At 63.4% G+C, this 56,065-nt stretch carries 55 protein-coding genes (2 of these 55 running past the window's edge); 22 read left to right on the forward strand and 33 right to left on the reverse strand.

The window, feature by feature from the left end:
- The 6 genes from AC1DUB_RS02615 to AC1DUB_RS02640 form a co-directional block, all read left to right on the forward strand.
- A protein-coding gene (locus AC1DUB_RS02615; RefSeq protein ID WP_477728173.1) for a D-2-hydroxyacid dehydrogenase family protein crosses the window boundary here: on the forward strand, positions 1–131 show its end. The gene continues 868 nt to the left of window position 1, outside the view; the window shows 131 of its 999 coding nt (coding positions 869–999); the start codon falls outside the window, past its left edge; the stop codon is at positions 129–131.
- A 359-nt stretch (positions 132–490) separates the two neighbouring features.
- Positions 491–2,134 carry a cbb3-type cytochrome c oxidase subunit I gene (locus tag AC1DUB_RS02620; protein WP_477728174.1) on the forward strand — a complete coding sequence of 548 codons (1,644 nt, stop codon included), beginning with the start codon at positions 491–493 and terminating at the stop codon, positions 2,132–2,134.
- Positions 2,124–2,714 carry a cbb3-type cytochrome c oxidase subunit II gene (locus AC1DUB_RS02625; protein WP_477728175.1) on the forward strand — a complete coding sequence of 197 codons (591 nt, stop codon included), beginning with the start codon at positions 2,124–2,126 and terminating at the stop codon, positions 2,712–2,714. Before AC1DUB_RS02620 ends, AC1DUB_RS02625 begins: the two co-directional genes overlap by 11 nt.
- Positions 2,715–2,733: 19 nt before the next feature.
- Complete coding sequence (locus AC1DUB_RS02630) at positions 2,734–3,348, forward strand: c-type cytochrome (RefSeq protein WP_477728176.1); 615 nt, start codon at positions 2,734–2,736, stop codon at positions 3,346–3,348.
- Positions 3,345–4,037 (forward strand): SCO family protein, encoded by a 693-nt coding sequence (locus AC1DUB_RS02635; protein ID WP_477728177.1) that lies wholly within the window; start codon positions 3,345–3,347, stop codon positions 4,035–4,037. The genes AC1DUB_RS02630 and AC1DUB_RS02635 overlap by 4 nt, the downstream gene beginning before the upstream one ends.
- Complete coding sequence (locus AC1DUB_RS02640; protein ID WP_477719475.1) at positions 4,034–4,651, forward strand: hypothetical protein; 618 nt, start codon at positions 4,034–4,036, stop codon at positions 4,649–4,651. The genes AC1DUB_RS02635 and AC1DUB_RS02640 overlap by 4 nt, the downstream gene beginning before the upstream one ends.
- Positions 4,652–5,217: 566 nt before the next feature.
- Here the strand turns inward: AC1DUB_RS02640 and AC1DUB_RS02645 are convergent.
- The 8 genes from AC1DUB_RS02645 to AC1DUB_RS02680 form a co-directional block, all read right to left on the reverse strand.
- Complete coding sequence (locus AC1DUB_RS02645; RefSeq protein ID WP_477719474.1) at positions 5,218–5,349, reverse strand: hypothetical protein; 132 nt, start codon at positions 5,347–5,349, stop codon at positions 5,218–5,220.
- 272 nt (positions 5,350–5,621) lie between these two features.
- On the reverse strand, positions 5,622–6,497 hold the full coding sequence (locus AC1DUB_RS02650) for a carbohydrate ABC transporter permease (protein ID WP_477719473.1): 876 nt from the start codon (positions 6,495–6,497) through the stop codon (positions 5,622–5,624).
- Positions 6,494–7,396 carry a carbohydrate ABC transporter permease gene (locus tag AC1DUB_RS02655; RefSeq protein WP_477719472.1) on the reverse strand — a complete coding sequence of 301 codons (903 nt, stop codon included), beginning with the start codon at positions 7,394–7,396 and terminating at the stop codon, positions 6,494–6,496. The genes AC1DUB_RS02650 and AC1DUB_RS02655 overlap by 4 nt, the downstream gene beginning before the upstream one ends.
- A 132-nt stretch (positions 7,397–7,528) precedes the next feature.
- A complete protein-coding gene (locus tag AC1DUB_RS02660; protein WP_477719471.1) occupies positions 7,529–8,857 on the reverse strand; it encodes an ABC transporter substrate-binding protein in 1,329 nt (442 codons plus the stop codon).
- 59 nt (positions 8,858–8,916) lie between these two features.
- A complete protein-coding gene (locus AC1DUB_RS02665; protein ID WP_477719470.1) occupies positions 8,917–9,990 on the reverse strand; it encodes an ABC transporter ATP-binding protein in 1,074 nt (357 codons plus the stop codon).
- Between the two features lie 217 nt (positions 9,991–10,207).
- Positions 10,208–10,465 (reverse strand): hypothetical protein, encoded by a 258-nt coding sequence (locus tag AC1DUB_RS02670; RefSeq protein WP_477728178.1) that lies wholly within the window; start codon positions 10,463–10,465, stop codon positions 10,208–10,210.
- A gap of 91 nt (positions 10,466–10,556) precedes the next feature.
- On the reverse strand, positions 10,557–11,327 hold the full coding sequence (locus tag AC1DUB_RS02675) for a nucleotidyl transferase AbiEii/AbiGii toxin family protein (protein ID WP_477728179.1): 771 nt from the start codon (positions 11,325–11,327) through the stop codon (positions 10,557–10,559).
- Between the two features lie 52 nt (positions 11,328–11,379).
- On the reverse strand, positions 11,380–12,354 hold the full coding sequence (locus tag AC1DUB_RS02680; protein ID WP_477728180.1) for a type IV toxin-antitoxin system AbiEi family antitoxin: 975 nt from the start codon (positions 12,352–12,354) through the stop codon (positions 11,380–11,382).
- Between the two features lie 470 nt (positions 12,355–12,824).
- Here AC1DUB_RS02680 and rpoH point away from each other — a divergent pair, with 470 nt between their 5' ends.
- Positions 12,825–13,793, forward strand: a complete 969-nt coding sequence (gene rpoH / locus AC1DUB_RS02685; RefSeq protein WP_477728181.1) for an RNA polymerase sigma factor RpoH — start codon at positions 12,825–12,827, stop codon at positions 13,791–13,793.
- Between the two features lie 101 nt (positions 13,794–13,894).
- Here the strand turns inward: rpoH and AC1DUB_RS02690 are convergent, their stop codons facing one another.
- The 5 genes from AC1DUB_RS02690 to AC1DUB_RS02710 form a co-directional block, all read right to left on the reverse strand.
- Positions 13,895–14,524, reverse strand: a complete 630-nt coding sequence (locus tag AC1DUB_RS02690) for an SCO family protein (protein ID WP_477728182.1) — start codon at positions 14,522–14,524, stop codon at positions 13,895–13,897.
- Positions 14,521–15,435 (reverse strand): heme o synthase, encoded by a 915-nt coding sequence (gene cyoE, locus AC1DUB_RS02695; protein WP_477728183.1) that lies wholly within the window; start codon positions 15,433–15,435, stop codon positions 14,521–14,523. The genes AC1DUB_RS02690 and cyoE overlap by 4 nt, the downstream gene beginning before the upstream one ends.
- Complete coding sequence (locus AC1DUB_RS02700) at positions 15,432–16,583, reverse strand: COX15/CtaA family protein (RefSeq protein WP_477728184.1); 1,152 nt, start codon at positions 16,581–16,583, stop codon at positions 15,432–15,434. Before AC1DUB_RS02700 ends, cyoE begins: the two co-directional genes overlap by 4 nt.
- A gap of 284 nt (positions 16,584–16,867) precedes the next feature.
- Complete coding sequence (locus tag AC1DUB_RS02705) at positions 16,868–17,500, reverse strand: hypothetical protein (RefSeq protein ID WP_477728365.1); 633 nt, start codon at positions 17,498–17,500, stop codon at positions 16,868–16,870.
- An 89-nt stretch (positions 17,501–17,589) separates the two neighbouring features.
- Positions 17,590–18,330 carry an SURF1 family protein gene (locus AC1DUB_RS02710; RefSeq protein WP_477728185.1) on the reverse strand — a complete coding sequence of 247 codons (741 nt, stop codon included), beginning with the start codon at positions 18,328–18,330 and terminating at the stop codon, positions 17,590–17,592.
- An 18-nt stretch (positions 18,331–18,348) separates the two neighbouring features.
- Between AC1DUB_RS02710 and AC1DUB_RS02715 the strand changes: the two genes are divergently transcribed.
- Entirely contained in the window at positions 18,349–18,570 is a 222-nt protein-coding gene (locus tag AC1DUB_RS02715; protein WP_477719462.1) for a twin transmembrane helix small protein, read from the forward strand.
- Positions 18,571–18,731: 161 nt separating this feature from the next.
- On the opposite strand, the gene AC1DUB_RS02720 is transcribed toward AC1DUB_RS02715, so the two are convergent.
- The 8 genes from AC1DUB_RS02720 to AC1DUB_RS02755 form a co-directional block, all read right to left on the reverse strand.
- Positions 18,732–19,613, reverse strand: coding sequence for a cytochrome c oxidase subunit 3 (locus tag AC1DUB_RS02720; RefSeq protein WP_477719461.1), 882 nt, complete (start codon positions 19,611–19,613; stop codon positions 18,732–18,734).
- 76 nt (positions 19,614–19,689) lie between these two features.
- Positions 19,690–19,893, reverse strand: coding sequence for a DUF2970 domain-containing protein (locus AC1DUB_RS02725; RefSeq protein WP_477728186.1), 204 nt, complete (start codon positions 19,891–19,893; stop codon positions 19,690–19,692).
- 2 nt (positions 19,894–19,895) lie between these two features.
- Positions 19,896–20,507 (reverse strand): cytochrome c oxidase assembly protein, encoded by a 612-nt coding sequence (locus tag AC1DUB_RS02730; RefSeq protein ID WP_477728187.1) that lies wholly within the window; start codon positions 20,505–20,507, stop codon positions 19,896–19,898.
- A gap of 33 nt (positions 20,508–20,540) precedes the next feature.
- Complete coding sequence (locus tag AC1DUB_RS02735; RefSeq protein WP_232291500.1) at positions 20,541–20,651, reverse strand: cytochrome oxidase small assembly protein; 111 nt, start codon at positions 20,649–20,651, stop codon at positions 20,541–20,543.
- Positions 20,652–20,677: 26 nt separating this feature from the next.
- Positions 20,678–22,312 carry a cytochrome c oxidase subunit I gene (gene ctaD, locus AC1DUB_RS02740; protein ID WP_477719458.1) on the reverse strand — a complete coding sequence of 545 codons (1,635 nt, stop codon included), beginning with the start codon at positions 22,310–22,312 and terminating at the stop codon, positions 20,678–20,680.
- A gap of 99 nt (positions 22,313–22,411) precedes the next feature.
- Entirely contained in the window at positions 22,412–23,596 is a 1,185-nt protein-coding gene (gene coxB / locus AC1DUB_RS02745) for a cytochrome c oxidase subunit II (protein ID WP_477728188.1), read from the reverse strand.
- A 158-nt stretch (positions 23,597–23,754) separates the two neighbouring features.
- Positions 23,755–24,255 (reverse strand): DUF2244 domain-containing protein, encoded by a 501-nt coding sequence (locus AC1DUB_RS02750; RefSeq protein WP_477719456.1) that lies wholly within the window; start codon positions 24,253–24,255, stop codon positions 23,755–23,757.
- A gap of 298 nt (positions 24,256–24,553) precedes the next feature.
- Positions 24,554–25,456, reverse strand: coding sequence for a methyltransferase domain-containing protein (locus tag AC1DUB_RS02755; protein ID WP_477728189.1), 903 nt, complete (start codon positions 25,454–25,456; stop codon positions 24,554–24,556).
- A 157-nt stretch (positions 25,457–25,613) separates the two neighbouring features.
- Here AC1DUB_RS02755 and AC1DUB_RS02760 point away from each other — a divergent pair, with 157 nt between their 5' ends.
- Both AC1DUB_RS02760 and trmL read left to right on the forward strand, forming a co-directional pair.
- Complete coding sequence (locus tag AC1DUB_RS02760) at positions 25,614–26,033, forward strand: ComF family protein (protein ID WP_477728190.1); 420 nt, start codon at positions 25,614–25,616, stop codon at positions 26,031–26,033.
- 157 nt (positions 26,034–26,190) lie between these two features.
- Positions 26,191–26,700: a tRNA (uridine(34)/cytosine(34)/5-carboxymethylaminomethyluridine(34)-2'-O)-methyltransferase TrmL gene (trmL, locus tag AC1DUB_RS02765; RefSeq protein ID WP_477728191.1), complete on the forward strand. Its 510-nt coding sequence runs from the start codon at positions 26,191–26,193 to the stop codon at positions 26,698–26,700.
- Positions 26,701–26,772: 72 nt separating this feature from the next.
- Here the strand turns inward: trmL and AC1DUB_RS02770 are convergent, their stop codons facing one another.
- Both AC1DUB_RS02770 and AC1DUB_RS02775 read right to left on the reverse strand, forming a co-directional pair.
- Positions 26,773–27,228, reverse strand: coding sequence for a MaoC family dehydratase (locus AC1DUB_RS02770; protein ID WP_477728192.1), 456 nt, complete (start codon positions 27,226–27,228; stop codon positions 26,773–26,775).
- Between the two features lie 71 nt (positions 27,229–27,299).
- On the reverse strand, positions 27,300–27,917 hold the full coding sequence (locus AC1DUB_RS02775) for a nucleotide-binding protein (protein ID WP_477719451.1): 618 nt from the start codon (positions 27,915–27,917) through the stop codon (positions 27,300–27,302).
- A 73-nt stretch (positions 27,918–27,990) separates the two neighbouring features.
- On the opposite strand from AC1DUB_RS02775, the gene kefF reads away from it, so the two are divergent.
- The gene (kefF, locus tag AC1DUB_RS02780) at positions 27,991–28,719 is read left to right on the forward strand and encodes a glutathione-regulated potassium-efflux system oxidoreductase KefF (RefSeq protein ID WP_477728193.1); all 729 of its coding nucleotides are present in this window, start codon (positions 27,991–27,993) and stop codon (positions 28,717–28,719) included.
- Positions 28,719–30,545, forward strand: a complete 1,827-nt coding sequence (kefC, locus tag AC1DUB_RS02785; RefSeq protein WP_477728194.1) for a glutathione-regulated potassium-efflux system protein KefC — start codon at positions 28,719–28,721, stop codon at positions 30,543–30,545. The genes kefF and kefC overlap by 1 nt, the downstream gene beginning before the upstream one ends.
- A gap of 81 nt (positions 30,546–30,626) precedes the next feature.
- Here kefC and AC1DUB_RS02790 read toward each other — a convergent pair whose 3' ends face one another.
- Positions 30,627–32,504 (reverse strand): serine/threonine-protein kinase, encoded by a 1,878-nt coding sequence (locus AC1DUB_RS02790; RefSeq protein WP_477728195.1) that lies wholly within the window; start codon positions 32,502–32,504, stop codon positions 30,627–30,629.
- Between the two features lie 371 nt (positions 32,505–32,875).
- Between AC1DUB_RS02790 and AC1DUB_RS02795 the strand changes: the two genes are divergently transcribed.
- Positions 32,876–33,640, forward strand: a complete 765-nt coding sequence (locus AC1DUB_RS02795) for a 3',5'-cyclic-nucleotide phosphodiesterase (RefSeq protein WP_477728196.1) — start codon at positions 32,876–32,878, stop codon at positions 33,638–33,640.
- A 69-nt stretch (positions 33,641–33,709) separates the two neighbouring features.
- Here AC1DUB_RS02795 and AC1DUB_RS02800 read toward each other — a convergent pair whose 3' ends face one another.
- Positions 33,710–34,753 (reverse strand): patatin-like phospholipase family protein, encoded by a 1,044-nt coding sequence (locus AC1DUB_RS02800; RefSeq protein ID WP_477728197.1) that lies wholly within the window; start codon positions 34,751–34,753, stop codon positions 33,710–33,712.
- A gap of 328 nt (positions 34,754–35,081) precedes the next feature.
- Between AC1DUB_RS02800 and AC1DUB_RS02805 the strand changes: the two genes are divergently transcribed.
- Positions 35,082–38,507, forward strand: coding sequence for an adenylate/guanylate cyclase domain-containing protein (locus AC1DUB_RS02805; RefSeq protein ID WP_477728198.1), 3,426 nt, complete (start codon positions 35,082–35,084; stop codon positions 38,505–38,507).
- Between the two features lie 250 nt (positions 38,508–38,757).
- On the opposite strand, the gene AC1DUB_RS02810 is transcribed toward AC1DUB_RS02805, so the two are convergent.
- The 6 genes from AC1DUB_RS02810 to AC1DUB_RS02835 form a co-directional block, all read right to left on the reverse strand.
- On the reverse strand, positions 38,758–39,513 hold the full coding sequence (locus AC1DUB_RS02810) for a sulfite exporter TauE/SafE family protein (protein WP_477728199.1): 756 nt from the start codon (positions 39,511–39,513) through the stop codon (positions 38,758–38,760).
- A 156-nt stretch (positions 39,514–39,669) separates the two neighbouring features.
- A complete protein-coding gene (locus AC1DUB_RS02815) occupies positions 39,670–40,650 on the reverse strand; it encodes a Bug family tripartite tricarboxylate transporter substrate binding protein (protein WP_477728200.1) in 981 nt (326 codons plus the stop codon).
- Positions 40,651–40,722: 72 nt separating this feature from the next.
- Positions 40,723–41,718 (reverse strand): Bug family tripartite tricarboxylate transporter substrate binding protein, encoded by a 996-nt coding sequence (locus AC1DUB_RS02820; RefSeq protein ID WP_477728201.1) that lies wholly within the window; start codon positions 41,716–41,718, stop codon positions 40,723–40,725.
- A 167-nt stretch (positions 41,719–41,885) separates the two neighbouring features.
- Positions 41,886–43,088 carry a 3-oxoadipyl-CoA thiolase gene (gene pcaF / locus AC1DUB_RS02825; protein ID WP_477728202.1) on the reverse strand — a complete coding sequence of 401 codons (1,203 nt, stop codon included), beginning with the start codon at positions 43,086–43,088 and terminating at the stop codon, positions 41,886–41,888.
- Between the two features lie 96 nt (positions 43,089–43,184).
- Entirely contained in the window at positions 43,185–43,826 is a 642-nt protein-coding gene (locus tag AC1DUB_RS02830; RefSeq protein ID WP_477728203.1) for a 3-oxoacid CoA-transferase subunit B, read from the reverse strand.
- Between the two features lie 52 nt (positions 43,827–43,878).
- Positions 43,879–44,595: a 3-oxoacid CoA-transferase subunit A gene (locus AC1DUB_RS02835; protein WP_477728204.1), complete on the reverse strand. Its 717-nt coding sequence runs from the start codon at positions 44,593–44,595 to the stop codon at positions 43,879–43,881.
- A 170-nt stretch (positions 44,596–44,765) separates the two neighbouring features.
- On the opposite strand from AC1DUB_RS02835, the gene AC1DUB_RS02840 reads away from it, so the two are divergent.
- Positions 44,766–45,569 (forward strand): IclR family transcriptional regulator domain-containing protein, encoded by an 804-nt coding sequence (locus AC1DUB_RS02840; protein WP_477728205.1) that lies wholly within the window; start codon positions 44,766–44,768, stop codon positions 45,567–45,569.
- A gap of 94 nt (positions 45,570–45,663) precedes the next feature.
- Here AC1DUB_RS02840 and AC1DUB_RS02845 read toward each other — a convergent pair whose 3' ends face one another.
- Positions 45,664–45,885: a hypothetical protein gene (locus AC1DUB_RS02845; RefSeq protein ID WP_477728206.1), complete on the reverse strand. Its 222-nt coding sequence runs from the start codon at positions 45,883–45,885 to the stop codon at positions 45,664–45,666.
- A gap of 214 nt (positions 45,886–46,099) precedes the next feature.
- On the opposite strand from AC1DUB_RS02845, the gene AC1DUB_RS02850 reads away from it, so the two are divergent.
- Positions 46,100–46,534 carry a DUF1841 family protein gene (locus AC1DUB_RS02850; protein ID WP_477728207.1) on the forward strand — a complete coding sequence of 145 codons (435 nt, stop codon included), beginning with the start codon at positions 46,100–46,102 and terminating at the stop codon, positions 46,532–46,534.
- Between the two features lie 104 nt (positions 46,535–46,638).
- On the opposite strand, the gene AC1DUB_RS02855 is transcribed toward AC1DUB_RS02850, so the two are convergent.
- Positions 46,639–47,304: a c-type cytochrome gene (locus tag AC1DUB_RS02855; RefSeq protein ID WP_477728208.1), complete on the reverse strand. Its 666-nt coding sequence runs from the start codon at positions 47,302–47,304 to the stop codon at positions 46,639–46,641.
- 159 nt (positions 47,305–47,463) lie between these two features.
- On the opposite strand from AC1DUB_RS02855, the gene AC1DUB_RS02860 reads away from it, so the two are divergent.
- The 6 genes from AC1DUB_RS02860 to AC1DUB_RS02885 form a co-directional block, all read left to right on the forward strand.
- The gene (locus AC1DUB_RS02860; RefSeq protein ID WP_477728366.1) at positions 47,464–48,318 is read left to right on the forward strand and encodes an AAA family ATPase; all 855 of its coding nucleotides are present in this window, start codon (positions 47,464–47,466) and stop codon (positions 48,316–48,318) included.
- 17 nt (positions 48,319–48,335) lie between these two features.
- A complete protein-coding gene (locus AC1DUB_RS02865; protein WP_477719434.1) occupies positions 48,336–48,563 on the forward strand; it encodes a hypothetical protein in 228 nt (75 codons plus the stop codon).
- Positions 48,564–48,565: 2 nt separating this feature from the next.
- Complete coding sequence (locus AC1DUB_RS02870) at positions 48,566–49,153, forward strand: GNAT family N-acetyltransferase (RefSeq protein ID WP_477728209.1); 588 nt, start codon at positions 48,566–48,568, stop codon at positions 49,151–49,153.
- Positions 49,154–49,354: 201 nt separating this feature from the next.
- Positions 49,355–50,584 carry a vWA domain-containing protein gene (locus tag AC1DUB_RS02875; protein WP_477728210.1) on the forward strand — a complete coding sequence of 410 codons (1,230 nt, stop codon included), beginning with the start codon at positions 49,355–49,357 and terminating at the stop codon, positions 50,582–50,584.
- A gap of 20 nt (positions 50,585–50,604) precedes the next feature.
- Entirely contained in the window at positions 50,605–52,596 is a 1,992-nt protein-coding gene (locus AC1DUB_RS02880) for an autotransporter assembly complex protein TamA (RefSeq protein WP_477728211.1), read from the forward strand.
- Positions 52,597–52,685: 89 nt separating this feature from the next.
- On the forward strand, positions 52,686–56,065 hold the 5' portion of the coding sequence (locus tag AC1DUB_RS02885; protein ID WP_477728212.1) for a translocation/assembly module TamB domain-containing protein. Its footprint extends 625 nt past the window's final position; only the first 3,380 of its 4,005 coding nucleotides appear in the window; its start codon is at positions 52,686–52,688; the stop codon falls past the right edge of the window.

The following is a 56,065-nucleotide window of genomic DNA, read 5'->3' on the forward strand; positions in this document are numbered from 1 at the left end:
TACTGCTCACGCCCCATCTCGGTTTTGTCACGGAGCCGGTGTACCAGCGATTCGCAGCCGGGGTCACGGAATGCCTGGAGGCCTGGCTGACCCGCCAGCCGCTGATTCGGGTTGTGCCGGCTACCGCCTGAAGACCTTGTTCCAGCAAGCTTCCCCTTGACGGTCACGCGCCGGTTGGGGTGGCAGGGCTGGATTGAAACCTCCGCTCCGAAAGGGCGACGGCGTGAGTTACCCGGTGCTGCTGACCCGCCATGTTGACCCACGACGTTGACCCGCCAGTGCCTGCTGTGCGGCAGGCCATACATATACAAGATGACAAGGTGCAGTCACCAGGTGCAGCCGCGGCACTTGCATTCCGGCGTATTCGGTCATATGGTGGCTGTCACGCGGCTTTTTTAGGGCCGCCTTTCAGCAATCAGGAGAAACCGATGCCCAACGAGACCCTGATGAGTCTGCACCATCTGCACCTCTTGAACTCAGGGAGGCCATGATGGACAGTGCAATTTTGAGCCTGCTGGGCGCTTTTCTGTTGTCCATCATTGGTTTGTTTGCCTTTATCTGGTCGCTGCGCAAAGGCCTGCTGGTGGAAAACCCGGGCGCGGCTTCGGTGATTTTTGCGCGCGGCGAGATCGGCCGCATCGACGACCCCTCCCTTGACGACACCACCCAGGGCGCCATGCAGGCCGCCGCGCCGCCCGCGGCGGAACCCGCGTCCGCCGACCAGGGCGAAGTCAGCGACCGCGTCGAGGCAGATCGCTCCAGCGCATTCCCCGTGTTCATGTTCATCGCGTTTGCCTGCCTGTGGCTGCTGGTGGGTTCCGTCGCAGGTGGTATCGCCTCCATCAAGCTGCATGAGCCCGACTGGCTGGTGCAGCAGGCCTGGCTGACCTTTGGACGCATTCGCACGGTTCACCTCAACGCGGTGATCTATGGCTGGTCGTCCAATGCCGCGCTGGCGATAATTCTGTGGCTGCTGCCACGCATGCTGCGCACGCGGCTGCATGGCGGCATCTGGGCCATGATGGGCGGCTCATTGATCAACACCGGCATTGCCGCGGGCATTGGCGCGGTTGCAGTAGGCTGGTCCGACGGCATGGAGTTTCTTGAAATTCCATGGCAGATCGACATCTTCATCTTCGTCGGCTTTGCGCTGGTGATCCTGCCTGCGCTTTACACGCTCGTCAACCGCCGCATCGAGCATCTGTATGTGAGCGTCTGGTACTTCACGGCGGCCCTGCTGTGGATTGCCGTGCTGTTTGGCGTTGCCAACCTCCCCGGCGTGCACACCGGCGTGCAGCAGGCGACCACCAACTGGTGGTATGGCCACAACGCACTGGGCTTGTGGTTTACGCCGGTGGCCGTGGGGGCCATTTATTACTTCCTGCCCAAAATCATCGGCCGGCCCGTGGTGTCCTACAACCTGTCGCTGCTGGGCTTCTGGACACTGGCCTTCTTTTACGGACAAGTGGGCGGTCACCATTTGATCGGCGGGCCGGTACCCGGCTGGCTGACCACGCTGTCGATTGTGCAAAGCGTGATGATGATCATCCCGGTGCTGGCTTTCACCATCAACATGAAAGGCACGCTCAAAGGGCAAATGCACCTGGCGCGTTACTCGCCGACGCTGCGCTTCATGATGTTTGGCGGGCTGATGTACCTGGCCTCTTCGGTGCAGGGCTCGTTCGAGGCGCTGCGCAGCATCAACGCGGTGACGCACTTTACCCACTTCACGGTGGCACACGCGCACCTGGGCATGTACGCCTTCGTGACGATGGTGTTTTTTGGGGCGATTTACTTCATGATGCCGCGTGTGCTGGAGTGGGAGTGGCCCTACCCCTGGCTGATCACGCTGCACTTCTGGCTGGCCGCATTGGGCATCAGCATCTACTTCGTTGGCCTGACGATCGGCGGCTGGCTTCAGGGCATGGCCATGCTTGATGCGGCCCGGCCGTTCGGGGAATCGGTCGCCGTGACCCTGCCCTGGCTCAAGTCCAGAAGCGTCGGTGGGCTGGTGATGAGCCTGGGACATCTGGTGTTTGTGGGCCACTTCCTGACGATGGCGCTGCGTTTCGGCCCTGACCGGACCGGTGCGGCGTTGTTCATGCAACCCCGGGAGGCCGCGCATGGAAAATGAAGTCAAACTGGCCGCCGGCGCGATGGTCGCACTCGCCATCGCCACCGCAGCGCTGGTCGTGATGCCGTATATCCAGGTGCGCGATGTCAAACCACCGGCGGGCCTCAAGCCCTATACCGACCAGCAACTGCGCGGGCGAGAGGTGTACATCGCCAACGGCTGCGTGTATTGCCACAGCCAGCAGCCGCGCGACCGCAATCTGGCGCCCGACCACACGCGCGGCTGGGGCCGCCCGTCGGTGCCGGCCGATTATGTGTACGACAAACCGCACCTGCTGGGCAGCATGCGCACCGGGCCGGACCTCTTCAACATCGGCGCGCGCCAGCCCAGCAAGGACTGGCATCTGGGCCACCTGTACCAGCCGCGCGCCTATGTGCCCGACTCCATCATGCCGTCGTATCCCTACATGTTTCTGGTCAAGGATGCGGCCGAGGAAGGCGACCAGGTAGTGACGCTGCCGCCCGTCTACGCGCCCTTTGGCAAGGTCGTGGTGGCCCGGCCGGAGGCACTGGACCTGGTCAAGTACCTGCAGGCGCTGAACCACACCTACCCCATCCTGCCGGCACCGGCAGCGCCCTGATGCACCCGAGGAGATTTTCATGGTGACCCCTGACCCACGGCAGCACCCGGCGGCGCAGCAACGCGAAACGGGAGACCCCTCCGAGCAGGTGCAACCCATGCCCCTGCTGGCAGCGGCTGTGACGCTGGTGATGGTGCTCCTGGGTGCCGGCTATATATTTTTCTCCGACCCGTTTGGCAACGCCGAGCTGGGTGACCGGCGCACCGTGGCGGACCTCACGGCCAAGGCACCGGGCGCACCGGGTGCAGGCCAGGCAGTAGACGGCAAGGCGCTTTACACGGGCAACTGCGCGTCCTGCCACCAGGCCACCGGCAAGGGCCTGCCCGGCGTGTTTCCGCCGCTGGATGGCTCTGAATGGGTGCAGGGAGAGCCGCGCGTGGTGGTCAACATCCTGCTGCACGGCATCACCGGGGAGATCGAGGTGGCCGGCACCACCTACAAGGGCATGATGCCTTCGTTCAAGCAGCTGAGCGATGCCGAGCTGGCCGCCATTGCCAGCACCATTCGATCGGAATGGTCAAACAAGGCTGCAGCCATCACGCCGGAGCAGTTCGCCGCCGAACGCAAGGACACGCGCCGCAGTACGCCCTTTGCCAGCGGCGCTGAACTCAAGGCCTTGCCGGCGGCGCAATGATGGGACGCACGACCGCATTGAGCGCGCTTTTCGCACTGCTCGCTTATGCGGCAGGCGCCTGGCTCACGCATGATTTTCAAATCTGGACGGCCGAAGGCGCGCGCCGGCTCGAAGTGGCGCTCGCGCCGGTGCCCGCACCCGCCACCCCGCTGCACGGGCCCGACATGGCTGACACGTCATTGCCGTTGCTGCTCTCGGAGGGCGGCGGCGTCACCATCGTCGATTTTGTCTACACCCGCTGCCAGACGGTTTGCCTGGCATTGGGCAGCACTTTTCAGCAGCTGCAGGCCAACATCCAGGAAGGCCAACGCACCCCCCCGGCGAGCGCAAAGAGCGTAAAGGGACCAGCTGGCGTCAAGCTGCTGTCCGTCGGTTTTGACCCGGCGCACGACAACCCAGCCGCGCTGGCGGCCTATGCCGGCCGCCTCCAGGCCGACCCGCATATCTGGCGTTTTGCCACGGCGCGCGATGAAACGGGGCTGCGTCTTTTGCTGGAGCGCTTTCAGGTGGTGGTGATTCCGGATGGCATGGGCGGCTTTGAGCACAACGCCGCACTGCTGGTGGTCGATGGCAGGGGCCGCCTCGTGCGCATCTTTGACTACACCGACATGGACACCGCGCTGGCCTGGGCGCAGCACCTTGCGGCCACACAAGCCCACACAGCAAAGGCCGAAGGAAGCACCGGATGAGCGCGCCGCACACCGTTGGCCGATGGCTGGCGCGCCACCAGGTCCTCCTTGGCGGGCTGCTGCTGGCTGCCCTGCTGCTGCCACCGCTCCGGCGCGCGCTGGAGTCAGGCATGGCCACGCACATGCTGCTGCAGTTTCCCGCCCTGATCGTGGTGGGCGGCCTGCTGGCCGCGGGCCTTTCACCCACGTGGCGCCAACGCCTGGATGCCTGCAACGCGCACGGTATGGCCGGGCTGGTTTTTGCCGCGCTGGTGCTGGCGCTGGCCATGGTGCCGCGTCTGCTCGATCTGGTGCTGGTGGATGCGCGTATTGACGCCCTCAAGTTGGCCGCCTTGCTGCTGTGTGGCGCCGCGCTGCGTTTGTCCTGGCGGGCTGCGGGCACCGTGGTGCAGGGCTTCTTTCTGGGCAACACGCTGCCGATGATGGCCATTGCAGGCACGCTCTACGAGGAGGCGCCTGCGCGCGTGTGCAATGCCTATCGGCTGGATGAACAACAGTTTGTCGGCGCAGCCCTGATCTGGGTAGCCAGTGCCCTGGCGGCGCTCTGGCTGGCGCAGGTTAGCTGGCGCCTGACGCGGCCGCACACGCCTGCCTCTCCAAAGGCTGTGCACTAGCTTCTACGGTTCTACCGGTTCTACGGGGCGAGCACAGGACGCTATCTCGTGCGCCAAAATCTGAACCAGGGGGATGACCATCCCGGCAGCCAACGCCACTACCGCCAGCCCAGCCGGGCCCGTATTGCTTCCACGTTTTCAGCCACGAGGCATCAGGAAATTACCGGTCACCGCGCCTGGAACCACCGCCGTGACTCCCCCGAAAGCCGCCATGCCCACCCCGAAATCCCCGATCATGACTGCGATGACCGCTCCATGAGCTAAAACCGAAGTTGAAGGATACAGCCGGGCCTATGTACAAAGGGTCATAGTAGTAGGGATAGGGGTAGAGGTAAGGATAAGGGTAGGGATTGGCGTAAACGGGAGGCGCCACATAAACGGGTTGGCCGGTGGCATACGTTCCGTACGCATAGGGTCCAGGGTCGGCAGGCCCATAAACCGCGCATCCACCCAGGGCGGACACGACAACCAGCGAAAAGGTAAGGCGTTTCGCCGCGCCTTTGATGGATTGGTTCATAGGCGTTAGAGACGCGGCGTTTTCCACAGTTCAGTGGAATTTTTGTTCTTTACACCCTCACCGCGGGGTACAGGGGCGGCAAACCTGTGCCGCGCACGGCGCCCTTAGGGGGCCAGACGTAGTCGTCCGACCCCGGTGCAAACACCGCCGCAAAAGCCGGTGCGCTGTGGCGGGTGGGCACGCTGGGCTCCAGCCTTTCCGCCAAAAACGCGTATTTGGCACCTTGCAGTGCAAACTCAGCCAGGTTTTGCGGGTGTGGCCGGTAGGATTGTCTGTCGCGGCGGACGATGTGTCCTGGGCTGACACACCCGCACCTGGAGCCACACGCCGGACTCGCCTTGGCAATTCCTCACGCCGTTGGTGCGGCCTGCAACTCGAATGAGATCTTGTACGCTACCTCCCATGTCTTGGCGAAAACTCCGTTTCTCTGCGGTGAAGCATTGACCCCACCGATCACTCCTTCACGGAGCCCGTCATCCCCGACACGTAATACTCGACGAAGAATGAGTAGATGAATGCGACCGGCAGCGACCCGAACAGCGCGCCCGCCATCAGCGAGCCCCAGTGGTACACATCGCCTTCGACCAGCTCGGTGACCACGCCTACCGGCAACGTCTTGATCTCGCTCGACGAGACGAAGGTCAGCGCGTAAATGAACTCGTTCCATGACAGCGTGAACGCGAAGATGCCGGCCGAGATCAAGCCCGGCACCGCGAGCGGCAACACGATCTTGACGAGGATCTGCCAGCGTGTCGCACCGTCGATCAGCGCGCACTCCTCCAGCTCGAACGGGATGGTCCTGAAGTAGCCCATCAGCAGCCAGGTGCAGAACGGGATCAGGAAGGTCGGGTAGGTCAGGATCAGCGCCAGCCGCGTATCGAACAGGCCGAGCTGAAACACCACCGAAGCCAGCGGAATGAACAGGATCGACGGTGGAACCAGGTACGCCAGGAAGATGGCCAGCCCCACATGCCTGGCGCCCGAAAAACGCAGCCGCTCGATCGCGTAGGCGGCCAGCACCGACGCGGCGAGCGAGAAAAAGGTGGAGACGACCGAGACGAGCACCGTGTTCCACATCCACTGCGGGTAGGCGGTGTCGAACAGCAGCTTCTTCACGTGTGCGAGCGTGGGCGCCACGATCCAGAACGGGTTGCCGTCGCGCGAGAGCAGCTCGTTGTTGGGCTTGAACGCGGTGATGCCCATCCAGTAAAACGGGAACAGCAGCACGAACAGAAAAATGCACAGCGGCAGGTAGACCCTGACCAGCTTGCGCGGCGTGGAGTCGAGAAAGCTCATCCCGACCGTGTCGGTGCTCGTGTCCTGGCTCATTTGTCGGCCCCGCCCTGTTGCCACGCGCGGCGCTGCAGGCCGAAGTAGCTGAACATGATGGCGGCCAGCAAGAACGGCACCATCGCGATCGAGATCGCCGCGCCCTCGCCGAGCGCGCCGCCCGAGATCGCGCGCTGGAACGACAGCGTGGCCATCAGGTGGGTAGCGTTGAGCGGGCCGCCGCGCGTGATCACGTAGATCAGCTGGAAGTCGGTGAAGGTGAACAGCACCGAGAAGGTCATCACCACCGCGATGATGGGCGTCAGCAGCGGCAGCGTGACGTGGCGGAACTGCTGCCACGGCGTGGCGCCGTCGATCGCCGACGCCTCGTAGTACGACGGCGAGATCGTCTGCAGGCCCGCCAGCAGCGTGATCGCGACGAAGGGAACGCCGCGCCACACGTTGGCCGCGATCACCGAGAAGCGCGCGTTCCACGGGCTGCCGAGGAAGTCGATGTACTTGTCGATCACGCCCATCTTCACCAGCACCCAGCTGATGATGGAAAACTGCGCGTCGAACAACCACCAGAAGGCGATCGCCGACAAAGCCGTCGGCACGATGTAGGGCAGCAGGATCACGGCCCGGAAGAAGGACTTGAAACGGATGTTCTTGTTCAGCAGCAGCGCCAGCCACAAGCCGAGAAAGAACTTCGCCACGCTCGCAATGGTTGTGTAGAACAGCGTATTGAACAGCGCCAGTTGCGTGACGCTGTCGGTGGCCAGGAAGACGTAGTTCTCGATGCCGATCCACTCGCCAGGCCGGCCGACCTTGGCGTCGGTGAATCCGAGCCACACGCCCAGCCCGAGCGGATACGTCAGGAACAGCAGCAGCAGCACCGCAGCGGGCAACATGAAGATGAGCCCGAGCGCGTTGCGACTGTTCTGAAGTTTCTCAAGCATCGGTGGTAGTCCAGCGTGCGCGACCGGCGATGCGCAAGCATCGCGGCGCCAGGTTGAACGTCACGCCCGCCGTCCAGGCGGCGTGACGATCAAACGCAGCGAGATAGTGCCGCACCAAAGGTGTCGGCACTATCAGACTTTGTAATAACGTTCGGCGCGCTTCTGCGCCCGTTCCGCCGCTTCCTTCGGCGTCTTCGATCCGCTCGCTGCTTCGGCCACCATGTTGACGACGATGAAGTCGGCGGCGGCACCCGCCGACGCGTAACCGAGCTTGCCGGCGTAGCCTGCCGGGCGCAGGTTCTTCACGCAATCGCGGTACGGAGTGTGCTTCGGGTCCGAGGTCCAGATCGCCGACTTCGTGTACGCCGCCAGCGGCGGGGCGATGTAGCCGCCGGCCGCCGTGAGCCATGGGTCGAACTGTTCCTGCTCCATCATGAAGCGCAGGAACTCCTTTGCGGCCTGCGGGTACTTGGTGTACTTCATGATCATCTGGTTGAAGAACAGGTGCGACTCGGTCGGCACCCCCACCGGGCCGATCGGGTACTGGGCGTGGTAGACGTCTTCCTTGAGATCCTTGACCTTCTGGTCGGTCGCGTTCTTGGTCGCGTAGTAGATCGAGATGCCGTTGTTGGTCAGGCTGATCTGGCTGTCGAGGAAGGCCTTGTTGTTGTTCGGGTCAAGCCACGACAGCGTGCCGGGAACGAAGTTCGCGTACATCTCCTTCCCGTACTCGAGCGCCTTGATGGTTTCGGGGCTGTCGATCACGACCTTGTTGTCCTTGTCGACCAGCTTGCCGCCATGCGACCAGATCAGCCAGTTGGTCCACAGGCCGTCGCCGGTGGCGTTGCCGAGTGCCATGCCGGCCGGCGTGCCCTTGGCGTGCAGCGCCTTGAGCAGGCTCAGGAAAGCGGTCGTGTCTTTCGGGAAGCTGTCGAAGCCGGCCGCCTTCACATGGCTCTGGCGGTAGACCAGCATCGCGCCGGCGGCACCGAGTGCCACGCCGATCCACTTCTTGCCGTCGGGCCGCAGGTAGGCCTCGCAGGCCGGATACCAGCCGCCGTACTTCTTTCCGAGGTAGGTGCACAGGTCGGTCACGTCGAGCAGCTTCTCGGGGTACAGGTTCGCGTCGTCGTTGGTCGACAGGATGATGTCGGGCCCGGCGCCGGTGTTTGCGGCCACGGCGGCCTTGGGCCGCACATCTTCCCAGCCTTCGTTGTCGACCCGCACCTCGATGCCGGTCTTCTCGGTGAACTTCTTGACGTTGACCATGTAGGCGTCGATGTCGCCCTGCACGAAGCGACTCCAGCGCAGCACGCGCAGCTTGGCACCCTTCTCGGGTTTGTAGGTGAGCGCCTGCGCATGCACTGCGGGCGCCCAGACGGCGGCACCGGTGCCGATCGTGGCCGCGGCGGCGACGCCGGCCGAGCCTTCGAGGAATTTTCTGCGATTGAACGGGTTCATCGTGAGTCTCCTTCCGTGATAAGTCGAGTGTTGAGGCGGGGAAAAGGCATCGAGCGCAGTCAGGCTGCGAGGCGCTGGCCGGTGCTCGCATCGAACAGGTGCGCGCGTTGCGGGTCGGGCAGCAGATGGATGGTGCTGCCAGGTGCGAAGTCGTGTCGCTCGCGGAACACCGCCGAGAGGTCCACGCCCCCGTGTCGGCAGGCGATGAAGGTGTCCATCCCGGTGGGCTCCATCACGACCACATGGGCTGGAATGCCGCCGGCGTCAGCGAGCGTCAAATGCTCGGGCCGGGTGCCGAAGATCACCGGCTGGCCGTCCGCGCCGCCCGAGCGCGGCGGTGCGTCGAGCTGGGTGCCGTCACCCAGCTCGATGCGCGCGCTGCCGCCGGCGCGCTTCAGCGTGCCGGGCAGGAAGTTCATCGCCGGTGAGCCGATGAAGCCGGCGACGAACTGGTTGGCCGGATGGTCATACAGATCCAACGGGCTGCCGGTCTGCTCGATGCGACCGTCGCGCATCACGACAATCTTGTCGCCCATCGTCATCGCCTCGATCTGGTCGTGAGTGACGTAGATCGAGGTGGTCTTCAGGCGCAGGTGCAGTTCCTTGATCTCGCTGCGCATTGCGACACGCAGCTTGGCGTCGAGATTCGAGAGCGGTTCATCGAACAGGAACACCTGCGGATCGCGCACGATCGCGCGCCCCATCGCGACGCGTTGCCGTTGGCCGCCCGACAGCTGGCGCGGGTAGCGATCCAGCAGCGCACCGAGCGCCAGGATCTCGGCGGCGCGTGCGACCTTGCTGGCGACCGTGGCCTTGTCCTGCTTGGCCAGTTCGAGCGAGAACGCCATGTTCTCGCGCACCGTCATGTGCGGGTACAGCGCGTAGTTCTGGAACACCATCGCGATATCGCGCGCCTTCGGCGGTAAGTCGTTGACGCGCTTGTCGCCAATGCGGATCTCGCCGCCGCTGATTTGTTCCAGCCCGGCAATCATGCGCAGCAGCGTCGACTTGCCGCAGCCCGAGGGGCCGACCAGCACAGTAAACGAACCGTCCTGGATCTCGATGTCCACGCCATGAAGGATGGGGACTTCGCCGAAGTTCTTCTTGACTGCCCTGATCGTGACACCGGCCATACACAGCGTTCCTGAAGGTTCCGGGCAAGAGCCGCCCCTGTCGTGTTGTGCCCGCGCCGCACACGGCGAACTCACAATGCCGTGTCAGTATCAGCATCGCCCGCCGCGCCCACCATTGGGGCTAACCACTAGGACGCGCGCCGGGCTGGAACTGAGAGCAAAATAGGACTCTACCCCATACAGAACCTGCTTAATAAGCTATTAAAATAATAGCAAACTAAACACCGACCTCCACCGCAAGATCGCTCCCCAAGCCACCGGCAATCAACCTGAACTCCTCCCGAGCCGCTTCCAGATCATCGACGATTTCCTGGGCAATCACGTCGGGTGGCGGCAGGTTGTCGCTGTCGGCCAGGCTTTCGTCCTTGAGCCAGAAAATGTCCAGGCTGGCCGACCAGTTTTCACAATCGATCAGGTCCACCACCAGGCGGCGCAGCTTGGCCGGGTCCTGAAACTTGTGAGGAACAGCAGGCAAGTGAGCTGCTCGACCTAGTCGCCATAGCTCATGCCGTCGTCGCGCAGCACGTTGCAGTAGTTCCAGAGTTTCTGGACAATGATGGCGGAGTTCATGGCTTGGGTATCTCTGTGTCCAGCAGGCCGCGCAGCAACGCATTTAGCCAGGCAAGTGCGCGGTCCGGGTCGGTGGAATTCATCTCGTTGGGCAATAGGCCCGGCTTGCCAGTGTCCGTTTGCGGTAGCAGCACATGGGTCACTTGATCAAGACCATGTTTATCGAGCATGCGGCGAATATCGTGGCCCAGCATGCGTGGACCGGCCAGCTCGTAGTCAAAATCATCGTTCTGTGTCCAGCCAACAAATTCATCCCAGAGTCGTGACTCATTGCCGGCAATCAGGTAGTGGCGCAGGATCATCTGCAAATCGTGTGCATCCTTGCGCGGGGAGGCGTAGTGCCGGTCTTGCCAGCAAACAATTTTGAGCAAGGCGAGCGCGGGAAGCGACACCACTCGCGTCCGCACATTGCCAGGCAACAAGACGACGTGCGCAGTTGCCAGTGCCTCACGAAAACCAAACACGTCCATGGCGAACTCGTGACGTGGTGGCCAGGCAATCTTTCGTTCAGGGGATTCAACCCCGCCGAACGGTACCAGATCGACCGGCCAGCCGCTGTGATGCCGCAGCCGATGCGCCGCCGTGGTTGAGCCCGCAAATGCGCCGCTTGCGATCAGACGCTCATGCAAAACGGCAAAAGCTGCCCAGTCCGGCACGGCCAATGCGAAGTCGATATCTTCTGTTTGACGCTGTATGTTGATGCCATGCCCGTATTGCAGATGCAGGTCGCGCGCAAAGGCGCCAGCAATGAGCGGCGCAATGCTCATGGCCGCTGCGGCTGCCTCCACGTCAGCCACCACCCGGGCGTGCAGGGCCAGCTCAGGCCGCAGGGAGAAGTCGAGCAAGGTGTTCGTCATAAACCAGCTGTGCGGTTTCGATGCAGCGGGCATCGCCTGTTGCGAGTAAATCGGCATACACAAGCACGGGATGCACCGTGTCTGGCCGCGTTGTGGCTGGCATATTTCCCCAGAACGGTTTTCGCCACTCAAGCACACGGTCGCCCGCCTGCGCGCCGCGAACAATTGTCATGCGTTGCTCCACCAGCAGTTTTGGCGGAAGCCTGTCGGCATAAATCGTGAGCACACCCGGCACCAGATAGTCAACCAGCAGATTCGCCGCTGGCTCACCACCCCACAAGGCCTGGGCATCCAGCGGCCACTGTTGCCAGGCGTCAAAGTCTTTCGCAAGATAGGTCGCCTGCAAGGTCTTGGCCCGCAGCCTGCGCGCATAGGTCAGCGCCCATTCGTCAAGCAACCGTTTGGTGGCGTTGAGGCACCGGTGCTTTGGCAGCACCAGCAAATGGCCAGTCTGCTGCAAGTCGGCCAGCACGGCCGGAATCGCACCCAGCGCTACGCCCGCTGCTGCTGCGATGGCACGGTGTGGCGCGTTGGCAAGCTCAGGGTTGCCAAGCAGCGCAAACATCACCTTCAAGCCCGTCAGGGTGTACGCCTTGCCTGCGTTGGGGGCCACATTGTTGCCCTGCAGCTTGCATCCTGTCACATAGACCAGCAGGCCGGGGCCTTCCAGGTAGGCATTGCCTGCCGTATCCGCAAACTGCTGCTTTTGCCCACGCAGCTTTTCAGCCATGGGCGGTGTGAGGTATTCCGTCACCAGCAAAGGGGCGAGCCCGGTCGCAGCTGCGGCGTGCTGGAGTTGCATGGTTGCCGCCCCATGGGTTGCGGGCGTCAGCCTGCTTTTGGCTTCGGCCACATAGTCCATATGTTCTCCGCCCTTGCCAATACGCAGCCATGCATCCGCCAGAAACTGCGTTGTATCCTGGGGCGGATCCACCATGACCACGTCAAGGCCCAACCGCCTTAACTCAGCCGTTGCACGCTCGATTAGAAGTTTGGGATCGCCCATATGTTCATAATTTAAAGACGTTCACATTTTATGAACGAGAGAGAATTTTAAACAAAATTCCGCTTCTGTTCAATTTAATTAAATGTTCACAAAAAGTGAACGGGCGACTCCAGGTTGACCCCCAATACCACTAACTGGGCCGCTTCCCGAAGCGCGGCGGCCTGCTTGACTGAGGCAGCGCAATCCATCACCCGAGGCCCTGGCAATAAACGCCGACCCGCCTTTACAAACCGGTAACCAACCCCCCAGAACCAAGTCGACGCTGGAGGGTCATACCTACAACTGAGTGAAAACCAAGGGTTAGCACGGGTTAGCCTTATGCTATCGCCGGCATTGAACCTATTGCTTAGCACTCTCTCTAATCGAGTGCTAATATTTCGTCCTAGAAAAGGAGTTCGACTGTGTCACATGCTCTGTCCCCCCAGGCCCTGACGGGCGCCCTTGCGGTTTCCGCGCCCCGCGCCGATGCCGTGGCTGCCGTCAATCCCTGGTCGCTGGTTCCCCCGCTGGGCAACCTGGACGCCTACATTTCGGCGGTCAACCGTCTGCCCATGCTCACCCTGGAGCAGGAGCAGGAATTTGCCAAAAAACTCAAAGAACACAACGATCTTGAGGCCGCTGGTAAGTTAGTGCTTTCTCACTTGCGCCTGGTGGTGTCGATTTCCCGCAAGTACCTGGGTTACGGGCTGCCGCATGGCGACCTGATCCAGGAGGGCAATATCGGCCTGATGAAGGCGGTCAAGCGCTTTGACCCGGAACAGAACGTCCGGCTGGTGAGCTACGCCATGCACTGGATCAAGGCCGAGATTCACGAGTACATCCTGAAAAACTGGCGCATGGTCAAGGTGGCCACCACCAAGGCCCAACGCAAGCTGTTCTTCAACCTGCGCTCGATGAAACAGGGGTTCAAGGACGACGCCGATGTGGCGACGCACCGCGACACGCTGACCGAAGGCCAGATTGACTCGATGGCGAAGACGCTGAATGTCAAGCGCGAGGAAGTCATCGAAATGGAGCAGCGCATGTCGGGCGGCGACGTGCTGCTGGACCCGAGCCCCAGCGACGACGGCGAAGACGCCTTTGGACCGATTGCCTACCTGGCCGATGCCACGCAGGAACCGACTGCCCTGATCGAATCACGCCAGCGTGACAACCTGGCCAGTGACGGCATCAGCGCCGCGCTGGAAGAGCTGGATCCGCGTTCGCGCCGCATCGTGGAAGAGCGCTGGCTCAAGGTCAACGACGATGGCTCAGGCGGCATGACGCTGCACGACTTGGCGGCCGAGTACCAGGTCAGCGCCGAGCGGATTCGCCAGATTGAAGTTTCGGCGATGAAGAAAATGAAAAAGGTGCTGGCGGCTTACGCCTGAGCCGGCGATCTGCTGAGCCACCCTGGCACGCTGACGTGCAACCAGGCCCGCTCCCTTTAGCAAGGTGCGGGCCTTTTTATGGCCGCCACGTCGCGCTCCGATCAGGTATTTTTGAGCAGCAGGCGGATGTCGGACGCCAGGGCCTCGGGGCCGCCACCATAGCGGTTGTACAACCGGATGCGGCCCTTGCCGTCAAAAACGTAGCTGCCCGCGGAATGGTCCATGGTGTAGCTGGCAGGCGTCCTGCCATCGACCTTTTTGTAGTAGACCTTGAAGTCCCTGGCAACTTCGGGCAGCTGGGCCATGGTGGGCCGCAGCGCCAGGAAGGTCGGGTCGAAATTGGTCATGTAGGCTTTGAGCAATTCGGCCGTGTCCCGCTCCGGGTCCACCGTGATGAAGATGGCCTGCAGCTTGTCGCCATCGGGGCCCAGCAGCTGCTTGACCTGGGCCAGTTCGGCCATGGAGGTCGGGCACACATCGGGGCATTGGGTATAGCCAAAAAATACCACCACCACCTTGCCGGCAAAGTCTTTCAGCGTGCGCACCTGGCCGTTATGGTCGGCAAGCGCAAAGCCCTGCGCGTAATCGGCGCCGGTCAGGTCAATGCTCTTGAACTGGGGCTTGTCGGGCGCGCAGGCCGTCAAGAGGCCTGCCGTGATTGCCAGCAAGCCGGTACCGGCGATGGTTTGAAGGGCGAGCCGGCGGCTGGGCGGCAGGGTGACAGGTTTCATACGAGGTAATGGTCCAGCAGCAGGGCTGCGAATAACACCGAGAGATGGATCAATGAAAAACGGAAGGTCTTGCGCGCCAGGGCGTCGGAGTAGCTGCGCCACAGGCGCCAGCCATGCCAGCTGAAGCCCACGCTGAGCACGACCGCCACCATGAGATAGAGCCAGCCGCTCATCTTGAAAACAAAGGGCATGAGGCAGGCGGCAAACAGCACCAGCGTGTACAAAAACACCTGCAGCCGCGTGAACTCGTTGCCATGCGTGACGGGTAGCATGGGCAAGCCTGACTTGCGGTAGTCCTCGACGCGGTACAGCGCCAGCGCCCAGAAGTGCGGGGGGGTCCAGAGGAAAATGATCAGGAAGAGGATGAGCGCTTCCGGGCCCACGGTGCCCGTCATGGCCGCCCAGCCCAGCACCGGCGGCATGGCACCCGAGGCGCCCCCAATCACGATGTTTTGCGGCGTGAGCGGCTTGAGGATCACGGTGTAGACCACCGCATAGCCGACAAAGGTGGCAAAGGTCAGCCACATGGTGAGCGGATTGACCCACATATACAGAATCACCGAGCCCGCAGCGCACAGGGCTGCGGAGAAGGCCAGGGTCAGGGGGTTGCTGAGTTCGCCCTTGGCCGTGGGGCGCCAGGCCGTGCGCCGCATTTTGGCGTCAATCCGCTGCTCGACCAGGCAGTTGAAGGCCGCAGCCGCCCCCGCCACCAGCCATATGCCGGCACAGGCGATCAATGCCAGCCTGACCTCGGGCCAGGTCGGGACGTGGGGGACGGCCAGCACCATGCCGATCAGCGCGCAAAACACAATGAGCTGCACCACGCGTGGCTTGGTCAGCGCGTAGAACTGGGCGAACCTGGACGGTGCGCGGGAATGGGGGGCCGAAGCGGCAGGGTTGCTGGGGTTCATGCGGACAATCTCGAAGCTTTCCATTTTGACGCATGGACGGGGCTGGGGATGCTGCGGCTGGAAAAAACGATGCCGGTGAGCACCACCACCAGCGCTGCGGCGCCGCCGGTGTGCGCCACCGCGGCGACCAGCGGCCAGCCCAGCACGACGTTGCTCAGGCCTGTGGCCGCCTGCAGCAGGGTCAAACCAGCCAGCCAGCAGGCATCAGGGCGCAAGGCTGGCACGCGGTAAAGCCTGGCGGCCAGCAGCATCAGCGCGGCAAACACCGCATAGGCGGCCAGACGGTGCACGTAATGGATGGCAGTAAGTGCCTGAAAGCTGATATTGGCACCGTCATGGCCGGCGCCCAGTTCGCGCCACAGCGTAAAGCCCTGGCTGAAATCCATCGCCGGCCACAGCGAGCTCTGGCAGCTCGGAAAGTCGGTGCAGGCAAGCACCGCGTAGTTGGTGCTGACCCAGCCCCCCAAGGCGATCTGCAGCCACAGCAAGGCGAACGCGGCAAAGACAAAAAGCCGGGTGCCCGCGCCCAGCTCGGCGATCGGGGAGGACCCCTGCGCCTGCGCATAGCGCACCGACTGCGCGCGCAGCAGCCCCAGCAAAATCAGGCCGCCGAGCAGGTGCAGCGTGACGATGGCCGGAAACAGTTTCATCGTGACGGTGAGCGCACCGAACGCGCCTTGCAGGCAGACCCACAGCAATGTCACCGTGGGCCACGCTGGCGAGATGTGCGCCCGCTCGCGTTCCAGCCAGCTGACGACGGTGAGCGTGAGGATCAGCACGCCCACGCCCGTGGCCAGGTAGCGGTGAACCATTTCTATCCACGCCTTGGAATGCGTGACCGGGCCCGTGGGCATGGCGCTCTGCGCGGCCTCGATATGCACCTGCGCACCGACCGGGCTGGCACTGCCATAGCAGCCCGGCCAGTCAGGGCAGCCCAGGCCGGAGTCCGTCAGACGGGTGAAGGCGCCAAAAATCACCAGGTCGAAGGTCAGGAACAAGGTCACCAAGGTCAGCACGCGCAGGCGCCGGGTAACCGGTGCATGCTTGTGGTGCAACCAGACCCAGGCCAGCGGGCCGAGCGCGACCACCAGGCCCATGATCATCAGGCGCAGCGCGGGGCTCAGGTTATAGAGGTCTTGCGTGCTCATGTCTAAAGAGCGCCAGCCATTGCCAAGCACATTGGAATCCCAAACCGGCAGGGGCAGCGGAACAGGCTTAGCCAGACCATAGCAGTCACCACAGGGGTCTTACGCAAGCCGGGGCCGCGGAACCGGCTTAGCCGGGCCGCAGGCGCAGCGGCCCCCCCGGGGGGCAGCGCAGTACGCGAAGCGACAAGCGTGGGGGCCAAGGTTTCGCCGCCGGGCCGCCCCAAGGCGAAATGCGCCCCCTCGGGGGGCAGCGCAGTACGCGAAGCGACAAGCGTGGGGGCCATCTACCTGCCTTCCTTGTCCCAGCTACTGGAGGCGCGCAGCAAACGTTCCAGGTCGCGCTTGGCTTTGGCCGCGGCCGCCGCGTCCATGTCCGCCGGAAAGCGCATCATCCAGTTGCCCAGCGGATCGACGAGGTAAAGATGATCCTGCAGGCGCTGGCCCGCGGCGGGTTCCAGCCACTTCGCCAGTTCCAGCGGCGCCACGCGCAGCACGGTGGACGCGGCCAGCGCAGGCCGCAGGGCCTCGCGCACGGCCACCTCGTCGTTGACCAGCCAGACACGGTCCAGCCGCTCTTTTTCCTTGCCCAGCGATTCGCGCAGCTGCCGCTGGAAATACAGGTTGCTCTCGCAGCGCGTGTCGCAGGCTCCACCCGCGACCGTGATCAGCAGCCACTGGTCCTTCAGGGCCGGCAACTCGCCCTTCTGTCCGTCAAGGGCCTGCGTGGCGATGGGCGGCAGCGGCCGCTGCGGATCGATCAGTTCGCCAAAATTGCGGCGACCCTCAGGCCGGATCACGTAGTACGTGAAATAAGACGCGATCACCGGAGCGGCGCACACCAGCAGCACCGCCAACATTTTCCAGCGGCCGGCAACGGTACCGGGGGCCCGCGCGTGCGATGCGTCCAGCATTGGCATCGCGTGCACCGTCAGGCCCAGCGGCTGGTCTTGCGCTGCGGACGCGGCAGGGGTGGCGGCGTGTGAGGAAAATTCGGATTTGTCGTTTGTCACGGCAGTTGGGCGCGGCGTTGGGCGCGTAAGGGATGAATCACTTGAAACCAGACATAAAGGATGACCACCAGGCCGCACAGCGCAAACCACTGGAAAGCGTAGCCATAGTGTTTTTCCACCCCAAGGTTGGGTGCCGCCCATTCGCGCAGCACACCCTCACTGGGTACACCGGTCTGCAGCAACGCGACACCGGGCAGCGGCAGGCCGGTTTCAGCGCGAAAAGCGTCCAGATCCAGATTTTGCCGGATGCGGCCCACATCCTCGCCCTTGAACTCGTAAAGCTTGGACGGCGGCGGGGCAATGCGGCCCTCCACGGTCACCAGCCCCGCCGGCGTCGAGACTTCCGGCAGCCGCGTGCGGCGGGTGAAATCGCGCGGCACCCAGCCACGCTGCACCAGCACCACCTGGCTGCTGCCTTGCAATGCCAGCGGCGTCAGCACCCAGAAGCCGGTTTTGCCGCTCATGGGACGGTTGTCCAGGTAAATCGTATGCGCAGGCAGCCACGTCCCTTGAATCGACACCCGCCGATGCATTTCATTGGCTATCTCTTTAGCAGCATCAAATGCCCGGTTATCAAGGGGGGAAAGGCTGTTTTTAGCTTCAATGGACGCGTGGAGCGCTTCTTTCTGGGCAGCGCGGCGCAACTGCCACTGGCCCAGGGAAAAGGTGACCCCCGCCGCAAGCAGTGCCGCCAGCGTGAGCAGCCAGAAGCGGGGCGAATGCAAACGGGATGTCATCGACGGATAATCCTGGTCATGACTTATCTTGTTGCACTGGCATTTATCGCCATCATCGCCAGCCTTGGTTCCGCGCTCTTTTTCATGCTCAAAGACGGCACCGACGGCAAGCGCAAAACCAGCAACATGGCGCGCGCCCTGGCGTTCCGTGTCGGGTTTTCGGTCTTGCTGTTTGTGTGCATTCTGATCGCGTGGAAACTGGGCTACATACAACCTACCGGCATACCGGTCGGCAAATAAAACTTGAAACTTGACGCTCAAAAACAAAGGCCGCATTCAGCGGCCTTTGTCTTTACTTTGTCGTGATTGTCGCACCTGCCGCAGCAGGCCAGAGGACGTCACGTATTTCACGTTCCGTGCGGCCCCCGACGGTCCGCACACCATCCCCTGAAAGTGGTGCCTTAGAGCCAGTAAACGAGGATGTAGAGGCCCAGCCAGACCACGTCCACAAAGTGCCAGTACCAGGCGGCGCCTTCGAAGCCGAAATGCTTCTCGGGGGTGAAATGGCCTTTTTGCAGGCGCAAGGTGATGAACAGCAGCATCAGCATGCCGACAAACACGTGAAAGCCGTGAAAACCGGTCAGCATGTAAAAGGTGGAGCCATACACACCCGACGTGAGTTTGAGGTTCAGCTCGGAATAGGCGTGCGCGTACTCGTAGCCCTGGACACACAGGAACACGATACCCAGCAGCACGGTCATCCACATGAAGGCAATGGTCCGGCCGCGAAGGTTGTCACGCAGGGCGTGGTGGGCAATGGTCAACGTCACACCCGAGCTCAGCAGCAGCGCGGTGTTGATGGTGGGCAGCCAGAACGGCGTCATGGTGGTGAACGGCTCGATGATGTCGGCGGGCGAAGCGGTGGCGCCGGCTGCAATGCTGGGCCAGACAGCCTTGAAGTCAGGCCACAGCAGCGCGTTGTCCAGGCTGCCGAGGGCCGGCACGGAATGCGCGCGGGCCCACCAGAGCGCCGTGAAGAAGGCACCGAAGAACATCACTTCGGAAAAAATGAACCAGCTCATGCTCCAGCGGAATGACAGGTCGATCTTGCGGCCGTACAGACCGCTTTCACTTTCGGCAATGGCGTCACGGAACCACTGGAAAAGGGTGCCGAGCCACCACACCAGGCCGAAGGCCACCGACCAGGCGCCCCAACCTGCGCCATTGACCCACTGGCTGGCGCCTAAGATCACAAAAAACAGGCCAATGGACGCCATCACCGGATGCCGGGAAGGGCTGGGCACAAAGTAATGGGGGGTTCCCGCATGGGTTGCTGATGACATCGCTCGACTCCTGTTCTCTCGAATTTCCAATTATTTTCTGATTCAAAACCGTGAAGGCTTGCTGCGCGCCAAGGCCCTAGCGCGCAACCACCCAGTTCACCAGCAGCACCAAGGCCGCCACAAATACAAAAACACCCACCAGGCCCACCACAATGATGTGGACGGGACTCAAATTCTTGATGTCATCTTCGTAGTCACCGCGCGCCCGCAAGCCCACAAAAGACCACGCGACCGCTTTGGCCGTGCGCCAGATGGATTTTTTTGAAGAACCAGCGGCCATGTTCATGCACCAGCCCGCACGCCGGGTACCGCCGCAGCCGTGGCCGCGCTGGAGGTAGCGGGCGCAGCGGGCGTCTTGCCGCCCACTTCGAAAAAGGTGTACGACAGCGTGATGGTGCTGACGTCCCTGGACAACTTGGGATCGATCACGAAAGCCACAGGCCACTGCTTCTTCTCGCCGGGCGCCAGCGTGTACTGGCTAAAGCAGAAACACTCCAGCTTGTTGAAATGAGCGGCCGCCTGGGCCGGGGCATAGCTGGGAATGGCTTGGGCCGACATCGTACGGTTCTGCACATTCTGAAACTCGTACATCACCGTGGTCAATTCACCGGGGTGCACCTGCAGCGTGTTCTGGGCCGGCTTGAAATGCCAGGGGCCACGCGAGTTGGCATCAAACTCCACCGTGATGGTCCGGGTGCGGTCCACCTGCGTATTGGCCGGCAGCTGCGATGTGGCGCCGGGAATTTGACGGTCAGACAGGGCCAGCACATTGATGCCGGTCATCTCGCAAATGGCCTTGTAGATGGGCACCAGCGCATAGCCGAAAGCGAACATGCCGAGCACGATAACGCCCAGCTTGCCCACCATCTTGAAATTCTCGCTCTTGAGCCGCATCAAAGTTGTGCCTGTTGACTAGCGTTGACTGGCTCAGTGGCCGAGAAAAATCATTTTGGCCATGAAACCCGCAAAAAAGACGAGCGCGACCGAAGCCAGGATCAGCGCCAGCCGCAAATTGCTTTTCTTTTGGTCAGGTGTCATCGTGCGCTATCGGGTTATCGGGTGGCTCAACCAATCACGCGGGTTGCCGTGGCATCCAGCTTGGGAGGGGTTTCAAAGGTGTGAAAAGGTGCTGGCGACGGGACTTCCCACTCCAGGCCTTCAGCGCCCTTGCCACCCTCGTCAACCCAGGGGTTCTGCCTGGCGGGGGCACCCTGGCCGCGCATCGTGGGCACCACAATGAACAGGAAGAAGTACACCTGTGCCACACCGAAGAAGAAGGCGCCGACAGAGGCAATCGCGTTGAAGTCGGCAAACTGCATCGGGTAGTCGGCATAGCGTCGCGGCATGCCGGCCAGACCCAGGAAGTGCATCGGGAAGAACGTCACGTTGAAGGAAATCAGCGACCACCAGAAGTGAATCTTGCCGCGGGTTTCGTTGTACATCACACCGGTCCACTTGGGTGACCAGTAGTAGTAACCGGCAAACAGGGCATATAGCGAACCGGCCACCAGCACGTAGTGGAAGTGGGCCACCACGTAATAGGTGTCCTGCAACTGGGTGTCAATCGGTGCGACCGACAAAATCACACCCGTCAGGCCACCGATGGTGAACACGAAGATGAAACCCACGGCAAACAGCATGGGCGTCTCGAACGTCATCGAGCCCTTCCACATGGTGGCGATCCAGTTGAACACCTTCACGCCGGTGGGCACCGCGATCAGCATGGTCGAGTACATGAAGAACAGCTGGCCGGTCACAGGCATGCCGGTGGTGAACATGTGGTGCGCCCACACGACAAAGCTCAGGATCGCGATGGAGCCGGTGGCATACACCATCGACGCGTAGCCGAACAGGCGCTTGCGCGAGAACGCGGGAATGATCTGGCTGATGATGCCGAAAGCCGGCAGGATCATGATGTAGACCTCGGGGTGGCCGAAGAACCAGAAGATATGCTGGTACATCACCGGGTCACCGCCGCCGGCGGGGTTGAAGAAGCTGGTGCCAAAGTGGCGGTCCGTCAGCGTCATGGTGATGGCGCCGGCCAGCACAGGCATCACGGCGATCAGCAGGTAGGCGGTGATCAACCAGGTCCAGCAGAACATCGGCATCTTCATCAAGGTCATGCCGGGTGCGCGCATGTTCAAAATGGTCACGATGATGTTGATCGAGCCCATGATGGACGAAGCGCCCAGAATGTGCATCGCAAAAATACCGGCGTCCATGGATGGGCCCATCTGCAGCGTCAGCGGCGCGTAGAGCGTCCAGCCAGCAGCGGGAGCACCGCCCGGCATGAAGAACGAGGTGGCCAGCATCAGGCCGGCAGGAATCATCAGCCAGAAGCTGAAATTGTTCATGCGGGCAAATGCCATGTCGGCCGCACCGATTTGCAGCGGAATCATCCAGTTCGCGAAGCCCACGAAGGCCGGCATGATGGCGCCGAACACCATGATCAGGCCGTGCATGGTGGTGAGCTGGTTGAACAGCTCAGGATTCACCAGCTGCAGGCCGGGCTGGAACAGTTCAGCGCGAATCAACAGGGCCAGCACGCCACCGAACATCAGCATGAAAAAGCTGAACAGCAGGTACAGCGTGCCAATGTCCTTGTGGTTGGTCGCGAATACCCAGCGACGCCAGCCCGTCGGGGCATGGTGGTCGTGGTCATCATGCGCATGGTCGTGATGGTCTAGAACTGCACTCATCTTGGCTTCCTTTGGTGGCTTGTGCCTGTAGCTTTTGTCTTTACGGCTGACGAAATGGTCTTGCGGTATCGGGATATCGGGCGGGGCGAATTGCCCGCCTTACTTGCGTGCGGCTTGAAGCTGCGCAGGCTGTACCAAACGGCCGGTCTGGTTGGACCAGTTGTTCTTGGTGTAAGTGATCACCGCAGCCAGGTCGGTATCGCTGAGCGCCTTCCACGACGGCATCGCACCGCTGGCGGCGCCGTTCAGCACGACCTGGATCTGCTTGTTGTGGTCCGCATCCAGCACAATGGCAGAGCCGTCCAGCGGCTTGATCGGGCCTGCGCCCTTGCCGTTGGCCTGGTGGCAGGCTGCGCAGTTGGCCGCATACACCTTTTCGCCGCGTGCCTTGAGGTCCACCAGCGTCCAGACCCTGGTCGGATCATCCGCCTTGGCTGCCGCTTCCTTTGCCTTGACCGCCACCCAGGCGCTGTAGTCCTGGGCGGACACCACTTTCACGTGGATGGGCATGTAGGCGTGCTCTTTGCCGCACAACTCGGCGCACTGGCCATAGTAGTCACCGATTTTTTCGGCACGAAACCAGGTGTCGCGCACAAAGCCGGGAATCGCATCCTGCTTGATGCCGAATGCCGGCACCATGAAGGCATGGATCACGTCACTGGCCGTGGTGATGATGCGGATTTTCTTGTTGACCGGCACGACCAGCGGGTTGTCCACCTTGAGCAGGTAGTTGTCGGGCGCTTCACCGGCTTTCGGGCCACCCCGGTCCGACATTTCGCGGTGTGTGTTGTCGAGCGTGGAAACAAAACCGATGCCCTCGCCCTCGCCCTTGATGTAGTCGTAACCCCATTTCCACTGGATGCCCGTGGCCTTGATGGTGACGTCGGCGCTGGTCGTGTCTTTTTGGGCGACCAGCACTTTGGTGGCTGGCAAGGCCATGGCGATCACGATGACGAAAGGCACGATGGTCCAGGCGATTTCAACCGCGGTGGACTCATGGAAATTGGACGCCTTGTGGCCCACCGATTTGCGGTGCTTCCAGATGGAATAGAACATCACGCCGAACACCGCGACAAAAATCACGAGGCAGATGATCATCATGAACCAGTGCAGCCAGTTCTGCTCTTCGGCGATTTTGGTGACTGCAGGATGCAAGTTGAGCTGGTTGACAGCCGGACCACCGGGCAGGTCATTGACGGCGTGGGCGGCGGTGCCGACCCATGCAGCCGCAGAGGCCAGAATTGCGCCCGCATGCTGCATGCCAAGCCGTGTCATTTTGCTCATGGTGTTGCTTACGTTCATCGTGATCACTTTTATTGCTTCCATTACTCACCGAACTATCCGACCAAATTAACCGGCTGATTATAAAGTTAGCGGCAGGTCACCCTGCCGCAACTGAACTGACCCAGACTTTCAGCACACACACATGCACATGCACATGCTCAACAGGTTCGCAGCGCGCAGCGTATCTCGCGGGCCAGCGCTGGGCGCAACTCAGGCCGCACATGCCGCCCCACCCGCACCGACCGCCCCTGCCCGGACACCTCGATCAGCGAACCATCTCCATCCTTGGGCTCGACCCGAACCCACTCACGATTGAACTCGGCCCGTTGCGTACGCCCTGCCGTTTCCAGTTCAACCACCAAGCGCTCACCCTGCAGGACGATTTTTTCACCGTCGGTCGCATGGCGCGCATACGCCAGAAAGGCCGCCCCCACCGCCAACAACTCCAGCCATGCGAAGGGCATGACCAGCGTGGCGCCCTGTGCCCAGAAAAATGCTGCGATACCCAGCGATACCACGCACAGCGACACATAAAGCCATCCGAGTTGAGCCGGCGTGACTGAACAGTGACGCTTGAGAAGCCACTGCACGGCCTCCTGGCCGTGACTGCCCTGCGCGGGCAAGGTGGCGAAACGAAACGCTGGTGTTGGCTGCAGCACGTGGCAACCCCCAAAAAACTGCAACCAATACGCCGCATTGGCCGCATGAGGCTCGGGAACATACCCAAAATTCAGTTTGGATTGTAGCCGGGTTTAACCCCCTGTTACTCCGGCAAAACCGCTCGCCCCGCGCTTGTTGAAGGGCCGGCCCACGGGGAAGACGGGACTTTGACGGGCCCGGCCGGAACGGCGTCTGACAAGGGCTGAACGGTATCGGGCGTCACCACCAACTTCCATGAAAATCAATGAAAAATCCCGCCGCCGGACTACCGCCGACCGCAAGGCGTCACGCCGCACCTCAGGAATGCGGCCGCTGCCCGTGCAGGATGTTGCGCATGTCTTCCACCGACACCGCACTGAGCGCGCTGACCTTGATTTTGGGTGGCGCCTTCAGCGCGTGACCATAAATGACTTCGAACGTGAGCGACAGCCGGCCATCTTCGCTGCGGACCAGGTGCCGCGCCAGCGCCTGCTCCAGGCGCGCTTTCCAGGCCCGCCCGCGCAAGGCCGGAAAGCGGGCAGGATGGAAGTTGCGACCCAGTTCGGCCAGTTCCTGCAAGAGACGCGCCGGGGTCTCATAGGTCAGGGTAATGCGCTCCATGTCCATCACCGGTTCGGCAAAACCGGTTTGCACCAGCATGTCGCCCCAGTCGTGCATGTCGGTCAATTCATGCCCCGCGGGCGGCCAGCCCAGCTGTGCGTAGAGCTCGCGCAATTCCCGTGCGGTGTCGGGCCCGAGGCAGGAAAACATCAAAAAGCCGTTGACTTTCAAAGCCTGGTGCCACTGGGCCAGCAGGGCTTGCGGGTCGGCCGCCTCATGCAGCGCCATATTGGCCCACAACATATCCACGCTGGCCGGTGGCGGCGTTTCAAAGCGCGGGCGGGCGGCTCCCCATTGCTTCGGGTTCCACCATGGTGACGCTATCTTTTTCATAGCCACTTGTGACCGTTCCATGCTGGCTTCCGTCACATAACAGGCTGAATCCGGGTAGGTTTTTGCCAGCTGGGCGTGGGCCTGCAGGCCCCCGCGCAAAGCCCCCCAATGCGCCCAGGCCTCGGGCTGCAGCTTGATCCACTGCAGCCTGTCCTGCATGCGGCGGGCCACTTCCTCATGCAGCCACGGCGAGGCCAGCGGCGCCGTGCGCTGCCAGCGGCTGACGGCAGGCAGATCGAGTGTGGGCGGTCGCTGGGTGGTGGTCATGGGCAGGGGCAATACAGTGCGCAGAAAGGTACGCGAGTATATTGACACGGTGTACACACGCCCGCCTGCCTCCCGTTTATTTCCCCGTTTATCGTTGCCACCGTTGCCTGGCCTGGTCAGCCGGTGCGCGGTCTGCCACAGCTGGCCGACACACCAGGTGTGCCAGCCCTGCCTGGCGCGTTTTGCGCCGGTACAACATCGCTGTGCCAGTTGCGCGCTGGCACTGCCGGCCGACCTGTCCATGGGCCTGAGAAGTGGTCCCGGCCTGTGTGGCAGCTGCGTGCGCCAGCGCCCCCCGCTCGATCGGGCGCTGGCCGCGGTGCCTTACGCCTACCCCTGGTCGACATTGATTTCCGGCTACAAATTTGGCGAGCAGCCCGGCTGGGCTGCCTTCTTTGCGCACATGCTGCTCCAGACGCCCGGCGTGCCACAGGCATTGGGCGAGCTGGAAGGCCGGCGCGTGGTGCTGGTGGATGACGTGATGACTAGCGGCGCCTCGCTCTTCACCGCAGCCCGGGCCTTGCGCAAAGCCGGCGCCGCCCACATCACCGCGGTGGTGTTGGCACGCACGGAGTAATGGCCCCCACGTTCGCTCACTGCGTGTAGCTCTCTGCCCCCCGAGGGGGCCGCTGCGCCTGCGGTCTGGCAAAGCCAGTCCCGCGGCCCCTGCTGGGATGAAAGCCCCCACGTTGGCTCGCTGCATGTCGTACCCGGCTAGCAACGACAATCGGGCCATGTTCAATATTGTTCTCGTCGAGCCCGAAATCCCGCCCAATACGGGCAACGTGATTCGCCTGGCGGCCAATACCGGCTGCCGTCTTCACCTGGTGGAGCCGCTCGGCTTTTCGATGGACGACAAGCACATGCGGCGCGCCGGGCTGGACTACCACGAGTACGCCCAGGTGCTGCGCCATGCGAGCTGGCAGGCGCTGCTGGACAGCGAGCAACCACCCGCCTCACGGCTCTTCGCCATGACGACGCAAGGCGCCGGCAGCGTGTACGACATGCGTTTCCTGCCGGGCGACTGGCTGGTGTTTGGCGCTGAAACCCGGGGCCTGGCGTCCGAAGTACGGGAATCCTTTCCGCTGGCACAGCGCCTGAAGGTACCCATGCGGCCCGGCCAGCGCAGCCTCAACCTGTCCAACACCGTGGCGGTCACGGTGTTTGAGGCGTGGCGGCAAAACGGGTTTGGCGGGGCACAAGGTCAGGCTCCGGGCGGACAAGGCGAGTTGGCCCGCAACTGACCGGCCTTTGCGTTTGAATTAAGAGACTTTTGAATTGAGCGGCTATGGAGGCGGACCCACAGCCGCCACCCTTCAGGGGTAGCGCCGCACCAGTGATTCGGCCACGCACACCGGCTTCGCCGATCCTTCGCGCTCCACCGTCACCTCCCAGGTCATCTGCATGCCGGCGTTGTCGATCGGCTCGGCCGCCAGCAGCTTCATGCGGGCACGCAGGCGGCTGCCCACGGGCACGGGGGCCGTGAAACGAACCTTGTTCAGGCCGTAATTCACACCCATGCGCGAGCCAATGATCTCAAACGATGATTCAAAAAACCGCGGCAGCAGCGACAGCGTCAGGAAACCGTGCGCGATGGGCCCGCCGAAGGGGCCCGCCGCCGCCTTCTCGGGGTCGACGTGGATCCACTGATGGTCGCCCGTGGCCTCGGCAAACAGGTTGACCTGCTGCTGCGTGATGGTGAGCCACTCGCTGACAGCGACTTCCTGGCCGGTACAGGCCGCCAGTTCGGACAGGGTTTGAAAGGTCTTCATGGCCCGACTTTAGCGGCTGCAAGGAGCCGTGCTTGTCGGATCAGCGACAAGCACCCTCCCCGCCTGCCCGCCTACTCGTCCAGCCAGCGGCAGACGCCCTGCCACTGCTCCAGGTCCTTGTCGACCCGGCTGGGCGCCACGTCAAACAGGCTCAGCCCCCGGGCGGCCAGATGGATGTAGTTTTGCGTGTCCCGCAGATAACCCAGCACCGGCAGCCCCAGGCCTTCCACAAAGTCGCGCAGCTTGTCGGCGGCAATCGTGCGGGCGTCCACCCGCATGCCGATGACGCCCACCTGCATCTTGCCGGCATGGCGGTGCTCGGCCAGCTCGTCCAGAAAGGCGCGCGTGGCGAAAATATCAAACACGCTGGGCTGCAGCGGCACGATCACCTTGTCGGCCAGCTTGACGATGTCGTTGAAACGCCAGCCGTTAAGGCCGGCCGGTGTGTCCAGCACCACATGGGTGGTTCCCCGCGGCGGTCTGGCGATCAGGTCTGCATTCAGGTCCCAGGTCGCGACAGGGCGCGCAGCGGGCGGCCGCAGGCCCAGCCACAGCCGCGAGGACTGTTGCCGGTCGGCGTCCCCGAGCATCACCGCATGGCCCTGCGATGCATGGTAGCCGGCAATGTTGGTGGCCAACGTCGACTTGCCGACGCCCCCCTTTGGATTGGCAATCACGACCACGGGCATACAACTCTCCTCTGATGCTGAAGAACTTATACGGGCGCAAGTTCCATGCTTGCTTTTCCGCTATGGTAACGGCATGGACACCGTTCTCACAAACCCTCACATGGCAGACAGCGCCGGCCATCAGGCTGCGAATACCGACATCTACGTCATCGCGGCTCATCCGGCATGGCGTGAATCGCGCGTCAATCGCCCCCTGATGGAGGCCGCCAAGGCGTTGCCGCGCGTGCAGGTGCAAGACCTGTATTCAAGCTATCCCGACTATGCCATTGACGTCGCCAGGGAGCAGGCCGCGCTGGCGCAGGCCCGGCTGGTGGTGCTGCTGCACCCCATCCAGTGGTACTCGATGCCGGCCCTGCAAAAGCTCTGGCTGGACGACGTATTGACGTATGGCTGGGCCTATGGCCAGGACGGACACGCCCTTGAAGGCAAGGATTTATGGCTGGTGGCGACCACCGGCGGGCCGGAGACTTCCTACCACCCCCAAGGCTACAACCGCTATTTTTTCGATGCTTTCCTGCCGCCCTATGAGCAAAGCGCCATTTTGTGCGGCATGCGGTTTTTGCCGCCCATGGTGCTGCACGGTGCGCACCGGGTCAGCGCGGAGGCCGTCGACCAGCACCTGGCCATCTTCAGCCAGCGTTTGCAGAGCTACCCCAACTGGCCCGAGCTCGAAGAGCTCGAGCAATACCCCGCCTGCGCAGTCCCCACGAAAGACCGATTGCCCAGGGACGAGGCCAGCATCGAAGCGGACCAGGAAAGCAAGGACGCAGGTACAACGACAAACGCAGGAGCCACCCGCTAATGGAACACGCCCCCGCCTGGCTCACCAACAGCTTCATCTACCTGGCAGCCGCCGTTGTCGCCGTACCGCTCGCCAAGAAATTCGGACTGGGCTCCATCATTGGCTACCTGGCCGCGGGCATTGCCATCGGCCCTTGGGGCATGGGACTGGTCACCAATGTCCAGGACATTCTTCACTTCGCCGAATTTGGCGTGGTGCTGATGCTATTTCTGGTCGGCCTGGAGCTCGAGCCCCAGCGCCTGTGGAATTTGCGCCGGCCCATCTTTGGCTGGGGCAGCGCGCAGGTGCTGGGCTGCGCCGCCCTGCTGACCGGCGCGGCCATGGCGTTTGGCGTGGGCTGGCAAACGGCGCTGGTGGCCGGCCTGGGCCTGGCACTGTCGTCCACCGCCATCGCCTTGCAAACCATGGGCGAGCGCAACCTGATGCCCACGTCCAGCGGACAGGCCGGGTTTTCTATTCTGCTGTTTCAGGACGTGGCGGCCATCCCGATTCTGGCGCTGCTGCCGTTGCTGGGTGCAATTTCCGGTGAAAATGAGACCGTAGCCCATACAAACACGGCGCTTGAAGCTATCAAAATCATAGCCGTTATCGGCGGCATCATTCTCGGCGGCCGCTTGCTGCTGCGCCCGCTGCTGCGCTGGATTGCCAACAGCGGCACGCCAGAAATCTTCACCGCCGCATCGCTGCTGCTGGTGGTCGGCATTGCCGCGCTGATGCAGCTGGTGGGCCTGTCGATGGCGCTGGGCGCTTTTTTGGCGGGCGTGCTGCTGGCCGAAAGCGAGTACCGGCGCGAGCTGGAAACCGATATTCAGCCCTTTAAGGGCCTGCTGCTGGGCCTGTTTTTCATCGCCGTGGGCATGAGCATTGACTTTGGCGTGCTGATGAAGTCGCCGGGCCTGATGGCCGCCATTTTGCTGGGTTTTCTGGGCCTGAAGCTCGCGGTGATTTACGGCCTGGCCACCCTTATGAAGCTACCGTACCAGGAGCGCCCGGTGTTTGCCCTGCTGCTGGCGCAAGGCGGCGAATTTGCCTTTGTGGTGTTTCAGGCCGCTGCCGGTGCGCGGGTGTTTGCACCCGAAACCGCCTCGCTGCTGATCGGTGCGGTGGCGCTGTCCATGCTGGTCAGCCCGCTCCTGCTGGTGGCCATCGACAAGCTGCTACTGCCGCGTTATGCCAATTGCAACACGCCCCAGCTCGAAGAAATCTCCGAGCAGCAGGCCGCGCCCATCATCATTGCCGGTTTTGGCCGCTACGGTCAGATCGTCGGCCGCATGCTGCTGGCGCAAGGCATTCCAGCAACGGTGCTGGAGCACGACGCCGACATGGTGGAAACCGTGCGCGCCTTCGGCCTCCGGGTGTTTTACGGCGATGCAACGCGGCTGGACCTGCTGCGCACAGCCGGTGCCGCCAGCGCCAAGATTTTGGTGCTGTCGGTGGACGACATGGATCAGTCGCTGAAAATTGTGGACATGGTGAACGAGCATTTTCCGCAACTGCAAATCGTGGCGCGCGCCCGCGACGTGACACACTGGAACGCGCTGCGCGACCGCGGCGTGATGCGCGTCGAGCGCGAGGTGTTCGAGTCCAGCCTGCGCAGCGCGCGCACCGTGCTGGAACTGCTCGGCCAGCCGCCGCATGAAGCACGGCAGTCCGCCATGCGTTTTCGGCAGCACAACCTCGAATTGTTCGAGCGGATGTACCCGCACCGCAAGGACCGCACCAAGCTTATCGCGGTCGCCACCCAGGGGCGGCTGCAGCTGGAAGAACAGATGGCGCAGGAGCGCGCGCAAGCAGCGCAGCCCCGGCCTCAGGACTGGCACGGCTGATTTTCAAGGAAAATCGCTTCAACCCAACCTTATCAATGAACACCTGCAGCTACTGTTTTTGTAGCATGCGGGAGCCGGGGACTACCTGAGCGATTGCTCGGACTCCCGCTTTCGCTGCTCGAGGGCCCGCCGCTCGACGCACACCGGGTGGCTGGCAAAGAAGGGCCTGGCGCACTGCACCGCGATGCAGATCTCAAAAGTCACCAGGTTGCGGCCTTCACAGAACTGCCGTGGGTGGGCAGGCGCCGCCGGGTCGGGAGCAGTGGCAGCATCGCGCGTCGGCGGTGGGGCGGTCGCCGCCCCTTCGGTTCTGGCCTGAGCCTGTTGGGCCGGCCTGCCTTTGTCATTCGACCGTGTTTTAACCACCGCCGGGGCTGCTTCTACCGCAGCGGGCGCAGCTGGTTGGTCGGCTACGGCTTGCACCTTGGGTGCTGGTGCTGCCGGCGTTGCCGCAACCGGAACACCGGTATTGGCCGGTGCGGCAGACTGCACTGCAGGCCGCGCAGCCGGGCCCGACGCCAATTTGAACCCGATGCCGGCCGCAAGCACCACGATGCCCGTCATGCCAACAATGGCCCAGGTCAGGCGCCGGGATGCCGGCGCGAAGGGCACAGCTTTTGCGACCCGTGCAGGCACCGTGTCATCACCTTGCACGAGTGGCGGCTGCGCAGTTTGTACGGCAGCCTGTCCAGGCTCCCTGGCGTGCATGTCGGCAGGGCTCGGGGCGGTATCAACCGTGCCAGAAGACCGGTCTCTGAACTCGGGCACGGTCTTGTCCATCTGGGTGGCAGAAGGAGCAAGCGGTATGACCGGCGTGCCCACATCCGACCGCAGACCGATGTCCGAATCCTCACCGGCCGGCTCGCCGAGTTTTCTCAGGCGGCGACGTGCCAGGCTGGCGTAGATGCCTTCGGGAAACTTGGCGAGAAAGCCCCGGATATCTTCGGCATCGGTGGAGTCCCTGATCTCTTTCCAGTAGATCAACTCCAGCTCCTGCGTCACGATGGGGATATCGGTACTGGTGCCCGACTGCAGGCCGACCAGGGCTTCACCCGGATGCAGGGTGCCCGTCCAGGTGGAACTGCTTGCGGAGCTGGCCGGGCTGGCAGGCGGAACCACTGCCGGGTCAGCCGCTTCGCGGGTGGCCGCCTGCAGGGCGGCATTGAATTCCCGCGCCGTCGCAAAACGCTGGCTCGGTGATTTGGCCAAAGCCCGGGCCACCACCGCGTCGATGGCGGCGGGCAATCTCGGGTTGAAGGAGCTCGGCGCCGCAGCGGTGTGACCCACGATCTGCTGAATGATGGCGAAGTCAGTATCGGCATCAAATGGCCGCTTGCCCGTGAGCAGCTGGTACAGCACGATGCCGGCGGCGAACAGGTCAGCCCGGGCGTCAACCGGCCGGCCCTGGACCTGCTCTGGCGACATGTACTTGAGCGTGCCCACCATGGTGCCCTGCGTGCGCGTGGCTTCGCTCGAATCCTGGATGCGAGCCACACCAAAATCAGTGAGCTTGACGCGCCCATTGCCCTGGATCAGCAGGTTGGCGGGCTTGATGTCGCGGTGAACGACGCCCTGCCGGTGCGCATAGTCGAGCGCCGACAGCAGGTCGCCCATGATGCCCAGGGTCTGCGCCAGCGTGTAGAGCTTGCCCTTGTCCAGGTGGTGCTTGAGGTCATCGCCGTGGATGAATTCCATGACCAGATAGGCCATGTCGCCATCGCGGTCGGAGTCGTACACGCTGACAATGTTGGGGTGCTGCAGGCGCGCGGCCGAGCGCGCTTCAGTGCGAAAGCGCACCTCGTATTCAGCAGCTTCCTCTTCCGACAGGTTTTCAACCTTGATGGTCTTGATCGCCACCCGGCGGTCCAGATTGGGATCACGCCCCTCGTATACCAGCCCCATGGCGCCCTTGCCAAGCACGCGGATGAGATCGTATCGACCTAGCTTCTTGAGACTCATGGAATGAAAAGTGGCCGCAGTGAGGAGGGAGCAAACGTGCCGGCAGGGATACGTCTGAAAACGAAAACGATTCTAGCCTGCAACGCAGAACCGGCCCGGATTTCGGGCGCCCTGCTATTGCCGCTTGCACCCGTCAGGCGTGGCGAGGTTGGCCTGATCATGCGGACCTCCCAGCCTCCCGACTCAATCGGAACAATCTATTGCAACTCAACACCTGGAGCCTGAGACACCCTATTCAGGCCACTGTCTCTCGCACAAACCAGGTTTCGCAAACGGGAATCGGCGCTTGCCGGCTGGGCCAACGGCTACGATACTTGCACTCAGGCGACTGGATTTCCTATCCGGCCGTATACGTTTATCTGTTTATCCGTATGAAGCTGAGAATTCTGGGGTGTAGCGGCGGAATCGGCGCGAACCTGCGCACAACCGCCATGCTGCTCGACGACGATGTGCTGATCGATGCCGGTACTGGCGTCGGTGATCTTGCCTTGGACGAAATGGTACGCATTGACCACGTCTTCGTCACCCACTCGCACCTGGACCATATTTGCAGCATTCCTTTTCTGGTCGATACGGTCGGCTATAGGCGTAGCACACCCTTGACGGTGTACGCCACCAGAGAGACGCTCGATGCCTTGCGTGTCCACGTTTTCAACAATTGCATCTGGCCTGACTTCACCATGCTGCCGCGGCCTGAGGCGCCCTATCTGCAGTATCGCGAGATCAGCCGGGGCGAGACCGTGTCGCTGGCCGGACGCAAAATCACCGCGCTCTGCGCCAATCACCTGGTGCCGGCCGTCGGCTACTGCCTGGACAGTGGTGTCGCGAGCCTGGTGTTCACCGGCGACACCGGCCCCAACGATGCCCTGTGGGAAATCGTCAACGACATCAAAAATCTGCGTTATCTGATCATCGAGACCGCATTTTGCAACCGTGACTACGCGATCGCCATGGCCTCCAAGCACCTGTGCCCCAGCTTGCTGGCCGAGGAGATCAGGAAGCTGCGCGTTCCTGCGGAAATCTTCATCACTCATATGAAGCCAGGCGATATGGCGCTAACCACGTTGGAAGTCGCCGCAGCCTTGAAGGCCTATCAGCCAGGAATGCTTGAACATGGCCAGGTATTTGAATTTTAAAAAAGCGCTGCATCCGGCTGCACGACTGGCAAACGGCACATTCGGACCCATCCAATCACCGTTTTTTGCTTAAAGAAATTCCCTAGCGATGTCGATGCTTGAGCGCTGGCCGATGTGGTGGTAGTTTTCCTCGAGCCACGCCTCGGCCTCGATCCGTCCCTTGTCACGCAAGGAGCAGAGGAAGTCCCAGTCGGCGTTGTATTTGCTCGACACACCGAGTGCGGCCATGGTTTGGTCGGACCGGATCGAGTGGATCAACACCTCCTTCATCTCGCCACGATCGAGCTTGCCTTTCCGGATCAGTTCGGTGACGAAGGCGATCGCACGCATCTCACGCATCAGTGACGAATTGAAGCTCACTTCGTTGACGCGGTTGAGAATGTCGGCCGGACTGGTCGGTACGCCGGGGCGCACGATCGGGTTGATATGGACCACCACCACATCGTGTGTACTGCAGTGGTAGATCAGCGGGAAAATGGCCGGGTTGCCGACATAGCCACCGTCCCAGTAATGTTCGCCGTTGATCTCTACCGCCTGGAACAGGGTTGGCAGGCAGGCCGAAGCAAGTACCGCATCTATACACAGGTCCTGGCCCGAAAAGATGCGTATTTTGCTGGTCTCGACATTGGTGGCACAGAGATACAGTTGGATCGGGCAATGTTGGCGCAACGCGTCGAAATCGACCTGTTGCTGCAGTATCTCGCGCAGCGGATTCATGTTGTGGGGATTGAATTGGTACGGCGACAGGATGCGAAGGATCACGTCCGCCATCAGGTACAAGGGCGAGTGGTCCAGCCCGAAGCTGTGGCCTCCTTTTAACCATGGCAGCTGGCGGAAGGGGCTGTAGCGCTCTGCCGATTGTGAAATAGCGCGCCAGAAATCGTGCAGCGCCTGGCGCGCGTTTTCTGAATCACCCTTTAGCAGCCCGTAGGCCAGCACTGCGGCGTTCATCGCACCCGCGCTGGTCGCGCTGACGCCTTCTATTTCAAGCCGACCGTCCTCCAGCAGTCGGTCGAGCACGCCCCAGGCGAACGCTCCGTGCATTCCGCCGCCTTGCAGGGCGAGCGCGATCGGCTTGCGCACACTCGGCCGTTTTGTGTTCTTCGTAGCCATCGTAAACCTCCTCAGTGTTGAGTCCAGCCACGTCCCCGATGACAATGTCCGATCACGCTGCAGCGCCCGGCCATCGTTCGGGCAACGCACTGCGCCTGCCGGCCAGGAACCGGCTATACAGCGCGCCCATGCCCTTCCCATCGATGATGCCGCGCTCCTCGAACAGGAAAGGTATTGGCGTTGGTTGAATTTTGACCACATTGATGGCAAGAAAGAAATAATTCTGGTGACGGCCTGCAGTCCCTGGGCGACAAGCCCGGCGAGCTGCCTGCCCTGATAAAATTCAGGAACTGTTGCACCTTGAAACCCCGAAGGCGGGGTAAGCCTTATGCGCTGCGCAAGCTGCGGGTTCGAGAATCCGACAGGCGCCAAGTTCTGCGAGGAATGCGGCGCCGGGCTGCCGCGTGCCTGTCCGGCCTGCGGACACGAGGCGAACGCGAGCGCCAAGTTCTGCAGCGAATGCGGCGCGCCGCTCGGCGGACCGGCCCCGAACGCGGCGCTGGGCTCGGCGCTTGCGGCCAGCGCCCCCATCGACTACACGCCCCCCTACCTGGCCGAGCGCATCCTGGCGGCACAGGCGGCCATGGAGGCCCGCGGCGCACCGGACGGTGAACGCAAAACCGTCACCGCGCTGTTCGCCGACATGGCCGGCTCGACCGCGCTGATCCACGACCTCGATCCCGAAGACGCCCGCCGCCTGATCGACCCGGTGCTGGCGCTGATGATGGACGCTGTCCATCACTACGCAGGCTATGTGGCCAAGTCGATGGGCGATGGCATCCTGGCGCTGTTCGGCGCGCCGATCGCGCACGAAGACCATGCGCAGCGGGCCCTCTATGCGGCGCTGCGCATGCAAGAGGACATGCGCCGCTACGCCGACCGCGTGCGCCTGGCCCAGGGGATAGCGCTGCAGATCCGCGTCGGCGTCAACTCCGGCGAAGTGGTGGTGCGCGCAATCCGCACCGACGACTTGCACACCGACTACGACCCGGTGGGGCACACGATCCACATCGCTTCGCGCATGGAGAGCATCGCGGTGCCCGGCTCTATCGTCGCGAGCGAACACACCCACAAGCTGACCGAGGGCTATTTCGCGGTCAAGGCGCTCGGCGCGACGCCGATCAAGGGGCTGCCCGAGCCGCTCGCCGTCTTCGAAGTGCTCGGTCTTGGCCCGCTGCGCACCCGCTTGCAGGTGGCGGCCAGCCGCGGGCTGGCGCGCTTCGTCGGCCGTGCCCGCGAGCTCGAGGAACTGCGCGAAGCACGGGCGCTGGCGCAGGCCGGGCACGGCCAGATCGTCGGCGTGGTCGGCGAGCCGGGGGTCGGCAAGTCGCGGCTGTGCCACGAGTTCAAGCTGCGCGCGCCACCCGATTGCCTGGTGCTGGAGACCTTCTCGGTCTCGCACGGCAAGGCCTATCCGTATCTGCCGCTGATCGAGCTGCTGAAGAACTACTGCCAGATCACCGCGCAGGATGACGAGCGCCGGCGGCGGGAGAAGCTCACCGGCAAGGTGCTGACCCTGGACCGCGCGCTGGAGGGCAGCCTGCCCTATCTGTTCCAGCTGCTGGGGCTCGCCGAGCCGGGCTCGACGCTGGCGCAGATGAGCCCCCAGATCCGCCGGCAGCGCACCTTCGAGGCGATCAAGCGGCTCCTGGTGCGCGAGAGCATGGCCCAGCCGCTCGAGCTGATCGTCGAAGATCTGCAGTGGCTCGACAGCGAGACCGAGGCTTTCCTCGGCTTTCTCGGCGAGAGCGTGGCCAACGCCCGCATCCTGCTGCTGGTCAATTACCGGCCCGAGTACCGGCACGACTGGGGCCACAGGAGCTACTACACCCAGCTGCGGCTGGATCCCCTGGGAAAAGACGAGGCCCAGGAACTGCTGCGAGCCCTGCTGGGCGACGCCGCCGGGCTCGCCCCGCTCGAGCACCTGATCCTGGAGCAGACCGAAGGCAACCCCTTCTTCATCGAAGAAGTGGTGCAGACGCTGATCGAGGAGCAGGTGCTGCGCGGCGAGCACGGGCATTACCGTATCGAGCGGATCCCGACCGCCCTGCACATCCCGACCACTGTGCAGGGGGTGCTGGCCGCCCGCATCGATCGACTGGGGACGGCCGAGAAAGCGCTGCTGCAGACCCTGGCGGTGATCGGCAAGGCATTTCCCTGGAGCCTGCTCGCGCGCGTCGCCCAGCAGCCCGAAGACGCGCTGAAAAGCCTGCTGGCGCAGCTGCAGGCCGGGGAATTCATCTACGAGCAGCCGGCGTTTCCGGAGGTGGAGTACAGCTTCAAGCATGGGCTGACCCAGGAGGTGAGCTACGGCTCGCTGCTGAGCGAGCGGCGCTGTGCGCTGCATGAGCGCACGGCCCAGGCGATTGAGGCCCTGTTCAGCGCCCAGCTCGAGGAGCACTGCAGCGAGCTGGCGCATCATTTCAGCCGCAGCGGCAACGCGCCGAAGGCGGTGCAATACCTCCACTGCGCCGGGCGCCAGGCGGTGCAGCGCTCCGCCGATGCCGAAGCGGTCACCCACCTCACCACGGCCCTGGCCCTGCTTGAGACCCTGCCCGATGCGCCGGAGCGCGCCAGGCAGGAACTCGCACTCCAGATCACCCTCGGTCCGGCCTGGATGGCCACCAAGGGGCACGCTGCCCCGGAAGTGGAGGCAACTTATACCCGGGCGTTGATGCTGTGTCGACAGCTCGGGGAAACGATCCAGCTCTTCCCTGCCCTGGTGGGGCTGCGCACGTTTTATCAAGTCCGTGGGGAACTGCCGACCGCACGCGAGCTGGGGGAGCAACTCCTTACGATGGCCCAAAAGGCGCAAGACCCTGCCTTGCTCGTACAAGCCCATCGGGCGTTGGGCACCAGCTTGCTCAGTCTCGGCGAGCTGGTCCCCGCCCAAGCGCAACTGGAGCAGGTCTTAGCCCTTTATGACCCTGGGCAGCACTACTCGCCTGCCGTCTTTTATGGGTCGGAGCCCGGCGTGGCGGGGCTGGCCTTCGCAGCCTTGGACCTGTGGCTGCTCGGCTATCCGGACCAAGCCCTGGCGCGCAGCCAGGCGGCGCTCGCTCTGGCTCAGACCCTGTCCCACCCTCCTGTCTCGGCCACTGCCATGATCTTCGCCGCCGAGCTTCATTTGCAGCGCCGCGAGGCGCAGCCGACGCGCGAGTTGGCGCAGGCCATCCTCGCCCTCGCGACCGAACACGGCTTCCCGTTCTGGTTGGCTTACGGAACCATCCTCTCGGGCTGGGCGCTGGCCGAGCAGGGACGCACAGCAAAAGGCATCGAAAGGATGCAACAGGGTTTGAGCGCCTATCGGGCCACCGGGGCGGAACTTTGGCGGCCGCATTTCCTGGCGCTGCTGGCCGAAGCCTACGGAAAAGCGGGGCAAGCCGAGGCAGGGCTGAAGACGCTGGCCGAGGCGCTGGCCATGGTGGACCGAACGCAAGAGCGCGTGTACGAGGCGGAGCTGTATCGGCTCAAGGGGGAGCTGACGCTGCTGCAGCCGAGCCGCGAGGGGGCGGGCGCCGGCGGCCGGGACGAAGCCGAAGCCTGCTTCCTGAAGGCGATCGCGATCGCTCGCCGGCAGGGCGCCCGATCGCTGGAGCTGCGCGCGGTGATGGCCTTAAGCCGGCTGTGGCGGCAGCAGGGCAAGCCGGCGGAGGCCCGCCAGCTGTTGGCCGAGAGCTACGGCTGGTTCACCGAAGGCTTCGACACCGTGGACCTGCAGGAGGCCAGGGCGCTGCTCGCCGAGCTCCAGTGAAGTGTGCGTCATGGCAGCGCCATGTTCCGTGCAGACCGGCACTTCGAGGGATCCCTCCCTGATTGCTGACGGCCTGGTGCGGTGCCATCGGCGAAACTTGCACGGTCGGGCGTGCTCGTGACGTGGGGCCGCCCAAATTTTCGCCTCGCGCCGACGCGCTTCAGGTGCGGGTCGGAGCCGCTTCGGTCGCGCCGCTACGCATCCAGCCGGGTCATGCTGCCTCCTGGAACAACCTCGGGCTCGACTACACCTAGTGCAGTCCGTCCCAGACCAGCTTGCAACCAGTGAGCAGCATGCCGACATACAGCAGCCGGTAGAAAAGCACCGGGCTGATGCGCCTGGCCAGACGCACGCCTATCCACACGCCGACGGGAGCGAGCGGCAACAGCACCAGCGACGTCGCCATGTTGCGCAGGTCGAGCAGACCCAGCAACCCATAGGGAATCCACTTGGAGAGGTTGATCACAAAAAAGAAGGCCGCCATGGTGGCGGTGAACTTGATGGGACTCAGACGCATTGGAATCACATAGGCACTCAACGACGGCCCACCGGCATGCGCCACAAAACTCGTGAAGCCCGAGGTTACCGTCAACAGGGCCCCCAGCCATTGGGGTGGCGGCGGGCTGTCGGGTCGGGGCGGAAACAGCAGGCGCTGCGCCAAAAACAGCAGCGTGAACACACCCACAATGCCGGCCACCATCCTGGCGTCCAGTGCCTTGAAGAGCAGCGCCCCCACTACCGTGCCCACCAGTCCGCAGGGAATCAGGAAGCGCAGGAACCTGAGGTCGAAATCCTTGCGGAAGGCGGCCAGGCCCAGCAGGTCCATCAGCAGCAGCACCGGCATCAGGATGGCGGCAGCTTGCGGCACCGTCACGGCCAGCGCCATCACCGGCACCGCCAGTGAGCCAAAGCCCGCGCCAAAACCGCTTTTGCTGATGCCCAGCATCAGCACCGCAGGGACGGCCACCGCATAGAAAAACGGGTCGGTGATCAGCGGGAAACTCACGGCGGCGTGGCTTTCAGGCCCGGCCGCACGAACACGATGGCGCGCGGGGCCCTGAGGAGAGTGGTGAGACTAATGCTGTGTTGTGGGAAGGCGGCGCCATGGGCGCCCGATGTTACAGGGCCGGCAACCATCAAGCGCCTCACCCTGGACGGCAATTCATTCGACCGTCGCGCCGGAGACTTTCACGATCTCGGCCCACTTGGCGCCTTCCTTCCTGATCAGGGCGGCATAGTCGGCGGGACCGCCCAGCAGGGGTACCGCGCCCTCCACCTCCAGCCGGGACTGGAAATCGGCCGAGGCGGCGATCTTGAGCATCTGCCCTGACAGCTCCCTGATGGTGGCCTCCGGCGTGCCGCGGGGCGCAAGAATGCCATAGGTCAACGTGCTTTCAAATCCGGCCAGACCCGGCACACCGGACTCGGCGATGGTGGGCACCTCGGGCAGCGAGGGAAGCCGCTGGCTGCCGGTGACCGCCACGGCCCGCAGGCGGCCGCTCTTGACCAGCGCCAGCGCCGGCGGAATGACGCTGAACATCATCTGCACCTGCCCGCCCACCAGGTCCGTCAGGCCGGGGGCGGTGCCCTTGTACGGAATGTGGCCGATCTTGACCCCGCTCTTTTGCTCGAACATCTCACCCGTCAGGTGGCCGCCCGTGCCGCTGCCGCTGGAGGCGTAGTTGAGCGAACCTGGCTGTGACTTGGCCAACGCCAGCAGGTCGGCCACCGTCTTCACCGATGACGAGGCCGGCACCACCAGCACCAGCGCTGATGAAGCAAACATGGCGACCGGCGCCAGGTCTTTTTGCGGATCGTACTTCAGCTGCTTGTACAGCGCCGGGTTGATAGACACCGTGCCCGAATGCCCCAGCAGCAACGTCGCCCCATCGCCCGGACTGCGCACGACCTGCTCCGTGCCCAGGTTGCCGCCGGCGCCGGGCTTGTTTTCCACCATCACGCTCTGGTTGCGCAACTCGCCCAGGCTTTTTGCCATCTGGCGGGCGAACACGTCGTTGCCGCCACCGGGTGCGAAAGGCACGACGATTTTGATCGCCTTGGCGTTTTGGGCCCATGCTGGAGCGCCCAGCGCGGCGAGCGCGCCCAGCAGCAGGCTGCGGCGTCCTGGACGAAGGTGGTTCATGCTGGCACTTTCTCAATCAACGACCCGAAGGTCCGGTGGAAGACACAAACAGCAGACGCCGGGCAGGGCCTGTCAGTCCAGCGAGACGTTCGCCTTGCGGATCACGTCGCCGAAACGCCGGCTTTCGCTCTGCACGAACTGGTTGAACTGCTCGCGCGTCTGCGGGAAGGGCTCATAACCAAAGCTCTTGAATTTCTCAAGCACGTCGGGTTCGGCCAGCGCCTTCTCGATGTCGCGCTTGATCTTGTCGCTCACGGCGTCAGGAAGGCCTTTGGGCACCGCCATCGCATTCCAGCCGGTGACCTCGAAGCCCTGCGGACCACCGGATTCGCCGACCGTCGGCACGTCCGGGAAGGCCGCCACACGCTTCGGTGCCGCCACCGCCAGGAAGCGCAGCTTGCCCGCGCGCTGCAGCGGCCCCGCGGTGGCGCTGCTGCCCAGCGCGAAGGCCAGTTCGCCGGTGGAGACCGAGGTGTAGAGCTGGGTGGTTTCCTTGTAGATCACATGCTCCATCTGCGTGCCGGTTGCGGACTCAAACAGCTCCGAGCCCAGGTGCACCGGATTGCCGACCGACCAGGAGCCGTAGTCCAGCTTGCCGGGGTGGGCCTTGGCGTCGGCAACCAGGTCAGCAATTGACTTGTATTTACTGGTGGTCGGCACGGTGAAGAAGAAATAGGTCTTGAACAGCGGCAGCAGCGCATCAAAGTCCTTGCTTGCGTCGTACGGCAGTTTCTTGAACAGCGCCGGATAGGCCGCCAGATGCACGTTGTCGAGCACGATCAGGTCGTGCCCATCCTTGCTGCCGCGCTTGAAGGCGTCGATTGCGATGAAGCCGTTGCCGCCGGGCCGGTTCTCGACCACTACCGGCTGGCCCCAGGCGCGTGACAACTTGTCGGCCACCAGGCGCGCCACGCCGTCGGGACCACCACCCACCGGAAACGGCGTGATGATGCGCACCGGCTTGGTCGGGAACTGCTGGGCGCCGGCGGTGGCCGGCAGCAAGCCGGCAGCAGCCAGCGCGAGTGCGGCCAGGCCCAGGGTGCGACGTGCTGCAGAGATGAAAGGCATGACTGTCTCCTTGCAACTATGAATTTCCGGAAATGAAACAGGGTTCGGACGGCTGACGTCCAATAGAAAGAGAAAGAGAAAGGCGCAGATTGCTATTAAATCAATAGCAAATCAACGGCGACATGGCAGCTCAATAGCTACTCAATAACGGCTCAAGGGCAAGTCCATCAGACCCGCTCAAGAATCACCGCAATGCCCTGCCCCACGCCGATGCACATGGTGCACAGCGCATAGCGCCCGCCACTCTTGTGCAGCTGGTTGACCGCCGTAGTGGCCAGGCGGGCACCGCTGGCGCCCAACGGATGGCCCAGCGCAATGGCGCCGCCATTGGGGTTGACGCGCGGGTCGTCATCCTGCACACCCAGCATGCGCAGCACGGCCAGGCCCTGTGCGGCAAAGGCTTCGTTGAGCTCGATCACGTCCATTTGCGCCAGCGTCAGGCCGGTGAGCGCCAGCACTTTCTGCGTGGCGGGCGCGGGGCCTATGCCCATGATGCGCGGCGCCACGCCGGCCGTGGCCATGCCGACGATGCGGGCCCTGGGTGTGAGGCCGTTTTTGGCCGCGCTGGCCTCGTCGGCGAGCAGCAGCGCGCAGGCGCCGTCGTTGACGCCGCTGGCATTGCCGGCGGTGACGGAGCCGTCGGGGCGCACCACGCCTTTGAGCTTGGCCAGCGTTTCCATCGAGGTCTCGCGCGGATGCTCGTCCTTGGCCACCACGATGGGGTCGCCCTTTTTCTGCGCGATGGTCACGGGCGTGATTTCGGCATCGAAGTAGCCGGCCTTTTGTGCCGCCACGGCCTTGAGCTGGCTGGCCAGGGCCATCTTGTCCTGGTCTTCGCGGCTGATCTTGTAGTCGGTGGCCACGTTCTCGGCGGTTTCGGGCATGGCGTCGACGCCGTACTTTTCCTTCATCAGCTTGTTGACGAAGCGCCAGCCGATGGTGGTGTCGTAGACCGCGTTGGCGCGGCTGAAGGCGCTTTCGGCCTTGGGCATGACGAAGGGCGCGCGGCTCATGCTTTCGACGCCTCCGGCAATCATCAGGTGGGCCTCGCCCGACTTGATGGCGCGGGCGGCCGTGCCCAGGGCGTCCAGGCCGGAGCCGCACAGGCGGTTGATGGTGGCGCCGGGCAATTCCAGCGGCAGGCCGGCCAGCAGGCTGGACATGCGCGCGACGTTGCGGTTGTCTTCGCCGGCCTGGTTGGCGCAGCCGAAGATCACGTCGCTCACCAGTTGCCAGTCGACCTTGGGGTTGCGCGCCATCAGGGCCTTGAGCGGGATCGCGCCCAGGTCGTCGGTGCGCACGCTGCTCAAGGCGCCGCCGTAGCGGCCGAAGGGGGTGCGAATGGCATCGCAGATGAAAGCCTGGTTCATGAAATGTCTCCTGAATCTCCGTTCAATACAGGACCTGAGCAGGACCTGGGCCCTTCAAGCCCGAACGGATTGGTTAATTAAAAAATCAAACAAAAATCAAACAGCTATCGGCAAGCCGACGAGTTTTTCGAGTTCGCCATGCGTCAGGCCCTCGACCTTGTCGATGAGCTTGAGACCCTGCGGTGTACACGCCAGCGTGGCGAGTTCCGAATAAATGCGCTTGACGCAGGCAATGGCGGTGAGCGGATAGCTGCATTGCGCCACCACCTTGCTCTCGCCCTTTTTGGTGAGCAGGTCCATCATCACCCAGGTCTGCTTGGCGCCCAGGGCCAGGTCCATCGCGCCGCCCACGGCGGGGATCGCGTCCTTTTCCCCGGTGTGCCAGTTGGCCAGGTCGCCTGTGGCCGATACCTGGAACGCACCGAGCACGCAAATATCAAGGTGGCCGCCGCGCATCATGGCAAAGCTGTCGGCATGGTGAAAAAAGGAGCCGCCCTTGAGCAGCGTCACCGGCTGTTTTCCGGCGTTGATGAGGTCATAATCTTCCGCGCCCTCGGCGGGCGCAGGGCCCATGCCGAGAATGCCGTTTTCGCTGTGCAACAGCACCTCGCGACTGGCCGGGATATGGTTAGCCACGAGCGTCGGCATGCCGATGCCGAGGTTGACGGTGGCGCCTTCGTAGATGTCTTGCGCCACACGGGCGGCAAGCTGGTCTTTGGTGCGTTTCTGGTAGGTCATGGGTTGCTCCGTCCGGATGGCTGGTCAATGATGGCAAATGATCGCAACAGGTTCAGGCTACGTTTTTGAAGCCGCCTGCCTGGGTTGCCACGCGGTCTATCTTCACGATCTGGTGCACGAAGATGCCCGGCGTCACGATGTGCTCCGGATTGAGCGCGCCGAGCTCGACAATCTCGTGCACCGTTGCCACGGTTTTTGCAGCGGCCGTGGCCATCACCGGGCCAAAATTGCGCGCCGCCTTGCGGTAGGTCAGGTTGCCCCAGCGATCGCCCTGCTCGGCCTTGATCAGCGCCACGTCGCCGTAAATCGGCATCTCGAGGACGTACTGCTTGCCGTTGATCTCGCGGGTCTCCTTGGCCGAACCATCAGGATTTTTGGCCAGCTCCGTGCCGTAACCCGTGGGCGAGAAAAATGCGCCTATGCCTGCCCCGGCTGCGCGGATGCGCTCGGCCAGATTGCCCTGCGGCACCAGTTCCAGCTCCAGCTTGCCGCTGCGGTACAGCCCGTCGAACACGTGGCTGTCGGCCTGGCGTGGAAAGCTGCAAATGATTTTGCGCACCCGCCCGGCCTTCAGCAGCGCCGCCAGCCCGGTCTCGCCATTGCCCGCGTTGTTGTTGACCACGGTCAGGTCTTTGGCACCCTGCGCAATCAGGCCGTCGATGAGTTCATTGGGAATACCGGCGGTGCCAAACCCCCCGATCAGGATGATGGAACCGTCTTTCACATCCGCCAACGCATCGGCGATGGAGCGGGCAATCTTGTTGATCATTCAATTGTCTCCAACAGGGCAACAGGACAGAAACAGGCAACACGCCAGAGTAGCGCCCGGGTGACCGGGCGCACAAAGCCGCGAATTCAGGCAGAGTTTCCGATCCACCAGATTTTGTTCGACATTAGAACAAGAGTTCGTATAATGAATTCTAGGAGATTTTTTCAACCATGGCAAATCCCGCCTCCACACGCATCGCAGACCTTAAACCCGGCGACGGCTATGTGCAATCCTTTGCGCGCGGATTGCAGGTCATCCGCTCGTTCAGTGCCAGCGCACCGCGCCAGACGCTGACCGAAGTGGCGCAGCGCAGCGAGCTGAGCCGCGCCGGCGCCCGCCGCATCCTATTGACCCTGGAGTCGCTCGGTTATGTGCGCAGCGAAGGCAAGCTGTTCAGCCTGACCCCGCGCATTCTCGATTTGGGATTCGCCTATCTCTCGTCCATGCCGATCTGGGACCTCGCCGAACCCGTAATGGAAGCGCTGGTTGCGCAGGTCAAGGAATCCTGCTCGGCAGCGGTGCTTGACGACACCGACATCGTGTATGTGCTGCGCGTGCCCACGCACAAGATCATGAGCATCAGCCTGGGCATCGGCTCCCGGCTGCCCGCCTACTGCACCTCGATGGGCCGCATGCTGCTGTCCGCATTGCCGCAAGCCGAGTTGATGGAGTGCCTGGAGCGTTCGGAGCGGACGACCCGGACCAAGTACACCGCGGTCGATGTGAAGGAGATCGCGGCCCGGATTGCGCAGGTTCGCAAACAGGGCTGGTCGCTGGTGAATCAGGAGCTCGAGGAAGGACTGGTGTCGCTGGCCGCGCCCATCACCAACCGGGCCGGCCAGATGGTGGCGGCGCTGAACATCAGCGGCCAGGCCAACCGGACCAGTGCCAAGGTGATGCAGGAAACCATGCTGCCACAGCTCCTCGCAGCGGCACAGGCCATATCGCGCATGCTGAGTGTTCAGCGCGCCTGAGACCGACAATATCCCGAAGGGGGTTCCCCCGGGAAAAAGCAACTGCCCCGTCTGGCAGGAAGTCACCTGCGCCGAACGAACGGCGCGCGGGCTTTCAGGGCTTGCGGAACCCCACCACCAGCAAAACCGCACCCACGGCCACGGCACCGATGCTCAGCCACTGGGGAATGTTGACCGACTCCTTTTCCGTGACCGTCAACTCGATGGGGCCGATTTTCGCGGCCGTCCTGTCCTTGTTGAAGCTGAAACCTCCCGTGAAAAATCCGGCCAGGCCGACAACGATCAGGATAATTCCCGCCATTTTTGCTGCATTCATAGAATCTCCTCACCGGGCTACCGGGCTTATGGATTGCGGGGTGGCTGCGCGCCGGAACTGCGCCACTGTGAATCTTGAATATACCGTTGCACACCCCCTCTGTCTGTAGGACGCGGGGATGTGGAGGGATGCGGCCAAGCGCAAGCCCGCCAAAGCGCCAGGGCGGAAAACACCACAAAGGCCCCGCAATCAGGCTGCGTGATACGCTTTAGCCATGTTCACGCCTTCGCAAGCCGACGTCCGGCGATTTTTTTGTTCAGTTTATGCCAAAGCCCGCGCAGGACAGGCGCTGGAGGCTATAGAAATCATAGCAAGCCAATGGATGGAGGAACACCCCGAATACCATGCGGATTTTGCGGATGCCGATGCGGCGCTTGAAAAAATGTATGACGTCGAGGCCGGCAACACCAATCCCTTCCTGCACCTCTCGATGCACCTGTCGATCAGCGAACAATGCTCGATTGACCAGCCGCGCGGTATCCGCCAGGCCGTGGAGCTGTTGACCGCGCGGCGCAACTCACTGCATGACGCGCACCACGAGGCCATGGACTGCCTGGGACAGATGGTGTGGGAAAGCCAGCGCGCAGGCCGCCCACCGGATGGGGATGCCTATATCGCGTGCGTTCAGCGCCGCGCTACGCGAGACTAGCTTTCGCGGCCGGGACCGGAACCGGGACCGGACCCACGAGACCATAAAAAAAGCCGCTGGAAACAGCGGCTTTTTTTGACTGACGAGAGAAACTCCCCGCCGCCTCAGCGGAACTTGCTCTGGGGAATCACCTTGAGTTCACCGTCCACCGAAGCCAGGTAGTTGGCCAGCAATTTCAGCTCGGCATTGGTGTACTGCTTGGCCATGCCCGCCATGATGGCGTTGCCGCGACCCACCTTGGGGTTGTTGTCGGTCTTGTAGGCCTTGAGCGCCACGAACAGGTAATCGCTGTGCTGGCCGGCAATCTTGGGATAGGCCGGATCGATCGGTTTGCTGAAATTGGCGCCGTGGCATGAAGCGCAGTTGGCCTTGTTCAGCAGGGCCTGCACATCAGCGCTGGGTTCTTTGGCCGGCTTGGCAGGAAGCTCGGCACCTTGCACCACGCCATGGGTACTGTAATAGGCCGCCAGGTCAGCGATGTCCTGGTCGGTCAGCGACTCGGCAATGCCGCGCATGGTGGGATGCTTGCGTTCACCTTTTTTGTAGGCATTGAGCGCCGCCGTGATGTATTTGCCGCCCTGGCCGGAAATCATCGGGACCTTGTAAATCTCGGGAAAAGACGCCTGGTAGCCCTTGATGCCGTGACAGCCAATGCACATGGCGTTCTTGGTTTCGCCGGCTTTGGCATCGCCCTTGACTTCCTGGGCCAGGCTTGAGACCGTCACACAGGAGACAGCTACAGCGAATATCGTGGTCAACAGCTTATTCATTTTGCGCGCACAATCAGGTGAGAATTCATCGTATAAAACAACTTTGGATTATATCTGGGCCTGCCAGGGCCGGTGACTGCACGCTGGCGGCCCGCGCAAGAGCACTCCATTCGCGTCTACATCCCCGTCCACATCACCCCATCCATTCGACCCATGAACATGAAATTCCAAGGTTCACAAAACTACGTCGCCACCCAAGACCTGATGCTGGCCGTCAATGCCTCCGCCGCCCTGAAAAAGCCCTTGCTGGTCAAAGGCGAGCCCGGCACGGGCAAGACCATGCTGGCCGAGGAAGTGGCCCAGGCATTGGGCCTGCCCCTGCTGCAATGGCACATCAAGTCGACCACCAAGGCACAGCAGGGTCTCTATGAATACGATGCCGTGTCCCGGCTGCGCGACTCCCAGCTGAGCACCGTCGAGGGTGGCGAAAAGGTCAAAGACATCCACAACTACATCGTCAAGGGTGTGCTCTGGCAGGCCTTCACGTCCGACCAGCCCGTCGCCCTGTTGATCGACGAGATCGACAAGGCCGACATCGAGTTTCCCAACGACCTGCTGCGCGAGATCGACCGCATGGAGTTCTATGTGTACGAAACACGCGAGCTCATCCGGGCCAAGCACCGCCCGCTGGTGTTCATCACCTCCAACAACGARAAGGAACTGCCSGACGCCTTYCTGCGCCGCTGYTTCTTYCACTACATCAAGTTCCCCGATGCCGACACGATGAAGCAGATCGTCGATGTGCATTTCCCCGATCTCAAGAGGGAACTGCTGGCCGCCGCCATGAAAACGTTTTATGACGTGCGCAACCTGCCCGGCCTCAAAAAGAAACCATCTACCAGCGAGCTGCTCGACTGGCTCAAGCTGCTGGTGGCCGAGGACATTCCGCTGGAAGCGCTGCACAGCAAGGACGACAAGGTAGCGGTGCCGCCGCTGGTCGGCGCGCTGCTCAAAAACGAGCAGGATGTGACGCTGTTTGAAAAACTGGTGTTCATGCAGCGCAACAACCGCTGAACCCGGAGTTCACATTCATGAACCAGAAATCATTGTTGGTGGAAGGCCTGTCGGACGCCATTGGCTTCGTCGGTGGCGCGCTCCTCGGCTACTGGATCGGGCGCCTGCTAGGGCTGGATATTTTTGCCGAAGGCTATGACAACAGCGCCATTGGCGGCATTGTGCTGGTCGGCCTGGGCGGTGGCCTGGGCCTTCAGCTGGCCCGTCGCTGGAGAAAACGCCAGAAAGCCAATGGGGAGAGCTGAGCATGGCTTTTGTTGAACCCGTGACCCTGGAAGCACGCGGCGTGCGGCTGGTGCCGCTGGGTCTGGAACACGAAGCGGGGCTGCGGGCCGCCGCCAGCGATGGCGAACTCTGGAAGCTGCGCATCACGTCGGTGCCTGAACCCCATGAAACGCAGGCCTATATCGAGACCGCGCTGCAAACCGGCAACCGCCTGGCGTTTGCGGTCACCGACGCCGGCACGGGCAAGGTGCTTGGCACCTCCAGCTTTCATGACATCGTGCCGGCCATCAAACGCGTCGAGATTGGCTACACCTGGTATGCCGCCAGCAGCCAGCGTACCCACGTCAACACCACCTGCAAGCTGCTCATGCTCACCCACGCGTTTGAAACGCTGGGCTGCCATGTGGTGGGCTGGCGTACCGACAATTTCAATTTCGCCAGCCAACGCGCCATTGAACGCCTGGGGGCCCAAAAAGATGGCGTGATTCGCGGTCACGCGCTGCGGCGCGACGGCACCATTCGCGACACCGTGATGTACAGCCTGCGTTCCGGTGAATGGCCCGAGGTCAAGGCGCAGCTGCTGTATATGCTTGATAAACCTCGCTCTTGATATGGCCCCCACGCTTTTCACTTCGTGTAATGCGCTGCCCCCCGAGGGGGCCGCTGCGCCTGCGGTCTGGCAAAGCCAGTCCCGCGGCCCCTGCTGGGATGAAGAGCCCCCACGCTTTTCACTTCGTGTAATGCGCTGCCCCCGAGGGGCCGTTTTTCCCTTGGGGCGGCCCGGCGGGAAAATTCCGCAAGAGGGTTCCCCATGCTGATTGACTTCTTCTACACCCTGCGTTCCGCCAAATTGCCGGTCTCCGTCAAGGAATACCTGATGCTGCTTGAAGCGCTGGAGGCCGGAGTGGTCGGCCCGAACAGTGAAAAGAGCGACGCCAATAGCAATGGTGATGAAGGTGGCGAGGGCGCCTGGAAGATCGACGACTTCTACTACCTCAGCCGCACGGTGCTGGTGAAAGACGAAAAGCACTACGACAAGTTCGACCGCGCTTTCGCCGCCTACTTCAAGGGCGTGGAAATGATTGCCGACTTCACCAAGGACATTCCACTGGAATGGCTGCGGAAAAACCTCGAGCTGGAACTGAGTGCCGAGGACAAGGCGAAGATCGAAAAGATGGGCTGGGACGAGCTCATGGAAACGCTGAAAAAACGTTTTGAAGAACAGAAAGAGCGCCACGAAGGCGGCAGCAAGTGGATTGGCACGGGCGGCACCTCGCCCTTTGGCGCGAACGGCTACAACCCGCAGGGCATCCGCATCGGCCAGGAAAAAAGCCGCAATAAAAGCGCGGTAAAAGTCTGGGACCAGCGCGCCTACAAGGACTACGACGACACCCAGGAGCTGGGCACGCGCAACATCAAGGTGGCGCTGCGCCGCCTGCGCAAGTTTGCGCGCCAGGGCAATGTGGAAGAGCTGGACCTCGACGACACCATTCGCTCCACGGCCGCCAACGCCGGCTGGCTGGACATCAAGATGGTGCCCGAGCGCCACAATAATGTGAAGGTGCTGCTGCTGATGGACGTGGGCGGCACCATGGACGAACACATCCACCGTGTCGAGGAGATGTTCTCGGCGGTCAAGGCAGAGTTCAAGCACCTCGAGTTTTATTACTTCCACAACTGCGTCTACGACTTCATGTGGAAGAACAACCGCCGCCGCTTCAGCGAAAAGTTCCCGACCTGGGACATCATCCGCAAGTACAACAAGGACTACAAGCTGATCTTTGTCGGCGATGCCACCATGAGCCCTTACGAAATATTGCAGCCGGGCGGCAGCGTCGAATACAACAACGAAGAGGCCGGCGCCGAATGGATGCAGCGGCTGACCAATGCCTTCCCGAAGTTCGCCTGGATCAACCCCGAGCCGCAGGGCGTGTGGCAATACCGCCAGAGCATCAGCGTGATCCAGCAGTTGGTCAATCAGCGCATGTACCCCTTGACCATCAAGGGACTTGAAGAAGCGATGCGCCTGCTTTCCAAGTAGGGCTCAAGTAAACTGGGTGTGTGCCCCACCCCAGTACCCGCTGCGCGCGGACGGCAACACCGGCAGGACTGACCACTGCGAGCCTCGCCCTTGTCATCGCCTTCCTCGCGATTTTTTCCCCGCCCGCAGCCAGGGCGCAATCGGGTGCGCCCGCTACCGACCCGGCCGCCACTGCCGTGACAACGCCACCGTCCGGCACGGCACAGACCGCACCGCCGCCCGCGCCCCCTCCGGAAAAAGTAACACCGGGCCCCACACCCCAGGGCGCGGTAGGGCCGACCAGCGCAGCGCAGGAGGTGACAGCCTTTGACATTGCAGTGCGGGCTCCGCCTGCCGTGCGTGAACTGCTCGAAAAGCATATCGAGCTGCAGCGCTACCGCGCAGTGACAGACCTCGACGAGGCCGAGCTGAACCGCCTGGTCGTGCTCGCCGAACGCAATGTACGCAACCTGGTGGGAACGCTGGGCTACTTCAGCCCGGAGATCCGCATCACGCGTGAGGGCGGCGCGAACCAGCGCCCCACCATCGTGGTTGCGGTCGATCCTGGCGAAGCCACCCTCACAGGTGCGGTGGCGATCGACTTCGCGGGAGACATTGCCGACTCGCCTGATCCCGACGCGATCGCCCAGCGCGCCGAAATCAGCCGCGACTGGCGGCTGCCCACCGGCCAGCGCTTCACGCAGGACGCCTGGGACGGTGCCAAGACACAGGCACTGCGGCAACTGGTCGCGCGCCGCTACCCCGCCGGTAAACTGGACTACAGCCTGGCCGATGTGGATGCGCCCGCCCGAACCGCCGGCCTGTCGGTCAAGCTCGACTCCGGCCCGCTGTACCGCCTGGGCCCCATGCAGATCAGCGGCGTGGAACGCTATGACCCCGTACTGGTGCCGCGGCTGGCCCGCCTGAACGCCGGTGCTATCTATAACCAGAGCCAGTTGGTGGAGGCGCAGCAGCGGCTGGCCTCCAGCGGCTATTTTGATTCGGCCTATATCTTTGTCGACCCCGAGAGCGACCCGCTCGCAGCGCCGGTACAGGTGCAGGTGCGCGAGGCCAAACTGCAAAAGGTCACGTTCGGCGTCGGCATCACGACGGACAGCGGACCGCGCGCTTCCGTGGAGCACACCCATCACCGCGTTCCCGGCATTGGCTGGCGTGCCGTGACCAAGTTGCAGGCTGAAAAGAAAAATCCCTTTGCGCAAACCGAGTGGACAGCCATACCCAACGAGGACAACTGGCGCTGGGTCGCGCTGGGACGTGTGGAACGCCTCGACGACGACGAACTGATCACGCAGGCCCAGCGGCTGCGTTTTGGCCGAACGCAGGCCGGCGACCACATAGACCGCAACATGTACCTGCAATATGACCGGGCCCGCGTGCATGGTGCCGGCCAGCTCGGCAATACCGCCGCGGACACGGGCGATGGCTCGGCGCTCACTGCCAACTATGTCTGGACCGGCCGCTACTTTGACAGCGTGCCCTTCCCCAGCCGGGGCTACGGGCTGGGGTTTGAACTGGGCGGGGGCACCACGCTGGGCCAGGACCGCCAGCCTTTCACCCGCGCCGTGGGCCGCTGGCTGGGCATCCGGTCACTGGAGCGCGGGCGCATTGCCATGCGCGCGGAGGCCGGCGCCGTGCTGGCCAAGGACGCGGCACGCATCCCGGGCACGCAGCTGTTTCGCACCGGCGGCGACGCCACCGTGCGCGGCTACGGCTACCGCGACATCGGCATCAGGCTCGACAACGGCACCATCGGCCCCGGCCGCTACCTCGCCGTGGGGAGCGTGGAATGGCAACGCCCCATTGTTCGCAGCGGCGTCACCACCGAGTGGGAAAACACGCTGTTCATCGATGCCGGCGCCGTGGCCGACAAGCCCCAGGACCTGCGTCCCTCGGTCGGCGTGGGCACCGGCGTGCGCTGGCGCAGCCCGATTGGTCCCTTGCAGATGGACCTGGCCTACGGCGTCAAGGTCAAGCATGTGCGCCTGCATGTCAGTGTGGGGTTTATCTTCTGATGAGCACGCCGAAGCAATCCGCTGCCGAGGCAGCCCCGCCGAAAGCCGGGGCGAATCGGGCACAGTCCACGCGGCGATGGCTGACAGCCATGGCTGTCGCGGTGGGCAGCCTGTTGCTGCTGGCTGTTCTGGCCGTGGCGCTGACCTGGTGGTGGGCGGGCACGGAAGGCTCGCTGGCCACCGCGCTTCGCTGGCTGGCGCAGTCACAGCCGCTGACGGCCGGGCGGGCCACAGGTTCGTTGCGCGAAGGCGGGCAGGTCGACCGGCTGGCCTGGCAGCAGGAGGGGCTCAGCGTCGAGGTGCGCGATGTGAGCCTCGCCTGGCAGCCCTGGTCGCTGCTGCACGGCACGCTGCGGCTGGACCGGCTGGCGGCGGGCAGTGTGCAGGTGCACGACCAGCGCCCGCCTTCAGCCCCATCGCCGCCGCCCACCGCGCTCGGATTGCCGCTGCGGGTGGTACTGGCCCACTTCTCGGTGGGCCAGTTCGCCCTGCAGGGCAAGACAGCCGTCACGGCCTCCAGCATTTCAGGGCGCTATGAATTTGACGGGCTGGCGCATCAGCTGCAGTTGCTGGATGCCGAGGTGGCCCAAGGCCGTTACCAGGGCCGCGCCAGGTTGTCTGCGCGCAGCCCGGTCGCGCTCGAAGCCAGCCTGTCGGGTGCGCTGTCCGCCGAACTTCCGAACAGCAAAAAACCTTTGCCGCTGGCATTCACCGCCACGGCCAGCGGACCGATCACCGACATGCAGGTCAAGGGCCAGCTTCAAATGACAGGCAGCGCGCCTGGCGGCCGCGCGCAACCCCACGCGACGGCGACGGCACATGTGATGCCCTGGGCGGCACAACCCCTGCCGCAGGCCGATGCGACCTTTCGCGATCTCGACATTGCGGGCCTGTGGCCCGACATGCCGCAAACCCTGCTGACCGGTAACGCCAGCGTACGACCCGCTGACACGGCCGCAACAGCCAGCGCGGCCTGGCTGATTCAACTACAGATGGCCAACGGCTTGCCCGGCCCCTGGGATCAGAGGCGGCTGCCCATTGAACGACTGGAAACCCAGGGCGAATGGCGCGACGGTGCGGCGCTGGTTCGCACGCTCAAGGCGCGGCTGGGTGGCGGCGAGCTGCTGGCCACGGGCGAATGGGCGCCGGCCGCGGGCACGGCGTCTCCACCCAAACCACCGTCAACGCGCGCCTCCGCTCCAAGCTCCGCTCAACCCGCTCCACCCACTCCACCCGCTACGGTCGCCCCGGCCTGGAAGCTGCAGGCCACCCTGCAGCAGATCAACCCGGCGCTGCTGTACTCCCAGCTTGCGCCGCAGCCTGTTGACGGCCGGGCTACCGTGGCCAGCGAAGGAACAAGCACCCGCTTCGACGCCAGCCTGCAGGCCGCAGGCAATGGCATCAAGCCGCCCGCCAGCGCCAGCGCCAGGGCCAAGGCCAAGGCGGCAGGCCAACGTTCCCCTGGCCTCCTGCGCCTGCGCGATGCGAGCGCCACGGGCACCTGGAACCCGACCCAGGCCGGCGGCACCCTGGCACTGTCGGCGCTGCGCATTCGCACCGATGACGCGGAACTGGCAGGCCAACTGGAAGCCCAGCCCAAGGCCTGGGGTGGCAAGGGCAACCTGGCCCTGACGGCGCCCGGACTGGACGCGAAACTGCAGGGCGAGCTGCGGCAGGCCAGCGGCAAGGGAAACCTCAGCCTGCGCGGCCGGGATGCAGCGCTGGCCTTGCGCTGGCTGCAGGAACTGCCGGGCCTGCCCGCCGCGCTGCAGACAGCCTCTGCCCGCGGCAGCGCGGAATTGCAGGCCAGCTGGGACGGCGGCTGGCAAGACCCCAGCGTGCAGGCGCGGCTGGAGGTGCCTTCATTCGACTGGCACGCACCGCCGGCCAAGGCAGCGGCCGCCTCTCCCGCCCCTGCCGGGCGTCCACCCGCAGCCGCCAGCACGGCAGAGGCAGCCGACACGCTCAAAATCCGCGCCCTGCAAACCAGCCTGTCGGGCCGGCTCAACCAGATGCAACTGAGCACCCAGGGCCGCCTCGAGGCCGGGCAACGGCGTTATGCGCTGCAACTGGCCGCTGAAGGCGGGCGCACCCCTGCCACGCGCAAGCTGCCGCTGGGTGAATCCGCATGGCAAGGCCTGCTCAAGCAGCTCAGCCTCAGCGTGGAAGACCCGTCCCTCGGCAGTGGCAGCGGTGCGTGGCGGCTTGCCACCCGTGGCACGGTGCCGCTCGCATGGACACCGGCGCGGGGCGGCGCCTTCGAAAGCGGTGCGGGGGAAGCCCTGCTGAGCGCGCCGGCGCAGACCGCCGCAGGGGGACCCAGCACCGCCTCCGCGCCGGCCGTCCTGGCCTGGCAGCCGGTGCGCTGGCGCCCCGGCGAACTCATCACGTCCGGCAAGCTCACCGGCCTGCCGCTGGCCTGGATTGAATTGCTGGGCGGTCCGCAGATGGCCGGCGCCGGCCTGGGCGGCAACCTGCTGCTCGACGGCCAGTGGGAGGCCACCCTCAGCGACACGCTGCGCCTCAAAGCCACGCTGGCCCGCAGCAGCGGCGACATCAGCGTGCAGGCAGAAACCGTGCAGGGCGTGCCAACACGGGTGGCGGCGGGCGTGAAAGAAGCGCGCCTGTCGCTGGTCAATGAGGCAGAAGCGCTGACCCTGGCTGCGCGCTGGGACAGCGAGCGCGCTGGCACGGCCGGCGGCCAGCTCCGCACCCGCCTGGCACGCGCTCCGGCCGACGCGGGCGGCGGGTGGCTGTGGCCCGCAGACGCGCCCTTGAGCGGCCAGTTGCGTGCGCAGCTGCCGCGCATTGGTGTCTGGTCGGTGCTGGCGCCGCCCGGCTGGCGGCTTCGCGGCTCGCTGGGCACCGATCTGACGATCAGCGGCACGCGGGCCGCCCCCCAGCTGGCAGGCGAGTTGCAGGCCAACGACCTGGCCTTGCGTTCTGTCGTAGACGGCATCGAGTTTGGCAACGGCCGCCTGCGCGCACGGCTCGACGGCACGCGCATGCGCATCAACGAATTCACCCTGCAGGGCGCCGGCGACAAGGGGACGGGCGGCAGCCTGACGGCGCGGGGCGAAGCCGGCTGGATCGACGGCCAGCCGCAGGTGCAGCTGGAGGCCCAGCTGGAGCGGCTGCGCGCCAGCATACGAACCGACCGGCAGCTGACCATCTCCGGTGACGTGCAGGCCAGCCTCAAGGGCGTGCAGACCGAGCTCACCGGCAAACTGGTGGTGGACCAGGCCCGCATCATCCTGCCCGACGAAGGCACGCCGCAGCTGGGCGAAGACGTCGTGGTCCGCACCACCCGCGGCAGCGCGACCGGCCAGAAGGCGCCGGCGCAAACCAGCGGCGCCACCGCCGACAGGGATGCCCGGCCCGTCAAGCTGGCGCTGCAACTGGGCCTGGGCAATGACTTTCGCGTTCAAGGCAAAGGCATCGACACGCGGATACGCGGCACCCTCAGCCT

Source organism: Polaromonas sp. P4_F9 (assembly GCF_056401235.1).

Bases quoted from the DNA above. Each gene is read 5' to 3' on its own strand.
- AC1DUB_RS02620 (WP_477728174.1), top strand. From the start codon at position 491: ATGGACAGTGCAATTTTGAGCCTGCTGGGCGCTTTTCTGTTGTCCATC.
- AC1DUB_RS02625 (WP_477728175.1), top strand. From the start codon at position 2,124: ATGGAAAATGAAGTCAAACTGGCCGCCGGCGCGATGGTCGCACTCGCC.
- AC1DUB_RS02630 (WP_477728176.1), top strand. From the start codon at position 2,734: ATGGTGACCCCTGACCCACGGCAGCACCCGGCGGCGCAGCAACGCGAA.
- AC1DUB_RS02635 (WP_477728177.1), top strand. From the start codon at position 3,345: ATGATGGGACGCACGACCGCATTGAGCGCGCTTTTCGCACTGCTCGCT.
- AC1DUB_RS02640 (WP_477719475.1), top strand. From the start codon at position 4,034: ATGAGCGCGCCGCACACCGTTGGCCGATGGCTGGCGCGCCACCAGGTC.
- AC1DUB_RS02650 (WP_477719473.1), bottom strand. From the start codon at position 6,497: ATGAGCCAGGACACGAGCACCGACACGGTCGGGATGAGCTTTCTCGAC.
- AC1DUB_RS02655 (WP_477719472.1), bottom strand. From the start codon at position 7,396: ATGCTTGAGAAACTTCAGAACAGTCGCAACGCGCTCGGGCTCATCTTC.
- AC1DUB_RS02660 (WP_477719471.1), bottom strand. From the start codon at position 8,857: ATGAACCCGTTCAATCGCAGAAAATTCCTCGAAGGCTCGGCCGGCGTC.
- AC1DUB_RS02665 (WP_477719470.1), bottom strand. From the start codon at position 9,990: ATGGCCGGTGTCACGATCAGGGCAGTCAAGAAGAACTTCGGCGAAGTC.
- AC1DUB_RS02675 (WP_477728179.1), bottom strand. From the start codon at position 11,327: ATGAGCATTGCGCCGCTCATTGCTGGCGCCTTTGCGCGCGACCTGCAT.
- AC1DUB_RS02680 (WP_477728180.1), bottom strand. From the start codon at position 12,354: ATGGTGGATCCGCCCCAGGATACAACGCAGTTTCTGGCGGATGCATGG.
- AC1DUB_RS02690 (WP_477728182.1), bottom strand. From the start codon at position 14,524: ATGAAACCTGTCACCCTGCCGCCCAGCCGCCGGCTCGCCCTTCAAACC.
- cyoE (WP_477728183.1), bottom strand. From the start codon at position 15,435: ATGAACCCCAGCAACCCTGCCGCTTCGGCCCCCCATTCCCGCGCACCG.
- AC1DUB_RS02700 (WP_477728184.1), bottom strand. From the start codon at position 16,583: ATGAGCACGCAAGACCTCTATAACCTGAGCCCCGCGCTGCGCCTGATG.
- AC1DUB_RS02705 (WP_477728365.1), bottom strand. From the start codon at position 17,500: ATGCCAATGCTGGACGCATCGCACGCGCGGGCCCCCGGTACCGTTGCC.
- AC1DUB_RS02710 (WP_477728185.1), bottom strand. From the start codon at position 18,330: ATGACATCCCGTTTGCATTCGCCCCGCTTCTGGCTGCTCACGCTGGCG.
- AC1DUB_RS02715 (WP_477719462.1), top strand. From the start codon at position 18,349: ATGACTTATCTTGTTGCACTGGCATTTATCGCCATCATCGCCAGCCTT.
- AC1DUB_RS02720 (WP_477719461.1), bottom strand. From the start codon at position 19,613: ATGTCATCAGCAACCCATGCGGGAACCCCCCATTACTTTGTGCCCAGC.
- AC1DUB_RS02725 (WP_477728186.1), bottom strand. From the start codon at position 19,893: ATGGCCGCTGGTTCTTCAAAAAAATCCATCTGGCGCACGGCCAAAGCG.
- AC1DUB_RS02730 (WP_477728187.1), bottom strand. From the start codon at position 20,507: ATGCGGCTCAAGAGCGAGAATTTCAAGATGGTGGGCAAGCTGGGCGTT.
- AC1DUB_RS02735 (WP_232291500.1), bottom strand. From the start codon at position 20,651: ATGACACCTGACCAAAAGAAAAGCAATTTGCGGCTGGCGCTGATCCTG.
- ctaD (WP_477719458.1), bottom strand. From the start codon at position 22,312: ATGAGTGCAGTTCTAGACCATCACGACCATGCGCATGATGACCACGAC.
- coxB (WP_477728188.1), bottom strand. From the start codon at position 23,596: ATGAGCAAAATGACACGGCTTGGCATGCAGCATGCGGGCGCAATTCTG.
- AC1DUB_RS02755 (WP_477728189.1), bottom strand. From the start codon at position 25,456: ATGACCACCACCCAGCGACCGCCCACACTCGATCTGCCTGCCGTCAGC.
- trmL (WP_477728191.1), top strand. From the start codon at position 26,191: ATGTTCAATATTGTTCTCGTCGAGCCCGAAATCCCGCCCAATACGGGC.
- AC1DUB_RS02770 (WP_477728192.1), bottom strand. From the start codon at position 27,228: ATGAAGACCTTTCAAACCCTGTCCGAACTGGCGGCCTGTACCGGCCAG.
- AC1DUB_RS02775 (WP_477719451.1), bottom strand. From the start codon at position 27,917: ATGCCCGTGGTCGTGATTGCCAATCCAAAGGGGGGCGTCGGCAAGTCG.
- kefF (WP_477728193.1), top strand. From the start codon at position 27,991: ATGGACACCGTTCTCACAAACCCTCACATGGCAGACAGCGCCGGCCAT.
- kefC (WP_477728194.1), top strand. From the start codon at position 28,719: ATGGAACACGCCCCCGCCTGGCTCACCAACAGCTTCATCTACCTGGCA.
- AC1DUB_RS02790 (WP_477728195.1), bottom strand. From the start codon at position 32,504: ATGAGTCTCAAGAAGCTAGGTCGATACGATCTCATCCGCGTGCTTGGC.
- AC1DUB_RS02795 (WP_477728196.1), top strand. From the start codon at position 32,876: ATGAAGCTGAGAATTCTGGGGTGTAGCGGCGGAATCGGCGCGAACCTG.
- AC1DUB_RS02800 (WP_477728197.1), bottom strand. From the start codon at position 34,753: ATGGCTACGAAGAACACAAAACGGCCGAGTGTGCGCAAGCCGATCGCG.
- AC1DUB_RS02805 (WP_477728198.1), top strand. From the start codon at position 35,082: ATGCGCTGCGCAAGCTGCGGGTTCGAGAATCCGACAGGCGCCAAGTTC.
- AC1DUB_RS02815 (WP_477728200.1), bottom strand. From the start codon at position 40,650: ATGAACCACCTTCGTCCAGGACGCCGCAGCCTGCTGCTGGGCGCGCTC.
- AC1DUB_RS02820 (WP_477728201.1), bottom strand. From the start codon at position 41,718: ATGCCTTTCATCTCTGCAGCACGTCGCACCCTGGGCCTGGCCGCACTC.
- pcaF (WP_477728202.1), bottom strand. From the start codon at position 43,088: ATGAACCAGGCTTTCATCTGCGATGCCATTCGCACCCCCTTCGGCCGC.
- AC1DUB_RS02830 (WP_477728203.1), bottom strand. From the start codon at position 43,826: ATGACCTACCAGAAACGCACCAAAGACCAGCTTGCCGCCCGTGTGGCG.
- AC1DUB_RS02835 (WP_477728204.1), bottom strand. From the start codon at position 44,595: ATGATCAACAAGATTGCCCGCTCCATCGCCGATGCGTTGGCGGATGTG.
- AC1DUB_RS02840 (WP_477728205.1), top strand. From the start codon at position 44,766: ATGGCAAATCCCGCCTCCACACGCATCGCAGACCTTAAACCCGGCGAC.
- AC1DUB_RS02845 (WP_477728206.1), bottom strand. From the start codon at position 45,885: ATGAATGCAGCAAAAATGGCGGGAATTATCCTGATCGTTGTCGGCCTG.
- AC1DUB_RS02850 (WP_477728207.1), top strand. From the start codon at position 46,100: ATGTTCACGCCTTCGCAAGCCGACGTCCGGCGATTTTTTTGTTCAGTT.
- AC1DUB_RS02855 (WP_477728208.1), bottom strand. From the start codon at position 47,304: ATGAATAAGCTGTTGACCACGATATTCGCTGTAGCTGTCTCCTGTGTG.
- AC1DUB_RS02865 (WP_477719434.1), top strand. From the start codon at position 48,336: ATGAACCAGAAATCATTGTTGGTGGAAGGCCTGTCGGACGCCATTGGC.
- AC1DUB_RS02870 (WP_477728209.1), top strand. From the start codon at position 48,566: ATGGCTTTTGTTGAACCCGTGACCCTGGAAGCACGCGGCGTGCGGCTG.
- AC1DUB_RS02875 (WP_477728210.1), top strand. From the start codon at position 49,355: ATGCTGATTGACTTCTTCTACACCCTGCGTTCCGCCAAATTGCCGGTC.